The organism is Phormidesmis sp. 146-12 (assembly GCF_052939495.1).
This window is the reverse complement of the sequence record NZ_JBJPHS010000056.1, coordinates 1-44,690: the sequence shown is the minus strand read 5'-3', so window position 1 is coordinate 44,690 and position 44,690 is coordinate 1. Positions and strand designations below refer to the sequence as shown.

The 44,690-nt window shown below is 50.2% G+C and carries 46 protein-coding genes, 1 tRNA gene and 1 other RNA gene; 27 read left to right on the top strand and 21 right to left on the bottom strand.

Features of this window, described 5'->3' with window-relative positions:
- Positions 1–41: 41 nt before the first annotated feature.
- The 4 genes from ACKFKF_RS21565 to ACKFKF_RS21550 form a co-directional block, all read right to left on the bottom strand.
- Positions 42–185, bottom strand: coding sequence for a hypothetical protein (locus ACKFKF_RS21565; RefSeq protein WP_446869616.1), 144 nt, complete (start codon positions 183–185; stop codon positions 42–44).
- Between the two features lie 395 nt (positions 186–580).
- On the bottom strand, positions 581–2,614 hold the full coding sequence (sir, locus tag ACKFKF_RS21560) for a sulfite reductase, ferredoxin dependent (RefSeq protein ID WP_446869615.1): 2,034 nt from the start codon (positions 2,612–2,614) through the stop codon (positions 581–583).
- 221 nt (positions 2,615–2,835) lie between these two features.
- Positions 2,836–3,072 carry a hypothetical protein gene (locus tag ACKFKF_RS21555; RefSeq protein ID WP_446860780.1) on the bottom strand — a complete coding sequence of 79 codons (237 nt, stop codon included), beginning with the start codon at positions 3,070–3,072 and terminating at the stop codon, positions 2,836–2,838.
- A 119-nt stretch (positions 3,073–3,191) separates the two neighbouring features.
- A complete protein-coding gene (locus tag ACKFKF_RS21550; RefSeq protein WP_446860781.1) occupies positions 3,192–3,473 on the bottom strand; it encodes a hypothetical protein in 282 nt (93 codons plus the stop codon).
- Between the two features lie 201 nt (positions 3,474–3,674).
- Between ACKFKF_RS21550 and ACKFKF_RS21545 the strand changes: the two genes are divergently transcribed.
- Entirely contained in the window at positions 3,675–4,286 is a 612-nt protein-coding gene (locus tag ACKFKF_RS21545) for a Uma2 family endonuclease (RefSeq protein WP_446869614.1), read from the top strand.
- 16 nt (positions 4,287–4,302) lie between these two features.
- On the opposite strand, the gene ACKFKF_RS21540 is transcribed toward ACKFKF_RS21545, so the two are convergent.
- The 6 genes from ACKFKF_RS21540 to ACKFKF_RS21515 are packed head-to-tail and all read right to left on the bottom strand — an operon-like array spanning position 4,303 to position 9,746.
- Positions 4,303–4,905 carry a Uma2 family endonuclease gene (locus tag ACKFKF_RS21540; RefSeq protein ID WP_446869613.1) on the bottom strand — a complete coding sequence of 201 codons (603 nt, stop codon included), beginning with the start codon at positions 4,903–4,905 and terminating at the stop codon, positions 4,303–4,305.
- A 46-nt stretch (positions 4,906–4,951) separates the two neighbouring features.
- Positions 4,952–6,637: an NAD+ synthase gene (locus ACKFKF_RS21535; protein ID WP_446869612.1), complete on the bottom strand. Its 1,686-nt coding sequence runs from the start codon at positions 6,635–6,637 to the stop codon at positions 4,952–4,954.
- Positions 6,637–6,981 (bottom strand): HepT-like ribonuclease domain-containing protein, encoded by a 345-nt coding sequence (locus ACKFKF_RS21530; protein WP_446869611.1) that lies wholly within the window; start codon positions 6,979–6,981, stop codon positions 6,637–6,639. The genes ACKFKF_RS21535 and ACKFKF_RS21530 overlap by 1 nt, the downstream gene beginning before the upstream one ends.
- A gap of 33 nt (positions 6,982–7,014) precedes the next feature.
- Complete coding sequence (locus ACKFKF_RS21525) at positions 7,015–7,758, bottom strand: NUDIX hydrolase (RefSeq protein WP_446869610.1); 744 nt, start codon at positions 7,756–7,758, stop codon at positions 7,015–7,017.
- The gene (locus ACKFKF_RS21520; protein WP_446869609.1) at positions 7,722–8,366 is read right to left on the bottom strand and encodes a nicotinate-nucleotide adenylyltransferase; all 645 of its coding nucleotides are present in this window, start codon (positions 8,364–8,366) and stop codon (positions 7,722–7,724) included. Before ACKFKF_RS21520 ends, ACKFKF_RS21525 begins: the two co-directional genes overlap by 37 nt.
- A gap of 30 nt (positions 8,367–8,396) precedes the next feature.
- Positions 8,397–9,746 (bottom strand): nicotinate phosphoribosyltransferase, encoded by a 1,350-nt coding sequence (locus tag ACKFKF_RS21515; protein ID WP_446869608.1) that lies wholly within the window; start codon positions 9,744–9,746, stop codon positions 8,397–8,399.
- Between the two features lie 647 nt (positions 9,747–10,393).
- Here ACKFKF_RS21515 and ACKFKF_RS21510 point away from each other — a divergent pair.
- From ACKFKF_RS21510 to ACKFKF_RS21480, 7 genes are all read left to right on the top strand, one after another.
- Positions 10,394–10,546: a hypothetical protein gene (locus tag ACKFKF_RS21510; RefSeq protein WP_446860790.1), complete on the top strand. Its 153-nt coding sequence runs from the start codon at positions 10,394–10,396 to the stop codon at positions 10,544–10,546.
- Between the two features lie 247 nt (positions 10,547–10,793).
- The gene (locus ACKFKF_RS21505) at positions 10,794–11,486 is read left to right on the top strand and encodes a hypothetical protein (protein WP_446860791.1); all 693 of its coding nucleotides are present in this window, start codon (positions 10,794–10,796) and stop codon (positions 11,484–11,486) included.
- Between the two features lie 36 nt (positions 11,487–11,522).
- Positions 11,523–12,011: RNase P RNA component class A (gene rnpB / locus ACKFKF_RS21500), an RNA gene on the top strand.
- Positions 12,012–12,434: 423 nt separating this feature from the next.
- Positions 12,435–13,049: a hypothetical protein gene (locus tag ACKFKF_RS21495; RefSeq protein ID WP_446860792.1), complete on the top strand. Its 615-nt coding sequence runs from the start codon at positions 12,435–12,437 to the stop codon at positions 13,047–13,049.
- Positions 13,050–13,127: 78 nt separating this feature from the next.
- Positions 13,128–13,850, top strand: coding sequence for a ribonuclease III (gene rnc / locus ACKFKF_RS21490; protein WP_446860794.1), 723 nt, complete (start codon positions 13,128–13,130; stop codon positions 13,848–13,850).
- A 45-nt stretch (positions 13,851–13,895) separates the two neighbouring features.
- Positions 13,896–14,939, top strand: a complete 1,044-nt coding sequence (locus ACKFKF_RS21485) for a Gfo/Idh/MocA family protein (protein ID WP_446869607.1) — start codon at positions 13,896–13,898, stop codon at positions 14,937–14,939.
- A gap of 363 nt (positions 14,940–15,302) precedes the next feature.
- Positions 15,303–15,479: a Uma2 family endonuclease gene (locus ACKFKF_RS21480; RefSeq protein ID WP_446869606.1), complete on the top strand. Its 177-nt coding sequence runs from the start codon at positions 15,303–15,305 to the stop codon at positions 15,477–15,479.
- 90 nt (positions 15,480–15,569) lie between these two features.
- Here ACKFKF_RS21480 and nusA read toward each other — a convergent pair whose 3' ends face one another.
- The 3 genes from nusA to ACKFKF_RS21465 all read right to left on the bottom strand — a co-directional run bounded on the left by nusA (position 15,570) and on the right by ACKFKF_RS21465 (position 19,627).
- Positions 15,570–16,901, bottom strand: a complete 1,332-nt coding sequence (nusA, locus tag ACKFKF_RS21475) for a transcription termination factor NusA (RefSeq protein WP_446858793.1) — start codon at positions 16,899–16,901, stop codon at positions 15,570–15,572.
- 61 nt (positions 16,902–16,962) lie between these two features.
- Positions 16,963–17,427, bottom strand: a complete 465-nt coding sequence (gene rimP, locus ACKFKF_RS21470; protein WP_446858792.1) for a ribosome maturation factor RimP — start codon at positions 17,425–17,427, stop codon at positions 16,963–16,965.
- 274 nt (positions 17,428–17,701) lie between these two features.
- On the bottom strand, positions 17,702–19,627 hold the full coding sequence (locus ACKFKF_RS21465; RefSeq protein WP_446869617.1) for an iron uptake porin: 1,926 nt from the start codon (positions 19,625–19,627) through the stop codon (positions 17,702–17,704).
- A 455-nt stretch (positions 19,628–20,082) separates the two neighbouring features.
- On the opposite strand from ACKFKF_RS21465, the gene rpmI reads away from it, so the two are divergent.
- The 4 genes from rpmI to ACKFKF_RS21445 all read left to right on the top strand — a co-directional run bounded on the left by rpmI (position 20,083) and on the right by ACKFKF_RS21445 (position 22,048).
- On the top strand, positions 20,083–20,280 hold the full coding sequence (rpmI, locus tag ACKFKF_RS21460; protein ID WP_446858791.1) for a 50S ribosomal protein L35: 198 nt from the start codon (positions 20,083–20,085) through the stop codon (positions 20,278–20,280).
- Between the two features lie 62 nt (positions 20,281–20,342).
- Positions 20,343–20,693, top strand: a complete 351-nt coding sequence (gene rplT, locus ACKFKF_RS21455) for a 50S ribosomal protein L20 (RefSeq protein ID WP_446858790.1) — start codon at positions 20,343–20,345, stop codon at positions 20,691–20,693.
- A 5-nt stretch (positions 20,694–20,698) separates the two neighbouring features.
- Complete coding sequence (locus ACKFKF_RS21450) at positions 20,699–21,490, top strand: transporter substrate-binding domain-containing protein (protein WP_446869605.1); 792 nt, start codon at positions 20,699–20,701, stop codon at positions 21,488–21,490.
- 30 nt (positions 21,491–21,520) lie between these two features.
- Positions 21,521–22,048 (top strand): tetratricopeptide repeat protein, encoded by a 528-nt coding sequence (locus ACKFKF_RS21445; protein WP_446858788.1) that lies wholly within the window; start codon positions 21,521–21,523, stop codon positions 22,046–22,048.
- A 158-nt stretch (positions 22,049–22,206) separates the two neighbouring features.
- Here the strand turns inward: ACKFKF_RS21445 and ACKFKF_RS21440 are convergent, their stop codons facing one another.
- Entirely contained in the window at positions 22,207–23,766 is a 1,560-nt protein-coding gene (locus ACKFKF_RS21440) for a FecR domain-containing protein (RefSeq protein WP_446869604.1), read from the bottom strand.
- A gap of 370 nt (positions 23,767–24,136) precedes the next feature.
- Between ACKFKF_RS21440 and ACKFKF_RS21435 the strand changes: the two genes are divergently transcribed.
- From ACKFKF_RS21435 to ACKFKF_RS21410, 6 genes are all read left to right on the top strand, one after another.
- Positions 24,137–25,639 (top strand): hypothetical protein, encoded by a 1,503-nt coding sequence (locus ACKFKF_RS21435; RefSeq protein WP_446869603.1) that lies wholly within the window; start codon positions 24,137–24,139, stop codon positions 25,637–25,639.
- 233 nt (positions 25,640–25,872) lie between these two features.
- Positions 25,873–26,406, top strand: a complete 534-nt coding sequence (locus ACKFKF_RS21430; protein ID WP_446858785.1) for a universal stress protein — start codon at positions 25,873–25,875, stop codon at positions 26,404–26,406.
- Between the two features lie 143 nt (positions 26,407–26,549).
- Positions 26,550–27,347, top strand: coding sequence for a septum site-determining protein MinC (minC, locus tag ACKFKF_RS21425; protein ID WP_446858784.1), 798 nt, complete (start codon positions 26,550–26,552; stop codon positions 27,345–27,347).
- A gap of 416 nt (positions 27,348–27,763) precedes the next feature.
- Positions 27,764–28,570 carry a septum site-determining protein MinD gene (gene minD, locus ACKFKF_RS21420; protein ID WP_446858783.1) on the top strand — a complete coding sequence of 269 codons (807 nt, stop codon included), beginning with the start codon at positions 27,764–27,766 and terminating at the stop codon, positions 28,568–28,570.
- An 84-nt stretch (positions 28,571–28,654) separates the two neighbouring features.
- Positions 28,655–29,038, top strand: coding sequence for a cell division topological specificity factor MinE (minE, locus tag ACKFKF_RS21415; RefSeq protein ID WP_446869602.1), 384 nt, complete (start codon positions 28,655–28,657; stop codon positions 29,036–29,038).
- Positions 29,035–29,901, top strand: a complete 867-nt coding sequence (locus ACKFKF_RS21410) for a shikimate dehydrogenase (RefSeq protein ID WP_446869601.1) — start codon at positions 29,035–29,037, stop codon at positions 29,899–29,901. The genes minE and ACKFKF_RS21410 overlap by 4 nt, the downstream gene beginning before the upstream one ends.
- Before the next feature lie 29 nt (positions 29,902–29,930).
- On the opposite strand, the gene ACKFKF_RS21405 is transcribed toward ACKFKF_RS21410, so the two are convergent.
- Together ACKFKF_RS21405 and ACKFKF_RS21400 are read right to left on the bottom strand one after the other, a co-directional pair.
- Positions 29,931–30,188, bottom strand: coding sequence for a hypothetical protein (locus tag ACKFKF_RS21405; protein ID WP_446858780.1), 258 nt, complete (start codon positions 30,186–30,188; stop codon positions 29,931–29,933).
- Positions 30,170–31,213: a ParM/StbA family protein gene (locus ACKFKF_RS21400; protein ID WP_446858779.1), complete on the bottom strand. Its 1,044-nt coding sequence runs from the start codon at positions 31,211–31,213 to the stop codon at positions 30,170–30,172. The genes ACKFKF_RS21405 and ACKFKF_RS21400 overlap by 19 nt, the downstream gene beginning before the upstream one ends.
- Before the next feature lie 224 nt (positions 31,214–31,437).
- On the opposite strand from ACKFKF_RS21400, the gene ACKFKF_RS21395 reads away from it, so the two are divergent.
- Positions 31,438–31,509 (top strand) — tRNA-Val (locus ACKFKF_RS21395).
- A 120-nt stretch (positions 31,510–31,629) separates the two neighbouring features.
- Here ACKFKF_RS21395 and ACKFKF_RS21390 read toward each other — a convergent pair.
- Entirely contained in the window at positions 31,630–31,878 is a 249-nt protein-coding gene (locus ACKFKF_RS21390; RefSeq protein ID WP_446869600.1) for a hypothetical protein, read from the bottom strand.
- A 249-nt stretch (positions 31,879–32,127) separates the two neighbouring features.
- Between ACKFKF_RS21390 and ACKFKF_RS21385 the strand changes: the two genes are divergently transcribed.
- A complete protein-coding gene (locus ACKFKF_RS21385; RefSeq protein WP_446869599.1) occupies positions 32,128–32,706 on the top strand; it encodes a Uma2 family endonuclease in 579 nt (192 codons plus the stop codon).
- Positions 32,707–32,739: 33 nt separating this feature from the next.
- Here the strand turns inward: ACKFKF_RS21385 and ACKFKF_RS21380 are convergent, their stop codons facing one another.
- Both ACKFKF_RS21380 and ACKFKF_RS21375 read right to left on the bottom strand, forming a co-directional pair.
- Positions 32,740–35,175 (bottom strand): HD family phosphohydrolase, encoded by a 2,436-nt coding sequence (locus tag ACKFKF_RS21380; protein ID WP_446869598.1) that lies wholly within the window; start codon positions 35,173–35,175, stop codon positions 32,740–32,742.
- A gap of 236 nt (positions 35,176–35,411) precedes the next feature.
- Positions 35,412–36,245: an ADP-ribosylglycohydrolase family protein gene (locus ACKFKF_RS21375; protein ID WP_446869597.1), complete on the bottom strand. Its 834-nt coding sequence runs from the start codon at positions 36,243–36,245 to the stop codon at positions 35,412–35,414.
- Between the two features lie 213 nt (positions 36,246–36,458).
- Here ACKFKF_RS21375 and ACKFKF_RS21370 point away from each other — a divergent pair, with 213 nt between their 5' ends.
- Positions 36,459–37,175, top strand: coding sequence for a peptidoglycan-binding protein (locus ACKFKF_RS21370; protein ID WP_446869596.1), 717 nt, complete (start codon positions 36,459–36,461; stop codon positions 37,173–37,175).
- Between the two features lie 446 nt (positions 37,176–37,621).
- Here ACKFKF_RS21370 and ACKFKF_RS21365 read toward each other — a convergent pair whose 3' ends face one another.
- Positions 37,622–38,524, bottom strand: coding sequence for a tRNA (5-methylaminomethyl-2-thiouridine)(34)-methyltransferase MnmD (locus ACKFKF_RS21365; RefSeq protein ID WP_446869595.1), 903 nt, complete (start codon positions 38,522–38,524; stop codon positions 37,622–37,624).
- Positions 38,525–39,102: 578 nt separating this feature from the next.
- On the opposite strand from ACKFKF_RS21365, the gene ACKFKF_RS21360 reads away from it, so the two are divergent.
- Positions 39,103–39,897: a sulfurtransferase gene (locus ACKFKF_RS21360; protein WP_446869594.1), complete on the top strand. Its 795-nt coding sequence runs from the start codon at positions 39,103–39,105 to the stop codon at positions 39,895–39,897.
- Between the two features lie 80 nt (positions 39,898–39,977).
- Here ACKFKF_RS21360 and ACKFKF_RS21355 read toward each other — a convergent pair whose 3' ends face one another.
- Positions 39,978–41,099, bottom strand: a complete 1,122-nt coding sequence (locus ACKFKF_RS21355) for an FAD-dependent oxidoreductase (protein ID WP_446869593.1) — start codon at positions 41,097–41,099, stop codon at positions 39,978–39,980.
- A gap of 234 nt (positions 41,100–41,333) precedes the next feature.
- On the opposite strand from ACKFKF_RS21355, the gene ACKFKF_RS21350 reads away from it, so the two are divergent.
- The 5 genes from ACKFKF_RS21350 (at position 41,334) to ACKFKF_RS21330 (ending at position 44,610) form a co-directional block, all read left to right on the top strand.
- Positions 41,334–42,062 carry a hypothetical protein gene (locus tag ACKFKF_RS21350; protein WP_446869592.1) on the top strand — a complete coding sequence of 243 codons (729 nt, stop codon included), beginning with the start codon at positions 41,334–41,336 and terminating at the stop codon, positions 42,060–42,062.
- Positions 42,063–42,186: 124 nt separating this feature from the next.
- Positions 42,187–42,714, top strand: a complete 528-nt coding sequence (locus ACKFKF_RS21345; protein ID WP_446858769.1) for a hypothetical protein — start codon at positions 42,187–42,189, stop codon at positions 42,712–42,714.
- A 155-nt stretch (positions 42,715–42,869) separates the two neighbouring features.
- Positions 42,870–43,112, top strand: a complete 243-nt coding sequence (locus ACKFKF_RS21340; RefSeq protein ID WP_446869591.1) for a hypothetical protein — start codon at positions 42,870–42,872, stop codon at positions 43,110–43,112.
- Positions 43,112–43,528: a PIN domain-containing protein gene (locus tag ACKFKF_RS21335; protein WP_446869590.1), complete on the top strand. Its 417-nt coding sequence runs from the start codon at positions 43,112–43,114 to the stop codon at positions 43,526–43,528. The genes ACKFKF_RS21340 and ACKFKF_RS21335 overlap by 1 nt, the downstream gene beginning before the upstream one ends.
- 134 nt (positions 43,529–43,662) lie before the next feature.
- Entirely contained in the window at positions 43,663–44,610 is a 948-nt protein-coding gene (locus ACKFKF_RS21330; protein ID WP_446869589.1) for an FTR1 family iron permease, read from the top strand.
- Positions 44,611–44,690: the final 80 nt, after the last annotated feature.

Here is a 44,690-nt window from a genome sequence, read left to right as displayed (position 1 = left end):
GAATTTACTGTCCTCTCTTGCATTCCAGCTTCCTAGTTTTGTCAGTCAAGCAGGGCATAGGCGATATGTGACGAGCGATGCTCTCCAAGGTTCGCCAAAATTGCTTCAAACTCCTGCCACGAGACAGGCTGAAGCGTTACTTTTTGCCCTGGTTCTAGATAGAGATTGATTGGAGTAGCTAACATGTTTGCTCACCCAATGTTTAAAGCTGAAGGAATTTTGAAGGGCGATCGACCACCGATAAAATTGGAAATCAACTGGATTAACGTGAATTCGATGAAATCTTTCGCTGCGGTTGTGAATCGAGGCAGCCCCCTAAATCCCCCACGAGTGAGGGACTTTGAACCCAAGATCTTGTCTGAAAGTCCCCCAATTTTGGGGGGTTGGGGGGCAGAAGCGCTGAAGAACGAAGCAAAAAAACCTCATCGAATTCACGTTGGATTAATGTGAGTTACATCAAGTTCTTTCGCTTCGATGTGGAGAGCTTCTGACCCCCAATTTTGGGAGACTTCCGGATAAGAGTTTCGGCTCAGAGTCTCTTACGTGTGGGGGATTTAGGGGGCTGCTAATTGATCGCGATCTAAGGCTCGATCGGCGGCAAATAAGCGTCTAACGCCTCAGCAACCAGTTGAGTAATCGGTTTGTTTTGCTGGACAGAGGTTTGCTGAAGACGGAGATAAACTTCGCGCTGGATGCTGACTCGTGGAATTCGATTGCGTTTGGGCTTGGCAAGAACTTCCTCAGACATCTCCTGGGCCACGACGGTATCTTCTACAGAATCTTCGGCGGCGGATTCTAGAGACGTTTCTGCCACAGCCGTATCTTCGAGTGAATTTTCAATCATGGGTTCTGAAAGTTGGTAACTGCTGACAAATTGACGAATCTGATCGAAACCGAGGCGATCGCAAAAATCACCAAAGCTTTCTCCCAAACTACGCGATTTCTTGAATAACACAAAAATGGGTTCTAGCTCAGTTTCTAGATTATCAATGTGCAGCTTTTCGATGTAGGTTTGTGACAGTCGCGTTTGGTTGGGCGCAGCGCCAAGCCAAATTTGATAAGTGTCTGGGCCGTTGCCAACAAATCCCAGTTCTGCGAGGTAGGGGCGGGCGCAACCATTGGGGCAACCTGTCATGCGAATGATGAAATGCTCGTCGGGAAGCCCAACTTTGGTGAGGAGCGATCGAATCCGTCCCAAAATGCTGGGGATGACTCGTTCTGATTCCGCCGTCGCCAGTCCGCAAGTGGGCAAAGCAGGACAAGCCATCGAGTAGCGGACTAAAGGATCAATCTCTTCGACAGACTTGATGCCGCAGCGAGTCAGAATGGCTTGAATTTCGTCCTTTTGAGCGGGATCAATTTCGTAAAAAATCAGGTTTTGGCTGGGCGTGACCAACATTGGCAAATTGTATGTTTCAACAATCTCGCGCAGTGCCGTCTTGAGCTGAAATGATCCTTCATTTTTGACGCGACCGTTTTCAACCGAAATGCCTACAAACAGCTTGCCGTCTCCCTGTTCTTGCCAGCCGAGAAAGTCGAGATACTCAAATTTGGGCAGAGGTTTGAATGGCTCCAGCTTTTTACCAAAGTATTCTTCGACCTTGGCGCGAAACTTTTCGACTCCCCAATCTTCGATCAGATATTTCATGCGGGCGTGACGACGATCGCTGCGATCGCCATAATCTCGTTGAGTCGCGACGATCGCTTTCACGGCATCATACACATCGTCTTTGGCGACATAGCCAATCTCATCCGCAATCCGAGGAAAGGTTTCTTCTTTGTTGTGGGTTTTTCCCAATCCGCCACCCGCAAAGATGTTGAAGCCTTCGAGTTCGCCCTGATCGTTGGTGATGACGACGAGACTGACATCTTGAGAATACAAATCGACCGAGTTATCACCAGGCACCGTCACCGCAATTTTGAATTTGCGAGGCATGTAATGTTTGCCATAAATCGGTTCGGGGTTGTCGTGAACGATCTTTCCAGTCCCATTTTTTTGACGAGCCGCGACGACTTCAGGATTCTCTTCGGCTGAAATGAATCTCTCACCATCTAGCCAAATTTCGTAATAAGCGCCTGTTTGAGGAGTCAACAAATCGGCAATTCGATGCGAATACTCGTAGGCAAACTGGTACTCAGGACGATTTCTAAAGGGAGCCGGAGGAGCCATGACGTTACGATTGACATCGCCACAAGCGCCCAGTGTATTCCCCAAGTTGCGAACGATCGCGGCGATCGCTGCCTTCAAATTCTTCTTGAGAATGCCGTGAAGCTGGAACCCTTGGCGTGTCGTAGCTCGAATCGTCTGATTGCCGTACTCATTGGCAATATCATCCAACGCTAGATAAAGCTGAGGAGGAATAAAGCCACCTGGACTGCGGGTTCTGAGCATCATTTGATAGTCTTTTTCTTGCCCCTTCACCCGATTGTCGCGGTTGTCTTGCTGGTAGGAGCCGTGAAACTTGAGGATCTGGATGGCATCCTCGGTGAAATGGGTCGTGTCGAGGAGAAGTTCAGACGCGACGGGTTCCCGCAAAAAGTCACTGCGATCTTTGAGTCCTTCGACTTTAGAAAGCTTGCGGGCGGTGGAATTGGGTGTCGAAGATAGTACCATTGCGCTGCGATCGTGAGGAGGTAGGTTGAGACAGGAGTGGGCAACGAGTCTGCTGGCTTTCGCTCACTCATCACCCATGACATGATTAGAAATTTTTGTTTCCCAGTATATCGGTCGGAATTCTGAGGAATCACTTTATCCTATCATCGCACTCTACTTTATCGGGTGATCGAGTCGAAATGGCGATCGCGCTAAATGATTTAAGACTAATTCTGGTTCTTTTAGTTGTAAATCGACCGCTGGGGGTATGACGGGAGCGATCGGGCTTCATCTAAATCGTTCTTGGTAGGAACCATCTCGTAGACAATTTCAAATTCGCCATCTGGGTCAAGGGTTTGAATTGCTTTCAAATATTCTTCCGCGTGGGGGCGACGACGAAATCTCTCAATCAATTGACGCTGAAAATTGGGCAGGCGACGATAAATTACCCACGGCTTGAGCGAGTCTTGATAACTCATATTTTGGAGGTCATGAAAAATAGTTGAACTCTCTGACAATAAAAAACCCCTGAGTTGGGGTCAAGAGTTTTGGATGAGAGTTTCCAGTAAAAACTTGGAGAATAGTGCAATAATAAATTTTATGAATCTTCTAGCTGTTGCAAGACGGCCTGAAAGATTTCGCGTTGACTCCTTCCGCCTTCCTCTAGCATTCGTTTGATAGTCATGGCATAGCCCAGAGTATTTTCGTATTGGTCAGGCATCCCAGGGAAATCGACTCCTGAACCCCAGCGCTCAACCGTGTCTTCTTCTAAGCCGATCACGCGGGAAAGGAGTTTTACGCATTGTGTACGGTAACCTCTGGCTTTCTCGTCTTCTTCACTGACGTTGAACCACAGGCGGCAAAATTGTCTCGGCTTCATCTTGTTCGGCAAATCATGCGGACTAAACGATGATCTACCTGTACCCTTTAACCTCAAGATTGGATACCTGCTTAGTGGAAGGATTAAGGCTAACTTATCACAAATCTTGAAGCATTTTGATGGAAGTATTCCAGCATTAATATAAAATCTTTTGGTTCGCGTTATCGTAATATCAGTTGAAAAATCAGAGAGGCAAGCAGCATGTTTCAAGCTTCGCCAAAGTTCATGAGTTTTGAGGAGTTTGTAGCGTGGTATCCCGATGGAGAAGGGCGCTACGAGCTTTATAGAGGAGGCGTAATTGAGATGTTGCCAACAGGTGATCACGAAGAAGTGACCGCGTTTACCACAGGTGAGTTGTTTCTGGAAATTCGGCGACTGCAATTGCCCTACATCATTCCCAGAACCTACCTTGTGAAGCCTCCCGGTGAGGACACTGGCTATCAACCAGATATTCTTATTTTGGACAAGGCAGCGCTTGAAGACGAGCCACGCTGGAAAAAATCATCGACGATCGAACAGGGCAAATCGATCAAACTCGCCGTAGAAGTGGTCAGCACCAACTGGGGCACCGACTATGGGCGTAAGGTGACCGACTACGAGCAAATGGGCATTCCTGAGTATTGGATTGTCGATTTCAAAGGACTGGGCGCAAAGCGATATATTGGCTCTCCCAAACAGCCGACCCTCTCGGTTTATCAGCTAGTTGAAAATGAGTATCAAGTGCAACAATTTCGAGGAAAAGACCGAATAATTTCCGATACCTTTCCAGAATTAACATTAACCGCAGCACAAATTTTCTCAATAGAAACTTAGACAAAATGTCGCTTTTCTAAATGCCTGCTTTTAAGATCTCTTCAGCCGTTAACTGCAAATTTTGAAGGATTTCAAGCTGAGATTGAACTCGTGCTGCTTCGCAGATACCGCAAGGGTCGCTCCCTCGAAATTCCTTTATTTCATAAGCTCCATTCATTAGTTCACAGACCGACACCACCTGAGTTTCGGGATCAATAATCCAATATTCAGGAATGGCGATCGCTCCATATTGTCCCAGTTTTGCAATGTAATCACGATCTCGCTGCAAGTCGCCAGGGCTAACCACTTCAACCACCAACAAAGGAGGAGCCATTGACAGACGAATGGTATTGCGCCGCTCCAGTTGTGCAATGTGTTCCTCACGAATAATGGTCAGGTCTGGAAATCGATTCCGAGGTTCACCCATCACTTCAACTTCTAAACCATGAGGTCTAACTCTCAGATATCCTACGATCGCAGCAAGTTGAATTGTCAGAAAAACTGCAATCCCAACATTAAATCCTGACTCTGGCGGCACTTCAATTAACTCCCCATTGAATAATTCATACACATTGTCCGTTCCATCGTCGTAGCCAAGATATTCCTCAAAACTTGAAAACCTCTGCTTAGTTTGAGTCATATTCGCTTTATCCAGGTGATGTTTGTGACTTACTAAATCCTACTCGTTAATAGGAGGTTTGTTTGCTGGCGATCGGCATTCTCCAACCTGTGCCAAACGCGCGATCGGTAATCTTAATTCCCGGAGGAGCTTGTTTGCGTTTGAATTCAGCAATTGTAATTAGCTTGACCACGCGATCGACCACCGTTGCATCATGTCCAGCAGCGATAATTTCTGTGGCAGATTGATGTTGATGAATGAAGCGATCGAGAATATCATCTAACACTTCATAAGGCGGTAAAGAATCCTGATCGACCTGTCCAGGTTTCAATTCGGCGCTGGGTGGTTTGGTCAAAATGTTGGTAGGAATTAGTTCCGATGAACTTCGACAATTGAGCCATTCACAAATTGAATACACTCGCGTTTTAGGGACATCAGCGATCGCCGCCAATCCCCCATTCATATCGCCATACAGCGTACAATAACCCACCGCCATCTCAGATTTGTTGCCTGTCGAAATCAATAGATACCCAAATTTATTCGCAATTGCCATTAACAAAGTGCCGCGAATTCTAGATTGAATGTTCTCTTCGGCAACACCAAACGACGTTCCAGCAAAGAGTTCTTCTAGCGTTTGATCATAGGCATTCATCAAATGTTCGATCGGTAACTTTTGAGTTTGAATTCCTAAATTTTGCGCCAGTGCCAAAGCATCCCCAACTGAATGATCAGAACTGTAGGGCGATGGCATGAGAATTCCTAACACGTTTTTGGCACCGAGAGCAGAGGCCGCGATCGCCGCCACCAATGCGGAATCAATCCCACCACTCAAGCCCAAAACTACTTTAGAAAAACCACACTTTCGCGCATAGTCTCGCACACCCAACACCAAAGCCGACCAAATTTCAGCCTCATCGCAGTCAGGTTCAAGCGCGATCGAACTCGGCGAAAAATCTCGCTTTTCAACATCGTAATCAACCGTCACAAAATCAGCCTCAAATCCAAGAGCGCGACAGATTAAATTGCCCTGACGATCGACAACTACACTACTCCCATCAAAAATTAAATCATCATTTCCGCCGACTTGATTAGCATAGATCATGGGCTGATTAAATCGAATTGCCCCATGCTTCAACATCGATTCGCGTAATTTTTGCTTGCCAACTGTATAAGGCGAAGCAGACAGATTGATCGTAAAGTCAACGCCTCTTTGAGCGAGGTCAGCGATCGGATTCAAGTTATAAGTTCGTTTACCCCAAAACTCTTCGTCATTCCAAAGATCTTCACAGATTGTCACGCCGATATGAATAGACGTTGACCCTAAATCTAATGTGAAATGATTCGCTTCATTGCCTGGTTCAAAGTAGCGATCTTCGTCGAATACGTCGTAAGTTGGCAGCAATCTTTTGTGAAAAATCTGTCGAATCTTTCCCTGTTCTAAAAGTGCCACACTGTTAAAAAGAGGCTTTCCTCCGGTTGTTAGCGATCGCACGTTCAAATCCACCGTTCCCACCAAAACTGCCAATCCAGACGGCAATTGTGTCGCCAGTTTAAGCAACGTTTTAGACATTTCTTCCACAAAGCTCGGATTGAGCAACAAATCACGAGGCGGATAGCCACAAAGAGAAAGTTCAGGCGTTAATAAAAGCCTTGCGCCTTCGTTAGATGCCTGATGTGCAGCGTCTAAAATTCGTTGGGCGTTGCCTTTGAGATCACCGATCGTGGGGTTGAGTTGAGCGATCGCAACTTTCATCAAATATCTCCTTGTAAATTTTGGGCGATCGCTGTAATTTGTGCTTTAAAGATTGGTAAATCTTGCTTAATAACTTCCCAAACTTCATCTAAATCAACGTAGATGTAATCATGGATCAAAACACTTCCTATCCTTTCAATATTTCTCAATGCATCATCAAAGTAAACGCCTTCAGCCTTATTTAATAGATGTTTCACTGCTTTGCTAATAACTTCAAGATTACGAATTGCCGCATCTTGAATTATTCGAGTATTCAGGAACACTTCTCGCCCTTCCAACGTGTAAAATTCGATACGAGAAATTCCCTCTAAAATATCACTTAAGTAAAGACAGTGTTCTCTCATAAGCCGATTCTCACTTTTCGTTCTAACTTTGCTTTAAATAAACACTAATGGCTTGTCCTTTAAAGGAGCAAAAGCCTCGGCATCAAAGCGATATAAACTGGCTGGACGGCCCGCTCCGCGTGAAACTTTGATTCCGGTATCGCAGAGAAAACCTAGCTTGAGGAGGCGCGATCGAAAGTTTGAATAATCCGAAAAATTCTCACCCAAAACGGTTGTATAAAGTTGATAAAGATCGCTCAACGTAAACACTTCTGGCAACACATCAAACGCCACTGGACTGTACTCCAATTTATTTTTGAGGCGATGATGTCCATATTCCAAAATCGTGTTGTGATCAAACGCCAACTGCGGCAACTGATCCAACGGATACCAGGCAATCCCACTCACACCATCGGCAATTAGTTCAGCTTCGGCAAACCGGACTAACGCAAAATAGCTCACCGACAAATAACGCACCCCATAGCTGTCATCAGCTTCACGCGGATCGCGATTTGGCCCGCCAAAGGTATACAACTGCTCTAGATAAAGATTTCGAGCGCGAATCTTCTCCGACAAAATTCGATAAGCTGCTTTCTCCAGCGATTCTCCTCGACGCACCAGCGTTCCGGGCAAACTCCAGCGATCGAGAAACGGCTCCTCCTGACGCATCACCAACAAAACCAACAGCCGATTTTGCGCCGTATCGACCGAAAAAATGGCGTTATCGACTCCAACCCTAAAGTCTGCAAGTGCCTCACCTTTTAATGGATGGGCAGTTTTTCTCTGCGTGCGTGACATCCGTACAGTTGCTCCCGATCGATATAGTCTTGAATCGGCGGGGTGACGCTCTCAGTCTCTCCCTGCTCACGATAGGCGGTCGAGGAAACATCTGGGGCACTGAGATCGGCGATCGTCACATCGGCTCCCATCTGTCTCAAACGGTTTAGATCCTGGCTCACGAGAGAATATCCAGGTCGCGGCACCACCAATAGTTTCACCTGTTTCAGCAGATCTTCGACGCGAAACCACTGAGGTAATTGACTCACCAAATCGGCACCAATGACGAGCGTAAATTCTGCCCCGTTCCAGTGCTGTTGGGCGCGTTCTACGGTGATCAGCGATCGCGGACTGCTCAATTCTGGATAAACCTGTACATTTTGCCTGGGCAAATCCAACTCATGAAGCCTGGGCAAATCCAATTGATGAAGCCTGGGCAAATCCAATTCATGAATCAACAACCGCAGCATCGCCGTCCGATGTTCCAATGCAGTCTGATGCGATTTGAACGGATTGTCAGAAGCCCAAACCGCCACTTCATCAAAGCGATGAGACAGCCACCTCAAAATGGTCAAATGCCCCGTGGTAGGTGGGTCAGCGCTAGTTCCAAAAAGAGCAATTTGCTGCATGGAGGGGAGGATGAGGGATGACAGGAAGTGCTAGGGATGCTTTCGGGTTGTTTCGATGAGATGGGACAGGGAGCCAGAAAGGGTTAGAGGAATAGAATTTGGTTGATTGATGTCACGGGTTTCAGGTGGCAAGCTGATCACAGAAGCGGCCGTACGGTGGGCGATCGTTCCTAAATTTTCCAACTCTTGCAAACGCTGTCCCTGTTTGACTACAAGCTGCATCAGCGGTTGTTCTGAGGCGATCGGTGATTCGTTAACTAAACCTAAACGATCGCTCACCACCCTTCCATTCTCAACCTGCCGAAAAATCTGCTTGCGTCCAGGATACGTGATTTTTCCGGGCGACTCCTTCATCACGGGAATATCATCAATTTCGACCAGTTTATAAACCCCATTCACGGGCGCACCTGTCACCAACTGAGTTCCCAACCCATAGCCATCAATACAGGCACCTGCGGCTTTGAATTCGGCAATCTTCCACTCATCCAGGTCGCCGCTGGCAAAAATCGGAACGCCGGGTAACCATTCGCGCACCTGCTGAGACAGAGAAACCAAATCGCCCGAATCGATACGAATGCCTGCCAAATCAAGTTCGCCCTTTCTAAAAGGTTCAGATAGCTGACGGGCGGCGGCGATCGTGTCATAGGTATCAATCAACAACGGCGCACCCGGAAAGTAGCGATGAAAGGCGGTAAACGCATCTGACTCACTGCCCGCAATGGCACTCAACGCCATCACCAGCGCGTGGGCCATCGTCCCCGTCGGATTACGCCCCAGTTTCACCGCAGCCAATACATTGGACGTTGCATCAAACCCCGCCGCCAAAGCTGCACGAGCCGCCCAGAGAGAAGCCTGCGGACTGAATGCCCGACGAGTGCCAAACTCTAAAAGGGTTGCTTGTGATCCGGCGATGTCTCGCGATCGCGCCGCACGAGTCGCAATCAACGTCTGATAATTCAGGGTATTCAATAAATAGGTTTCGACCAGTTGGGCTTGCCAAAGTGGGGCTTCAATTCGCAGCAAAGGTTCGTTTGCAAAGACAGCCGTTCCTTCAGAAACCGCCCACACGTCTCCCGTAAAACGAGCCGCTCTCAACAGCGTCCAAAACCGTTCTGGAACCTGATCAAACATGCCCGTAGCTCGCAGTGCATCAAGCTGTTGAGAGCTAAAGTGAAGTTTTTCTAAATAATCCAGCGCTTGAGCCAAACCCATCGCAATCAAGTAGCCAAACTTAGCAGGTAAACGCCTGACAGTCAGTTCAAAGCTGGCTCGGCGCTGATCGAGGTTTTCGCCCACGTAGCAAGCTGCCATTGTCAACTGATATAGGTCAGTCAAAAGGCTGTAGTCATGGGGGGCGATCGTTAATTCCGCGTCTTCCACCCGTTTCTCCTTAGATGAATGAGGGTTGTTTTTGGGCTACGGAGGCTCATAGGGCACTAGAAAAACTCCGTTGAAGCCATTCCATAATTATAGTTAAAAAAACCAAAAATCAATAAGCGAAGGTGCAGAAAACTACAAAATGGTTGAGTAAAAAACCTGGAGAAGGCGAAATATACGGCGACTTAGCCCTTCTAAGCGACTCTGTTTATAGTACTTTCTATCAAAACCTCTGGCGATCGCACCAAAAAGGAATCGTAGGAGGAGTATAGAGAAATCACATTAGAAACTGATAGAAATTTAGGCACAAACTTATTGTCTTTAAAGAACGACCCCTTGCAGGTAACTCGAAGAAATCGCTCCTCTCAAATCAGGCTCAAAGCAGCAATTTTTTTGATTGAAATATTAAGAACTAATTGCAAAGCTCGACTCAAGCAAGCCTATTTGTTTTATTTCAGAAACAAAACTCATCCAAAAATATCGAAATATAAACAACTCTCTGAGACGAGTCGATAAACGTAAATAAATAATGTATTTGCGTCCAAATTGAACCGAAATTCATCATAATCAATCACATAGGATCAAGACCACTCAGGATACACAACTCGCTTCAAGCTCACATCCAATCAACCTGTTCAGAGGTGAATTTTATGAGCCTTCCTAAAGTGATTGATGACGTTGTTTCGTACATTTCTGGTGCCATGTCTCGCATTTTTGGCCCCACCGATGACTCTTATCCCGAAACCGGAGTACAACCCTATCAAGGAGATTACAAACACCCCAAAAAGCATCGCTCAGACTGATGAACGTTGAATCTCGTTTGCTCCTAGTTTGTGTCATTCAATTCGGTAGGGAAGAATCAGACTTCTCTGCCGATTTTTTTGCCTTCATAACCTGCTCTTTCCAGGCCCATATCGATTTGACTAAGGGGTCATACCCCTCACTTGGGTGTCCGCTAGACCTCTAACAAAACTGCCTCACAAATCGTTTGAACGCCAGATGAGATGGTATAAGGTCTACAGTCCGTCGTCTTTAGGTTTGGGGTCAACGATGACTGAACTCGACTTTGTGCTTCTTACGGTCTATCTGCTATGCGTCACTTATGTTCTGTACCAAATTGTAGACTCGTTTAACGATGAGTTTCATATCGCCCTAAACGACGACGAACTTAAACAGCACCTTGCCGCCCACAATCTCTCAGAGATCCTTGGCGTTAGCTTCAAATTTGACTCGCACTACGAATTTCACACGCTAAAACAACTCGCCATCAGCATCAACAACAAATCCCAGGATCACCCCATCTACATCGATTGGGACTACTGCTCAATGACGGATCTTGATGGTCGATCGCGCCGTGTCACCCGCCTGCCCCCTGGCACCACCCTCGATCTTTCACAAACCCAAGTGTTTAGTGTCATCGCCCCCGGCAGAACGCTCAAAGAAGCGATCGTCGCTGAGGACATGCTCACCCGCAAAGGCGACGATGGCGCAATGGACATCGCCAAAACCATCATTAATCTGGAGAAGCCAGACCCCAAAAAATCTACAGAAGCCCAGCGAAAACGCTACAAAAACTTCATGGAGATGAAGGAACCTGTAAAATTTTCCCTTTATCTGACCATGCGTCTGACTGGCCCCAACACTATCTCCCCCACGGGCGATCGCACCCAGGTCATCTGCACCTTTACCCTCACCAAACTCGACTGGACAGCCGGCCTCCCTTGGAACCCTCGCAAAAAGTAATCGTTCACCAACTCCGACTAAACTGGAAAATGGAGAAGAGTCAGGGTAGGCAGTTGCGGACGCGGTAGAAGTTTTTTACCCGTCTGAGGAAAGTCCGGACTCCCCAAAGACCAGACCTGCTGGGTAATTCCCAGTGCGAGCGATCGTGAGGATAGTGCCACAGAAAAATACCGCCAGTTGTCAGGCTGAAGGTCAAAGGTAGACGGAAGAACTACAAATTCATCCCTCATCCCTCATCCCTCATCCTTCTCATTGGTAAGGGTGCAAAGGTGCGGTAAGAGCGTACCAGCAGTATCGAGAGGTGCTGGCTCGGTAAACCCCGGTTGGGAGCAAGGTCGAAGGAACAATGGTTGGTCTTTTTCCAGTTCCGAGCTGTCAGAAGGAAACTTTTGGGAGCGCATCCGCTTGAGGCATTTGGCAACAGATGTCCCAGATAGATAACTGCCCTCTGAATGTTTTGCATTCGTGTTTTGCATTCGTGCTTGCATTCAAAGAACAGAACCCGGCTTATGACTGGCTCTTCTCCACTTTGTCGCGACAGTCCGACTTGAGACCATTGCGTTGATCACTTGGGAGCTTTCTATCAAAGAAGTCGCACATTGCGTAAATTTCCCAAATTTAGCCCCATAGCGTCTCGTCGATGTCTGTAATGCCCACCCGACCTTGGGTTAACTTCTTTTGTGGAAATCGCCTTAGAGCCGTTTTTGATTGAATTCACTCCACCCTTTCTTGACCTTTCCATCAACTGCCGCGAAAACTGCTACAAAGCGATCGCCCAAACTTTTTCACCAATCCGCAATTTTCAAGCAGAAATTTAATTTATGTAGATTCCGCAAAGTGGCTGTCGCGATTCGACAAGATGCCTGGAACCTGACTTACGATGAAATCATCAGGAAGTCTACCTTATTCCAGAGGATCGCTGTGCCTACAGATCTGTAGGATAAGCCCGTGAACAGTCAGATTACTACCCTCATCCCCTCCCAACGGTCGGAAGTTGCCCTCACTTCTGAACCCCTTCTAGCGATCAGCGAACAAAAAAAGAGTGGACTGATTCTCTGCAAAGAGTTTCATGCTGAGTTTGCCGGCCCCGGCGCGGCCGTCAGCAGTTTGGCGGAGCAGTGTTACCAAGCTGTGATTGCGATCGGCTCCCCAGAACTGTTGCCCCTCCACACTCTTGAAGGTCGTCGCAGAGCCTATGGGCGGCGCATTCAATGGGGACGCTGGCTCCACAAAATTGTCGAACATCCCGATCCAGCGATGAGAGCCGAGAGACTGCTGGCCGGGTTTGAAGAATTCTTTGGGCGGCAGGTTGTTATTAGCTTACCGAGTGAGGTCTTGGCGCTTTTGGCGGGGGTGTTTCCGGGGACGATCGAGCAAGTTCGTCTTCAGCATTGGCATCTGGGCAAGCTAGAATCGACGGCTTTTTTGCCCACCTCTGATCAGCTAAAAGTTACTACGATTACGCTGGATGCAGCGACGCGAGAAACCTGTGAAGTTCCCCTGTTGACAACGGCGACGATCGGCGAGATTTGCCGCACCTATGAGTTTCTCCGCTCTGCTTGAAAGTAAAAAATGGGCGGTTGGGATGAGGCGTAAGGAGTAGGGTAGAAGAAGACTGTTCTCTCTACACTTGATCGAAGGATGACCTTACACTATCCGCGCCGTCAGCAACAGTTACAAACCCTATTACAACGATTGGGCGTGCTTGAGCAGGCTGCGATTCGCTGGGAGCTGCTAGACCTGGCCCTAACGCACTCGACTGTTTCTGCTGAGGCCAACTATGAGCAGCTTGAATTCGTCGGGGATGCCGTGGTTAAACTGGCGGCGGCTGAGTTTTTACTTGAAACCTATCCCAATCTTAAGGTTGGCGAATTTACCGCAATGCGATCGGTTCTGGTCAGCGATCGTGTTCTCGCTTTGATTGCTGATGAATATGGGTTCGATCGCTATTTGCTGGTTTCTGCGAGTGCGATGGCGGATCAGGCCGGCAAAGAATCTCGTCTCGCAGACTCTCTAGAAGCCGTTCTTGCAGCCCTTTATCTGAGTACTCATACGCTACAGCTAGTTCGCCCGTGGCTCGATCGTCATTTTGAACCCTTATCTGCTGAGATTTTGGCAGACCCGGCGCGGCAAAACTACAAAGCTGCCCTACAAAGTTGGACTCAAGGGCGTCAAAAAGTCTTACCTGAATATCGCACCCAGGAATCTGGGAAAACTCACAACGATCCCGAACGATTTACTTCAGAAGTTTGGCTTCAGGGAAAATGTCTGGGCAGAGGGATGGGGCGATCGCGCAAAGCCGCAGAACAGGCAGCCGCCCAGGTCGCTTTTGTGTCCCTGAGTCAAGAAACGGAGTCCGTTTGAGGGCTGAATGGGAACCGCTCAAAACTCAGAACGTTAGGAACATCAATGTCACATCAAACGAGAATTGCAGTCTTTGGCGTGGGTCGGTGGGGTGTGCATCTGTTGCGAAATTTTTTGCAGAATCCTCGATCGCAGGTAGTGGCAGTGGTCGATCCTCAAGCTGAGAGTCTGGCGGCGGCGACCCAAAAGTTTGATCTAGACAAGCGAACTTTGCTGACAACTGACTGGCGAGAGGTGATGGACTTGGACAGCGTGGAAGGGGTGGCGATCGCAACTCCGGCCGTCACCCACTACCCGATGATTACAGCCGCTCTCAAGCAGGGCTTTCACGTTTTAGCAGAAAAGCCTTTGACCCTGAAGGTCGAGGAATCGTTAGAGCTTTGTCGTCTAGCCGCCCAACAGCAACGGCAACTGGTGATCGATCACACCTATCTGTTTCATCCCGCAGTGCTAACTGGAAAGGACGCGATCCAAAGGTTGGGCGATTTGCGCTACGGGTATGCGGCGCGGACTCATCTCAGCCCGGTGCGACAAGATGTAGACGCTTTGTGGGATCTGGCGATTCACGATATTGCGATTCTCAACTATTGGCTAGGAGAACTGCCCTGTGAAGTGCAGGCAAAGGGTCAGGTTTGGATTCAGCCTCAGTTGGGGCTGCCTGATTTTTCTCAAGGGTTGGCGGATGTGGTTTGGGCGACGCTCACTTACCCCAGTGGTTTTCGCGCAACGCTTCATCTCAGTTGGCTCAATCCTGACAAACAGCGGCGCATCAGTCTGGTCGGGAGTCAGGGGGCGTTAATTTTTGATGAACTGGCAGCCGATCCCCTATGTCTGCATTGTGGACAGTTTGAGAAAAAGGGGCCGCACTTTATCCCAGTTGACCAACGCCGTGAACGTTTGAATCTGCCGCCCGGTGAGCCACTCCAGCAAGTCTGTGACCATTTTTTGACCTGTGTCCAACAAAATCAGCCTTCTCAAATTTCTTCGGGGTGGCTAGGGGCAGAACTAGTGCAAGTTTTGAGCGCTTTATCGGAGTCGATGCGGCAAGAAGGAGCGGCGATCGTCCTCCAGCCCTTCAGTCGGCAGTAAAGCCTAATGTGACGTGAATTCGATGAGAGTTTTTTCGCTTCGTTGTTCACAGCTTCTGCCCCCACCCCCCAACTCTGGGGTACAGGGTGGTTTCGTACACCAAAAGGAAAACCCAGAAGCCTGATTTTTCAGTCTCTGCGAACACTTTGTGGCGCGTAGCGTTCGTAACTTTGAGCGAATCTCAACGAAGGAATCAAAAATCCTCACTATTTTTTTCTTGTATGAAACCACCCTGCTCGCTATCCCCCTCGCCATGCCTGGTGCCGAGAATGATGAACCGCAGAAACACCCATCAGGAAAGACGCTGACCCGCCCCTCGCCCAGGGTCAGGAATACTTTGTAGAGCGGCAATCAAATTCATAAATGCAGGAATATATTGAGAATGGCGTTCGATTGGGTTGGTTGCTCGATCCGCAAACACCGCAAGCTAAAATCTACCGTCCGGGGCAGGCTGTAGAAACAATTCCTTCTCCGATCGTCCTATCCGGTGAAGATGTGTTGCCGGAATTTGTTTGGGATGTGAATCGAGTGTTTCGTTAGCGAATAGCAACGGATTTCGACCACAGACGAAACGAACGAAGATCTGTGAGTCGATCGCTCATTCGTTTCATCCGCTCAAATCTGCTGCCTCTAGACTTCTTCTGCTTCTAGCTCCTCTTCTTGAGGCTCATCGACTTCGGGCTGTTGAGGTTCTTCTGGTTCCTCTTCGTATTCCTCCTCTTCGTATTCCTCTTCGTAGTCGTCGTACTGAGCGGCTTCGGCATCAGCCTTTTCTTGAGCGATCCGTCGAGCTTCTGCGATCGCCGCAATCTTCTGGTTTTCGGCTTCGTAATCGTATTTGGCGATGTCTTTGATGTCAATTTTCCAACCTGTGAGCCGAGCGGCGAGACGGACGTTTTGACCTTCTTTCCCGATCGCCAAACTCAACTGATCCTCGGCCACCAGCACATGAGCCTGCCGACCATCCGGATCGACTAATCGCACTTCATCCACCCGCGCCGGACTCAACGCATTAGAAATGTAAGTAGACGGATCGGGCGACCAGCGAATCACATCAATCTTTTCGCCCCGCAACTCGTTCACCACTGCCTGAATTCGAGACCCCCGCGCCCCAATGCAGGCCCCTACCGGATCGACATCGCGTTCTAACGTATCGACAGCAATCTTGGTACGCGGGCCCACATAGCGAGACGGAGGATTAGCCTCCCGCGCCACCGCCACAATCCGCACAATGTCGTCCTGAATTTCGGGCACTTCGTTTTCAAACAAATAAACGACCAGTCCCGCATCGGCCCTTGATACAACAAGCTGCGGGCCACGATGTGACCCTTCACTCACCTTTTTTAGGTAAACCCTGAATGTGGCGTTGGCTCGATAGTTATCGTTGGGCAGTTGATCCCGCTTGAGCAATTCGGCTTCGACTTCTGGCTGACCAAACCCGCTGGTGACCGCCATGATTACCGATTGCCGTTCAAATCGCAGCACTCTCGCCTGCAAAATTGTGCCTTCTAGCTCCTGAAATTCTTCTTGAACCAGTTTGCGCTGCTGGTCTCGTAGCTTTTGGGCCAAAACTTGCTTGGTTTGAATCGCGGCCATCCGCCCAAAATCGCCTTGTTCAGGGGTGACATCCAGTACGACAGTATCGCCTGTCTGAGCTTCGGCGGCGACTTCCAAAACTTCTTTGAGGGCGATTTGGTGGTCGGGGTTGTTGACCTCTTCGACGATCGTCTTGGTTGCCAACACGCGAAACCCTTCTTCCTCAATGTCTAGCTCGACTTCAAAGTTGTCAAAATAGTCTTCTTCAAAGTTGGGGTTGTCGATGCGTTGAGTGCGGCGAAACCGTTCATAACCCTTCATCAAGGCTTCTCTCAAAGCGGCTTGTACAGATAGTTTGGGCAGATTGCGGTCTCGGCTGATGCCGTCGATCATGTCTTTGAGTCCAGGCAATGCGACCATTGACATAAGAAAATCTCCGTGAGTATTAGATTGTTAGATTGGATAGTCAGGCAAAACAGAAATCAGGCTATTCCTCTCCTTCGGCCAGCAGCACTTTGTCTACCAGTTCGCGAGGAATGGCGATCGTTCGCCCCTTTAAGCTGAGATAGACGGCTTTTTCATCGCGCTTGATCAGGTTGCCCGTCCACTCTGTTTGACCCTGATGGGGTGCAGAGGTGCTGATGATGGCCGGAAAGCCTCGAAACGAAGTAAATTCGCGATCGGTAGTGAGCGATCGTGAAATCCCCGGACTGGAGACTTCCAAAACGTAGGCTTCAGGCATCATTTCAGTTTCGTCTAGTGCCACTTCAAGAGCACGACTCATTTGCTCACAGTCTTCTAGCCCCGTGTCATCCTGCTTGTTTCGCACATCGACCCGTAGCACAGGCGGGCTTTGGTTGGTCTGAAAAACGGCCGCAACGACTTCCAAGCCTAGTGACTCTGCCACGGGTGCAGCGAGGTTAAGGATTTGAGGAATTAAGGGATGCGCCATTTGAATACTGCTCCAAATAAAAAAAGTGGGTCACTTTAGCCCACTCCTCATGAAATGATTTCATGAAATTCGGTGACGAACAGCGAACTGTCCTTCATAGTGATCTAGTTTAGCGGATGAATCTTAGAGTGGCGGGTTTTTTGAGGGATGAGGGATGAGGGATGAGGGGATTTTGGAATGGGTCGATCGATGATCATCTATCTCGACTGACAACTGCTGCGCAAGATCTCATCGAATTCACGTTAGATTACCTTTCATCTCTCATCTCTCATCCCTAGAAGGTAAAAGTCGTCCGAATCACAGGCACAACGACGGTACGACTGCTACTAAAGCCTTCAGGATTGAAGATCACAAACGCACCGGGCGTAATGCTGATGTTGTCATTGACTCTAAAGTTAAAGTAGCCCTCTACCTGATAAGGCGTTCTATCTTCAGGAGAAACGGCCGCATCGCGCACCGCAATCCGATAAAGAGGGCTGCCGAAAATTAGGCCCGCAGAGTTGCCTTTTCTAAACACATCTCTCACCTGAATCCCGACTAACCAACTGAGAAAGTCTGTACCTGCCTCTAAATCCACCAGATCAGCCCGAATGTAACTTGCAGAACCAGCCAGCGTGATCGTCGGGCTAAACTTGAAAGCCACCGTTGCCCCAAAGGTGTTGAGCTTGATGCCCTGGTTAGCCACGCCTCCCAGCAAGCCTAACCCTGTAGAACTGCGTCTCGTAAACTGAGCGAGTTGAGCCGCGTTAAGTCTGGCCGGATCTGGGATGACGGAGCCAATGTCACCCGTTCCTAGCCCGGTGCCCAGAATGTTGATTTGGTGATAGCTGTGGGCGTAGTTGAGACCGATGTCGATCGCGCTCGTCGGTTTGACCGTCAATTGAGTGGCTACTACATAGCTGCCGTTAAAAACGCCTGCCCCCAACGGTGTGCCAGGAAATCCTGCATTGTTCACAACGTTGGCGTTGACGCTGCCATAAAGGGCACGCAGGTCGATCGTGTCTGAGAGATTAAAGATGAATCCCGCAGCAGAAGCCAACCCCGTCTGAGATGTACCACCCGAAACCCGTTGAGCGGCTGGTAACGTTGCAAAGCGAGAAATTGCGCCTTGCCCTTCACTCGCCCAGGGCAAAATTGAGGGAAACGCATCCGACACTTCTGCATTGGTGCCGACAAAGGCAGTAAATTTATTGACGAGTGGGAAGATGTAGAGCAGCTTATAGAGGCTAACAGAATTATTACCGCCTCTCGCGCCCAAGTCTTGCGGACTGACTGTAGGAAACTGCGGCTCAAATCCCAACCGAGTATGACTGGCATTGCCAAACACCGCATCCCCGTAGCCCAAGGTTCCGGCTAGACTGCCGCCGCTTGTGCCTAGAATGCTTGGCCCGCCCCCAAAGTTGTAGGCTTGTAGCCCGGTGATGAGTAAGTCTTTTCCAGAAAAGCTCGTGTTGAGATTGAGCCGAACGCGGTTGTTGAAAACAGTATTAGCATCTCGACCTGCCCGCGCATTTGCTGCCAAGACGGCCGCTGGTGTCGCACCAATTACCCCAGGAGCCAGTGTTAAGTTGCCATTTGTATTGTTGATAAAACCAGCATTGCCGCCTCGATAGGAGCCATACGCTGACGACAGGCTAAAGATAGCTTCTCCGCTCAGTTTGGTGGTGGTTGAGAACTGCTGCTTTTCTAGCGTGGTGGTTCGAGCTTCGAGCGCATCGACTCGACCGCGCAGGGTGGCTAATTCTGCGGCAAATTCTTCTTGAAGCTTCTGGAGCGTTGCCAAATCTTCTTTTTTCACCAGGTCTGCGGTGGCGGCAGCAATTAACTCATTGACACGATCGAGACACGCATTCAGCCCAGCCGCAAATTCAAAGCGAGTCATGGCACGGTTGCCGCGATAGGTACGATCGGGATACCCCGCAATACAGCCATACCGTTCTACAAGGGACTGCAACGCCTGAAATGCCCAGTCCGTGGGGCGCACGTCGGATAACTGTGATACGGAAGTCACCTGATCCATCGCGATCGGGGCGGATGCTTGTGAAAGTTGAGATACCGATGGGGTAGAAGGGGCTGAGGTGGCTTGAGCGATCTCGATCGGCAGCGAAGAGCGAACTTCATTATTCACACGAAGAGTTTGAGAAGATTCAACTGCACTGGCCTCAAGGGAAACTTGTTTCGCAAGCGCGGGCATTCCCATCAAGGGAAGACTTGCCAATAGCCCAATCAGATAAAGGGTACGAGTCAAAGATACTTGCTTTCTGTTCACAATAAATCCTCACCAAAATCATTTAGGAACTGCCTCAAAATCTGTAGTTCACTGACCGCAAAGTGTCGGAAATGGGTTAGATAACCCCTCGATTGCCAATCGACTCGTAACCCTTCAAAAGCTTTTAGCGGCACCGAACCACTCACACCTCACGCAGTCCCTTTGGAGTTTTCCAAAGGGGTAATCGTTCGGGGATCATGTCTGAAGTTAAGAGTGGTTCGTCTACAAACTCTATCTGTCGTAGGGGTCTCAACGGAATAGCCTTAGCCTCAGAAAATTGTGATGATTACAATAGAGGTCGCTCGCATGATTAAATCGTGATGAGTCTTGCGCGATCGCCAAAATTGGCTCTATGATAGAAGGCTGTGTCGAATTAGAGCAAACCCATGCCCAAGCTGAAATCCCGTAAAGCCGCCGCCAAGCGCTTCAGAGCGACTGGAACTGGCAAAATTGTGCGCCGCAACACTCATAGAAAGCACCTCTTAGAACACAAGAGTCCCAGTCGTCGTCGTCGCCTCGCTGGAACGGCGATCGTCAATGAGCGCGATGCAGATAACGTACGGGCGATGCTGCCTTACTTGTAAGGTGATGGGCTTGTCAATTTCTCTAGCCTCAAGACCAGAATCAACATTAGGAAAACTGAACAATGACACGGGTAAAGCGCGGTAACGTTGCTCGCAAGCGCCGCAAAAAAATTCTCAAACTTGCTAAAGGCTTTCGTGGCTCTCATGGAAGTCTGTTTCGTACCGCTAACCAACAGGTAATGAAGGCGCTGCGGAATGCCTATCGTGATCGTCGCAAACGGAAGCGTGATTTTCGTCGGCTGTGGATTACTCGTATTAATGCCGCCGCCCGGATGCACGGATTGAGCTACAGTCAGCTAATTGGCAAGCTCAAAAAAGCTGAGGTTGAAATCAATCGCAAAATGCTGGCTCAGTTGGCAGTGCTTGATCCCGAAGGGTTTGCAAAAGTGCTAGAACTGGCTAAATCAGCTTAAGTCAGATGTCTGGCTCCATTGGGATGCTTAAAGTCATTCCTCAAGTCTTTGGACTCTTTGTGTTAGGGGCGCAGTTGTTGTGGCCCCTTCAGTCGTTGGCGGCAGATTTGCAGACGATCGTGCGCCGGGGACAGTTGATCGTTGGAGTCAAAGACAACTTGCGTCCTTTGGGGTTTCGAGATGCTGAGGGCAAGCTACAAGGGCTAGAGATTGAAATCGCTCAGAGGTTAGCTGAAGAAATATTGGGTCGGCAAAGCGTCACCTTTAAGGTTGTGAATAACCGCGATCGCCTGATGCTTGTCACTGAGGGACAGGTTGATCTCACGATTGCCAGAGTCACCGCTACGTCTTCTCGCTCTAGAATTGTCGCCTTTAGCGCTCCCTATTACTTAGACGGGACTGCTTTGGTGACTAAAAATTCAGGAATTCAGAAAGTCTCAGACTTGAATGGTCAGACGATCGCCGTTCTCAACGATTCCAGTACGATCGCTAGTTTGCGCTATCGTTTGCCTCAAATCAAACTGGTTGGCGTTGATTCCTACCAGGCGGGACAAGAGCTTTTGGAGACTGGAGGGGCGATCGCGTTTGCGGCCGATGCGAGTGTATTGGCGGGCTGGGTTCAAGAGTTTCCTCAATTTCGACTGCTGCCCTTGCGTCTGTCTACCGAGCCGCTCTGTATTGTTCTGCCGAAAGGCGTTCAGTATGATGAATTAAGACGACGCATTGACAGCGCGATCGCTCGTTGGCACTCTGAAGGATGGCTTGAGAAACGGGCCGCCTACTGGGGACTGCCGTGAAACCTTTTTATCATCAGCGAGTGACAATTTATGGATAGCTATCTTCCGATCGTTTACATCTCATTTTTATTAGGGCTACTGGCCATCGCTGGGGTGGCGGTCTTTCGTCAGGTGCTAAAAACTCGTCGGATTGAGAATGCGCTTTCTCGTCTACAAGGCAAACTCAGCAAAGAAAAAGGCACCGCGCTGGAATATTACGAACTGGGCAGTATTTTGTTGGATAAGCGGCTGTATGTGCAGGCGATCGCTCAGTTTCAAAAAGCGCTCAAGACAGGGACGCTAGAAGGTGCAGAGTTGGCGGCGGTCTACAATGCGTTGGGCTTTACCTACTTTGCTCAAGAGCAATATGATCTGGCGATTCGCAACTACAAAGAAGCTTTGAAAGCATCGCCCAACTATGTGACAGGGTTAAATAATCTCGGTCATGCCTACGAACGCAAACAGCTTGCGGCTCAAGCGCTAGAAATGTATGAGCAGGCACTCAGTCACGAACCTACAAACCCAACAGCCAAGCGTCGTGCTGAGTCTCTTCGTAAACGGTTAGTGACTTCTGCGTAAGGAACAAATTCCAGACAGATGCCAATTCGATGAATGTCTTCGCTTTGTTGCTTGGAGCTTTTGCCTCCCAACCTCCTAATTCTGGGGGACTATAAAAACAAAAAATTGGGTGCTGAGTCGCAAAATGACCTGGCACCCATTCTTTTTGGTTGTGTCTCTTATCTCACAGGCTGCTGAACCTGTCCCGTTGTCGCTGGGGATTCGGGTGTGGCGGATGGTGCCAAGGCGGGAGCTAGTGTGGGAGTGATTTGAGGCGATCGTACTGCTGGGGTCTGCTGTACAGGCGCAGGTGGGTTATTTTGCTGGGTAGGTGGCACGACTGGAGCCTGAGTCGGGGTTGGAATGATAGTCGGTGCAGGAGTAGGAGTCTGGACGGGGGGCGAGATTGGAGCTTGAACAGGCGGTTGGACAGGAGGCGTGACAGGTGTCCGAACAGGGGGCGATATTGGAGCTTGGACAGGCGGTGTTACAGGGGCTTGAACAGGTGGAGTTGGAGCTTGAACAGGTGGTGCGACAGGTGCCTGAACGGGGGCCGGAGTTGGAGCGACAGGTGGTGTGACAGGAGCCTGAACGGGTGCTGGCGCTGGAGCCTGAACGGGAGGTGTCACAGGGGACGGAGCTTGTATTGCTGGGGGCGGGTTAGGAATGGACTGTGGAGGCTGATTTTGCTGGGTAGGTGGCGCGACAGGTGCCTGAGTCGGGCCTGGTGTAGGAGTCTGGACAGAGGGTTCTGGTGGAGCCGGGGTGGGAGTGATTGTTGGAGGTTCTGGATTAGGTACTGGAGGTACTGGAGGTACTGGATTAGAAGATTGCCCAGAATTGATCGAATCTCCGGTGCTTACAGTCGGTCGAAGGTCACCCAGATTGTCTCCAAGAGGGTTAGAGACTGAAGGTTTTATCCCATCTTGGGTAGCAACAGATTGGGAGGGTTCTTGGTAAAAGTCGGAGTCAATTGGTGAAAGACTCACAAATTTGCCTTGAATCACTCCCTCACCCTGAAACGGATCTTTGCTCTGCTTCTGAAAGGCCTCAGAGGTCTCGCCTTGGACAGCGGCAATATCGCCATCTGCATTTGCCCCATTCTCTTTGGTTAGGTCTAGACCTCTGACAAGCTCACTGGTTTCATAAAAAGTCTTTAGGTCAAACTCATAGAGCTTTTGAATTTGGTCTTTCACAATGATGACCATCTGCCCAGATTTGAGTTCTTGCTGTTGTCCATTTCGGCTAGAAATATCCATTGGCCCGTCGGGGTTGTCGGTCAGGGCACCAATGATCGTCGTATCGGTTGCTGCGTCATATCGGACAAACAACGCTGATCCTCTAATTCCGGCTGAGGCATTGGGCGTGTTTACCTTGGTTCTACCTCTGCCAGGCGGGATGAGCAGCAGTACCGTCCCATTGCTTAGACGAAAGTTGCGAGTCCCAGCGGTAAAGCGAAATAGGGCAAGTTCTCCCACCCTAGCCAGAGAGCCATCATTAAAGCGCAAGGCTGCACGAGCCGATCGAGCCGTTGACAAAGCATCCCCAGTTGTCATGAGATCTCTTAACTTGGCAGTGCGGGGAGCTTGGTTTTCACGCATCAGCCGAGCCTCACGGACTAATTCTTGAATGGTGGCCTTGCTCAAGGTCACCTCCGCACGGGCAGGCTTGGGCGAGAAAATCGTACCCAATCCGCAGAAAACGATCGTTGTGACGACGAGGAACAGTTTGCGAGACATAGACGCTCCAAGGGCAGAGGGACACTAGAGCCATCTAGATCTACTAGACAAACTCCGTGCTTTAGGGCTTGCTAAATCAAACTTTACAGGAACTTGTGAACAATGACGTAACCCGTATAGGTGAAAACACAGATTCAGTCTTTATCCTCACTTTACATGCACTACCGAAAAGATGGAATTGTATCCAGAAGCTTTAAGAACTCTTCATCAAGAATCGAGTAAAACCAATCTGTATTAGGTTGGATAGCGACAAGGTAGGCAAATGTTCCTGAAAGTTAGAACAAAGTGTGAGGGGTTGAGCCAGGTGGTAGTCAGGAAGGGCAATCAAAACCGATCTAGTAGACGTGCAGTTCTCAGTCTTGAGCAACCGATGCGTCGTCATAAGTTTGGGCGAAATCAGCTTTTGGGTCAGACCTGTTTTTGGGCGATCGCCACGCTTGCCCCCTCAGTTTGCGCCATGCCGCTCCCCTCGGCCTTGTCTCTAAACGGAGATTGGCATCGTCCGGATTTATTAGATGCTCCGGCTCCCCCTTCCGCTTTTGGCAGTCATCAGTTTGCTGCTTATGTCCAGGACTTAACCGATCGGGCAGCCCCTTCTCACCCCTCCCCTCCTCCCATTCATCAGCAGGCGACTTTTCCTCCTCCTCGACAAGCATCCGTACAAACCGCAAGGCCGCTTTCAAAACAGAGTCAAATATCTTACCGAGCCAGCGATCTCACTACCCAGGAGCCAATTCGCAAGATAGAAGCTCGATCGCCCCAGCAGTTTGACCTCGATCAGCCCGACAAGACAATCTCAGATTGGACAGAAATCACCCGCCTAGAGGAGCCGTCTTCATCTACTGAGGCTGCGTCTTTTTGTTGGCGGGTTGATGATACAAACTGTACAGTTGTCACCAACTTAAATTGGCTGAGTCAGGCTCAACCGACCGCCGACCCCGAATTGGGAATTTTGCGACTGCGACGGCAGCTTCGACCCGGAGATCCCGAATTGGGAACCTTGCAACTCACGCCTTTAACCCTGGGAGGTGTGCTTGACCCAGAACTCGGCATTCCCATTCTCCGAGAAAGGCCGCTCGATCAAAAACCCCCTGCACCTCGTGTCGCGCGACAACCTTCTGTCTACTTGCTACTAAGGGCGGACTACTTTAAGACAACGAATGTATTTTCGGGCGTTGACCCGGTAGACGATGGACTGATCCGATCGGGTCTTACCCTATTTTACGCCCCTGCGATCGGGCCCCAAACCTATCTTGTCACCTCGCTGGATGCCAGTCTAATCCGCTATGCCAACCTGGGCGGCATGAAAAACCAAGTAGGCTCCAGCACATTTGGTTCGCTCAACTATAACGAACTGCGATTTAGAGCCGGAGTTTTACAGCGGTTGAGTCCCCGAATGTTTGGAGAAATTGGCTGGAGCAATCAGCAGCTATTTACCACCAAAGCAGGACTGCGGGACGCTCTGAAAGGCGATCGCTTTTTTAATGACCACTCGATTCGCGTCGAACTCAACCGCCAAGATCCGCTGTCGCCCAGGGTGTCTTTAAATACGTTCTATCAGTTTCGTGCCAGTTTTGCTGATCCGAGCGATCGCGATCGGTTGATTCACTCTCTGATCGCATCGTTGGGCTACAGTCTTTCACCCACTTTTCAGGCGGCGATCGATTATCAGATTGCCTGGTCACACTTTACCCGACAGGTGCGAGATGACATCTATCAACAGCTAGTGGGCCGTCTCACGTACAACGTTACGCCTCAGAGCCAATTTAATGTGTTTGGTGGATTTAGCTTTGGGTATTCCTCAGATACAAATATCGATTTCAACGGCTTGATCGTTGGCGTGGGATTGGTGATCAACCTGCCCCTGTTCTAGAAGCAAGTCTTTTAGGAGATCAGTTCGATGAAGTTTTTCGCTTCGCTGTTGAGCGTTCTGCCCCTCAAGCTGCCAATTCTGCGGGACTTTAAGAGAAGAACTTAAGAGAAGAACTGGGGTTCGGAATTTATCAAGTCCAAAGTCCCCTCTGTTTATCGTTTTGTTTTAGAAACGCTCTATCCAAGTCGTCTCCCATTAAATTGAAATTAGTTGAGTATCAGGAGGAAAGTCCTGTGTTTCAAAGAATTTTAGTTGCCTTGGATCAGTGCGATCGCAGCCAATTAGTGTTTGAGAAAGCTTTGGCGATCGCCCAACCCCTTCACGCTCAGTTGATGTTAACGCATGTGTTATCGCCTCTCGAAGATGGCTATCCCACGCCGATTTATCCGGTGCCAGACAGCATCTATCCCATGCAGCACGAAGAACTAGTACGGCGATCGACCCAAGAATTTGCCGCTTTTGAGCAACAAGGACTAGAACGACTGCGAACCCATCAGCGGATCGCCACCGCCGCAGGTATTGTTACCGAATTTACACAAAACATTGGCGAACCGGGAGACACCATTTGCCAAGTCGCCAAGACCTGGAAAGCTGACCTGATTATCGTGGGGCGACGGGGACATGCCGGACTCGCAGAATTGCTGCTCGGCAGTGTCAGTAATCATGTGATGCATCATGCCCCTTGCTCTGTGCTGATTGTCCAGGGAGAAACAGGAGAGTCTGCGCCAATCCAGTCCCAAGCCAGCGCAACACCCGTTAGTTCGTAAACTTTGATACTCAGTTTTCACTCATTCACTCCAGTAACAAGGCAAAATAGCAGAGATATCGCAAGCAGAGATGATCTTCAACTTGCGCTTATGATGGGGCATGAGTCCTAAAATAGTTAATCCTTGCAGCCCAGATTCTCTGCATGACTTCCGAAGCCTCTCTTCCTTCTTCACTGCCCGATTCTCCTGCCCCGATCGAGGTCAGCCAAAACATCCAGGTGCGCTTGAAAAATGAAGGCGGTCACCTACTTGTCACACTGCCTCCTGACTCAGAAAACACAGACGCATCAAGCGGACTGACCTGGCCAGAAATTTGGCAACAGTTCAAACAGCAGCTTGATGCTAAGGAGCGATTTTGGCAACCCAACACGATCGTTCATTTGTCGGTCAAAGATCGTCTGATCGATGCTCGTCAACTGCACGCGATCGCGGATGCTCTGTCTGAAGTGCAATTACAACTCAAGCGCGTCTACACCAGTCGTCGCCAAACCGCCGTCGCCGCCGCCACCGCAGGCTACTCAGTCGAGCAACAAACCGCCGTCGCCCACCTCACCCAATCTGCCGGAGAAGCAGGACAAGCGATCGAAGAACCCCTCTATATTCAGATGACGCTGCGATCGGGGACAGAAATCCGGCACAATGGCACCGTCGTTATTTTGGGCGATCTCAATCCTGGTAGCTCGGTAATTGCCGAAGGAGACATTCTCGTGTGGGGTCGCCTGCGGGGAGTCGCTCATGCAGGCTGCAAAGGGAATGCTCGCTGTCTGATCATGGCGCTACAAATGGAGCCGACTCAGATTCGGATTGCTGATTTTGTAGCCAGGGCACCCGAAACGCCCCCTGCTCAGTTTTATCCAGAAGTGGCCTACGTCGCTCCCCAGGGCAACATTCGGATCGCAAAAGCCACGGATTTTACACGTCAGTCTGAGAAGAAAGAGTAGCTCCAATTTTTGGGGAAGTGGCTCGTCTTTTGATCCCCTGTGACTCTGCTAAAAAGGTGAGAAGATCAAAGTTCATCGATCGTAGATTTAACAAAACCAACGATCGTGTAACGATTCTGTAAGATGTGTTGAGCCACGCAAAGCGTATCGATTTCAACCATTGGTGGTGCGTTTTCCTACCGCTCAATACGCCCTACAAAATTCGGTACTGTTTAACTTGCGAGCCATAGAAAGATAGGAAAATCCGTTTTTCTGACTAACTTCCCCAGGGCGGTTGAATTAATTGAGTAAATTTTCTGATACTGTTGGCTGAAGGTTCAATATAGACGATCGCACGGTACAGTTTCCGGCTATTCTGGAACATCTATCATCTGGTTTAGGCAACACTCGTTAGTACGTAGTCGTATCACAGATCAATGGCTCGAATCATCGTCATCACATCCGGCAAGGGTGGAGTGGGCAAAACCACCTGTACAGCAAATTTGGGTATGGCTCTGGCAAAACGGCGACGCAAGGTTGCGGTTATCGATGCCGACTTTGGGCTACGAAATTTAGACCTTCTATTGGGGCTAGAAAATCGCGTCGTCTTTACTGCGGTTGAGGTGCTGGCGGGGCAATGCCGCCTTGAACAGGCCCTCGTCAAAGACAAACGACATCCTAACTTAGTGCTGTTGCCCGCCGCGCAAAATCGCACCAAAGATGCCGTCAATCCCGATCAGATGAAGCAGCTAGTCAACGCGCTGGCCAGAGTGTACGAATATATTTTGATCGACTGTCCGGCGGGGATTGAGAATGGCTTTCAAAATGCGATCGCCGCTGCCAAAGAAGCGCTGATTGTCACGACTCCAGAAATTGCTGCTGTGCGAGATGCCGATCGGGTCGTCGGACTTTTAGAAGCCAATAATGTCAAACAAATTCGGCTGATTGTCAACCGTCTTAGACCTGCAATGGTGCAGGCAAACGATATGATGTCGGTCGAAGATGTACAAGAGATTCTTGCGGTGCCGATGATCGGTGTGGTGCCCGATGATGAGCGTGTCATTGTTTCGACCAATCGAGGAGAGCCGTTAGTCCTGTCTGAAACGCCTTCCCTTGCAGGGGCTGCCTTTGATAACATCGTTCGTCGCCTCGAAGGTGAAACGGTTCCTTTTCTGGATTTAAACGTTCAGTCGGATGGATTTTTTTCGCGAATACGCAAAATTCTCTCGACCAAACTGATGTAGGTCGGATACAAGTATAAAAGTCCACCAGACGCTTTCCCGATTCCTTTTCTCGACTGTAGCTCTCCTTCTCGACTGTAGCTCTCCATGATCATCGAACTTCTAGAACGACTTTTTCCGCGAGCCAATGACACCAGTCGCCAGGACGTAAAGCGCCGTCTCAAATTTGTGCTGGCTCACGATCGCGCTGACCTGCCGCCTAACCTGCTCGAGTCCATGCGGAAAGAGATCTTAGAAGTGGTACTGCGCTATGTAGAACTCGAAGATGACGGCATGGAGTTTTCGCTCGAAAATAACCAGCGAACGACCGCCCTAATTGCCAATTTGCCGATTCGTCGCATTCGTACCGACCAAACCAAACCAGACATCAAGCCAGAAGTCAAACCCGTCCTTCAGGACGATAGCGGCGAAGTCACCCTTGATCTAACGCTGGCCGAGACCACCCCGCCAGAGTCTGTGCCCAAAGAATGAACCGGATCACAGGTCAAACCAAACTGCTGGGCGTGATGGGCTACCCGATTGCTCACTCACTCTCCCCGGTGATGCACAATGCGGCCCTGGCTGAGATGGGAGTTGATTGGGTCTATGTGCCGTTTGCGATCGCTCCCCCGATGTTAGCGACCGGATTGACTGGACTGGCGGCGATCGGGGTGCAGGGCTGTAGTGTGACGATTCCTCACAAACAAACCATCATTCCCTTATTGTCCAAAATTTCGCCTGTGGCTGAGGCGATCGGCGCAGTGAATACGATCTGGCAGACGGAGCAAGGCTGGAGTGGCACCAACACCGATGTCGAAGGATTTTTAGCCCCCTTGCAGTCGATGCAGCGAGATTGGAGTCAAGCCGTTGCGCTAATTTTGGGAAATGGCGGAGCCGCCAGAGCCGTTGTCGCTGGATGTGCCCAATTAAGATTTGCAGAAATCCACGTTGTCGGGCGCAATCCTCAAAAGCTAGAAGCCTTCGCCCAAAGCTGGCAACAGTCGCCCCTCGCCCCAACGCTTCAAGTTCACTCCTGGGAGCAGCTACCTAACCTGATGGGTCGCGCTAACTTGTTGGTGAATTCGACTCCGATCGGCATGGCTCCTCATCCTGATCAATCGCCGCTCACTCAGCTTGAAGCTGACCAGATTACACCCGGACTGATCGCCTACGATTTGATTTATACGCCCAGCCCCACCCAGTTTTTGCAGCAGGTTATCGAACGGGGAGGAACGGCGATCGACGGCCTAGAAATGTTAGTCGAGCAAGGGGCCGCCGCGCTCAAAATTTGGCTCAGGCAGCCCGTCCCGGTTGAGGTGATGCGTCACTCGCTCCAACAGCATTTGGGGATTTGACACGATCACTCCATCCATCCCCTCGCTTGCTACATGCTCAACAGATCGTCTAGTTCATCTAACGCCTCACAGTCTAGAGTCCGACCAATCTGAACAGGGACATTTCGTGAAGTTGCGATCGTCGTCTCAACATTGATCGGCTGCAATCTGCCATAGAGATAGTCATCTGCATATTTGCGAAAGACCGCCTCGATCGCCGCCCGCGAATTTTTTAAGCCCCACTCAGACGCAATCTGTTCTGCCTTTTCCAAAACGTCCTGGCTGAGTCTCATTTTGTTGTCATACATAGCTGCAATCCTTCAGGAATCGGAAACAAACCTCGAACATTCGCAAACTGGGGATCGGGGACAACCGCAAACAGCTTACGACCTGCCAATCGTTCTGCGATCAGGTGAGAACTGCCCCCCGTGACCAAAAATCGAGTGACTCGCGCCATAAAAGGCGTATATTGTGCCTTCACCGTCTGAAAAATCCCTTTGAACCAGGGGTCAAGATACTCGTTGAGCCACAGTTCCCACGACAGGCCCGTATCAGCATACTGATGCCCCATCTTGAAGCCATCCATAATCAAAGCAGGGTCAGCCGTCGTCCCCAGCCCATTCGCCAATCGCTTATCGAAACTGATGGCCGTCGCCAACTCATACGCCCCGCCGCGATCCATCACATTTTCGTCAATCACGTCGCCTTCTGCATCGATCAGCCGCGAAATCCAGGTGCCGCCGCCAATGTCTACGACGATCGTGTACCCGCTATCAGGAATCAGCCCCAGCCGTTGTGCGTAGGTATAGGAACCCAGCCCTTCTCGCTCGACTTCTACCTGCTCGACGGTGACCCGAAACGGAATGCCATTGCGCTTAAACTCGTGAATGCCCATCAGTTGCGCCCTCAAAACGTCTTGGCTGCGGGCAGGTTGGGGCGTTGAAACATGCAGGTTGAGTGAAAATTGACAGATGTCTTCGGCAGCGCGATCGGCTTCGATACAGGCGTAAAGGTGCAGCCGTGCCAGGTCAAGTTTGTTTTCGACCACGGTTTGTTGCTGTCTGCGGTACTTATAAGCCTGGGTGCCAAAGTGATAGCGCGCCCCGTCGGGCAGCTCGATCAACGGTGAACTGTCTGAGTAGCGCACGGCATCTCGACCTTGAGGAAGCTGAAATCGAATCGATCGAATCGCTTTGGGGTTTCCGGTGCCGTTCCAAAACTTCAGGTCATAGTTTCCGGCATCGAGGGCGAGCGATCGGGTAGGCACAATGGCAACGGGGATGGCGGGAGCTTCTTTTCGCGCTCTCGTTTGTTTGGCTTCTACACTGGTCATTGGTTCCTCCTTTATACTGATCCGTTAAGGCTGCGATCATGTGTCCCCAACTGCGGTCAGGTTTACCCAATTAGTACATAAGTACTCTATGCGAACCAGTCGGAGGTGTCAAGTCGATCGCCAACAAATTTGAAAATCAGTTATGCATAACAAGAACCCCAAAATGGTATGATGTCAACATTGAACCAACCACTCTTCTAAAGGGCTGCGGTTCGACAGATTTTGGGCGATTAGCACAGTGGTAGCGCACTTCCTTCACACGGAAGGGGTCACTGGTTCAAATCCAGTATCGCCCATAGACTTAAACCCTTCTCTAGGGAGAGTTTCAAGCAAACTGAAGCTCCTAGCTTTTATTCATCAAAACTCTCTTTACTCCCTTCCCGCTGTAAGAACTAGGAAAGAGTAAGGGGCTTCCATTACCCATTGCTCAAATACTCCTCTAGCTTCTGATATTGCAAGTTCTGGACATGTGCCGCTTTCGTCGGTTCCTTTTGAACAGGTTGTGGAAGAGCGATCGCTTCAGTAGTCATTGGTGACGCTTTGGGTAGTAGCTGTACCTTGATCGATTCCGCATCAGCATTCGTCAAACTGAGACGATCCTGAATTTCCTTAAGTTGTTTTCGGGTACGATCGCTAAAAGGAAAGTTTCTCAAAGCCGTTTGCACTGATCGCTCATACTCAATTGAATATAGTCGGATGAATATTCAGTCGGAGTTTCAACTAGCCTCTGATACAGCCACTTCACCAATGTCTCAAGACTGCTGAACGTGATTTTCAGGTCAAAAAGCCTAGGTTCAGGCTGGTCATGAGATTCAGTGAAATTACGGCACTGAGAAAATTTTAACTCGTAGGAGAAAGTTCTGTGAGAAAAGCAGTTCTGTTAAGCTACGGATACTCATCCAGCGAGGCAAATCATGACTGCCTTAGTGATCAATCTCAGACCGACGATCGAACTCACCGACGACGAATTCTACAAGTTCTGTCTACAGAATCCAGACCTCCGAATTGAAACCACAGCAACAGGAGCGCTAATTGTCATGCCGCCAACTGGAGGAGAGTCTGGCAAACGCAACGCTGATTTAACGACGGATGTTGGACTTTGGAATCGTCAAGCTGATCTAGGAGTCGTGTTTGATTCTTCAACGATCTTTAAGTTGCCGAATGGAGCTAATCGTTCTCCTGATGTTGCATGGATTACGAATGATCGCTGGAGTGCTTTAAGCATCGAACAGCAAAAGAAGTTTCCCCCCATTGCCCCTGATTTTGTCATCGAGTTGAGATCAGAAACTGATACCTTGAGCGAACTTCAGGAAAAAATGCAGGAATATGTGGACAATGGCGTGCGGCTCGGTTGGCTCATTGATCCGCAAACGAAACAAGTAATCATCTATCGTCTCGGTCAGCCTGTTGAAACGCTACAAACTCCAGCGACGCTTTTGGGCGAGACAGTCTTACCCGGATTTGTGCTGGATCTCAGCCGCATATTTCGCTGAATTGGTCTAGAGTCCAAAGTCCAGAGTCCATGATCACCGGGTGCCTAATTTTGGATAAGCGATGCGTTGATGGTTCGACTGTTGCCAGACATTGACGAAGACTCTGGCGATCGTTCCCATTTCTGCACGAGTTAGACCCGACGCAGAAAGCTGACCTTCTTGCCAACGGGCCCGCAAAATCTTGTTGATCATATGCATCGCCTCATCGCGGGTGGCATCTTTGAGCGATCGCAGCGCCGCCTCACACGAATCCGCCAGCATGACAATTCCCGTTTCGCGAGACTGTGGATCAGGGCCGTCGTAGCGAAAATCCTCGTCATTCACAGTTTTCGTGGGATCTTGTTCTGCCTTTTGCTTGGCTTGGTAATAGAAATAAGCAATCATCATGCTGCCTTGATGTTCGGGGATGAATGACTGAACCGCCCTCGGCAACCGCGCCTTGCGGGCCATGACGATCCCCTCGGTGACGTGCTTTTTGATGATCGCCGCACTCTTCCAGGGGTCATTGATCAAATCGTGCTTGTTGGGCGCACCCATCTGATTTTCGATGAAGCCCTGCGGGTCGTGCATTTTGCCGATGTCGTGATAGAGCGTTCCCGTTCGCACCAGTTCGACATTGCAGCCGAGTTCTCGGGCCGCCGCTTCGGCCAGGGTTGCCACAAATAAAGTGTGCTGAAAGGTGCCCGGAGTTTCTGCGGCCAGACGTTTTAACAACGGACGGTTGGGATTGGCGAGTTCGACTAAGCGAATCGTCGTCACCAGATCAAATAAGTGTTCTAAATAGGGACTGATGCCGATCGCCACAATACTCCAAGCCAATCCCAACAGTCCGTAAATCGCCGTCGCCCCCAGCAAGTCATACCAGACCATTCCAGAAGCCATACTCAGCAACAGATAGAGCGCCCCTTGAGTAATGCCGATCGCCACGCCCAAGAGCGCTAGTTCCTCCCGCGATCGCAGCTTTCCACCCCAAAAGGCGGCCAGCAGCCCTCCTGCCACACTCGGCAACCAGTGACTTACGCCCATTGCCATTCCGATCGGCAACAGCGTGCTGAGCAACCCAACTGAAGTCACTGCCAAAAGCGGGCCGTAGAAACTGCCAATCAGAAGACCGATCGCAGGCAAATTAGTCGCCGGAACTCCCAACATCACCAGCACCGGAGCAGTCAACGCCAACAGCCACACCAGCACATAGTCGCGACTCCGCAACCCCTTGGGATGAAACCGCCGCTCAACCCACCAAAATAGCGCCACCGAGACGCTTACCAGAGCGCCAAAGCTGAGAAATCCCGGCCAATTGGTTTGCCGACGACTCAAATTAAAATGATCCAACAGCATAAAATCTCGCTGCGTGATCACCTGACCCCCCGTAACGATGATTTCTCCCCGCCGAACCGTCACCATTTCGGGCTGTACTTCCTGGGCCGCCTGCTCGGCCTTGAGACGGCTTTGTTCTTCGTCTCGCACCAGATTGGGCTGTAGATAACTCATCAGCAGTTTGGTCGCCAGTCCTTTGGAGGCGGGTAAGGCGGATTGAAGATTGAGATTGACCGCACCTTCTAATAGCGTTTTGGGCAGCCCTGGCGGAATCCCCTGAGCGAGAATGCGATCGTTGACCTGCAAAACCTGCGTCTGAAAGCTTTGCCAATCGGACTCTGACAGTTCCAAAATCGAGGCATCATAAAAGCTACTCGATTGAGAGTCCGGATCTTGCAGCGTCAAAACAGCCCCCGTGTACTGTCGTCGCACTTCATTGATTTGCTCGGTGAGCGCTAAAAACGCTTTGGGTGAGTTGGCTTGCAGGTAGTTTTGTAGCTCATTGGCAATCTGCCGCTGAAGGGGATCAGACAGTTGGCTGGGCCGCGGGGCGGTGTTTTGTTTTTTGGCAGCCTGGTCTTGAGCCGCTTGTAAGATGCGCTGCCAGTCGGTTTCAGAGGCTTTACGAAGATAGCGTTGAGCCTGAGTTGAGAGAACTTTCGTTTCGACAAACGGAAACGCCCCCGCAAGCTGTCGAAAACTGGTGCCTCTGGCGATCGCATTCTGCAAGTCTTGACGAATCTGATCATTGATGCGCTGATCGATCATCAAAACCGTAATTGCGACGGTTCGGGCCGCTTTGCGTTTTTCTTCGGTCGCCTTCTTGTCTTCGATCGTGGCATCTCTCGGCACTAACACCATCTGAGGCGACACCTTGCCCACATCCAAAAGCGGCTGATTGTAGTAGCGATGTCCCAAGGTGCTGGTCAGAGAAACGACCGTTACCACAAGCACGATCGTGGGGTGTACCCCTTCTCGAAAGCCCCGCAGTGAAGCCCCTCGACTAGCAAAATTAGCCGACGCAGAGGTCGAAGAGGTGATCATCGGTAACAGCGTCTGCATCCCGGATTTAGACACCGTTTGGCGGAGTTGCTTGTGATACTGGCTGCACACCTGTTGAATCTGTCGCGTCAAGGACTGAAGAGAGGGCATAGGTGCTGACTCATAGCGTGAAGAGTGCGTGGAGGGTGCGTGGAATCGAGTGAAGAGAGCCGAAAGGATTGAAATTTCTAAAAGATTAGTGCCAACTAGACCGGGGGATTGAGACCAGACCGCCGCTATTAATGCTGATATTAATTAAGATGTACTGCACTCACCTCAAAATGACGAGCGTTTGAGCAAACTCGATCGCAGCAACTTCCTTTATAAAAGCTGGAAGATTGATCGAGCTATCCAAATTTACGAATCACCTGGGGAGCAGCCACCGCAGAGGTCAGCGAATCCATCGGGTTGTAAACTCCAGACCAGTGTGACAGTAAACGCCCTGCCTGGCTCAAGGTTTCAGTCGCGTCGATCGCCATCCGCCACTCGATCATCATTCCACTTAATCCGTTATACGCTCCGGAGAGGGCCGCTGTCAGGGCACAAACGGCGGGTTGATGACTCCGGGCAGCGCGTAATAGGGAGAGCCGAAAATCTTCTGGAGTACTGAGAAAACAGTAGAGCGCCAGCGCGATCGCCCCCTTCGATCGTCCCAGTTTGAGGGCCGCATCAAGTCCTGCGGGCTGCGTCAGTAAGGTTTGCACCTGCTGAAGTTGCTCAACTAGCGGCGATTTGGACTTGTCAAGGGTTTCCAGGGTCACCAAAAGTTGAGGAATCAGCGTCAAGGGGTCGAGTCTTTCCTGCAAGATTTCGGCGATCGCACATTCCACCACAAACACGCCGCGCGGGTCGATTTTGGGATTCTCAACGCTGGCGATCGCTCGCTCCAGGTTTTGCCAAAGCCTTAAGGGGTCTTCATGAAAGAATAATCCCACAGGCAGCAGGGCAATCGCCATCTTTGCGGTCACGTCTGTCCCTGATAAAGGCTGATCAAACGCCTCCAGATTAAACTTGTGACGAAGCAACTGTTCTAGATAATGATGCGTCAGACTTTGCATCGGAAAAGGCTGAGTGGTCAGTTGACCGACGATCGTCCCCATTGCCCACGCTTCTCCCAAAATGGCTCCCACCAGGGTCGCCTGAAATCGAGTTAACAGCCCATACTGCATCGGTTCGCCCATCCCTTTTGAGGGTAATAAATGTGACGTGAAGATCGATCGCGCTTGCCAGGTTAGGATACACTCAGTAGGATCGATTTGAGGTGGTGCGATCGTTGTATATAGTAGGATAAGTGCAACCTTTCGCTAATCAACCTCCACATTTGGGGTCTCAACCATGCTACAGGTTCAGTTTATCTACCACGACGGATGATCAACTTACTGAGGTCAAGTCCGATGAACGGAAGCCGCACCAGAGCCACAACCCTAAGACGTTTCCAGCGATCGCTTCGAGTCACCTGCCAGCGATCGCTCTGTCACTACGGTACACTCAGCTTGCTTTGGGTGGTTTGTTTTGCGCCAGTTGCTCTAAGCCAAAGTCAAGACAGTGGACAACCCGCCTCCTTTAGCATCTTGCGTCCTTTGCTGCGATCGGGCAGTCGAGGTGCAGAAGTGACCGAACTGCAAGCCGCGCTTAAATTATTAGGCTACTACGATGGATCAGTAGACGGCTTCTATGGAGACACGACCGTAACGGCTGTTTCGAGATTTCAGCAGGCTGCCGGACTAACCAAAGATGGCATTGTGGGCACCGCTACCTGGGATCGGCTATTTCCGCCAAATGTGAGCGATCTGCCCGCCTCCACGCCCTTTCCTGCTCGTCCTGTGTCTGCGTCTGCTCCTAAACCCTCTCCTGCCCCCACTTCTCCCCAACCCGCTCGACAAGAAGATCCCCCGACGACGATCGACTTCCCGATTTTGAGAATCGGCAGCCAGGGAGCAGCGGTCACCAGATTACAGGAGCGACTCAAAGCGATCGGGCTATTGAGCGGAGCGGCCGATGGAGTCTTTGGCGCAGAAACTCAGTCAGCCGTCAAAGCGGCTCAGTCCAGGTTTGGGTTAGAAGCAGATGGCGTTGTCGGAGGGGCAACCTGGAGTGCCTTGATGCGATAAAAGCTGGAGTGAAATGGCGTTTTTAGGGCTGATATTTCTCGTGATCAACTGATGTGAATTTTGGTAAATGAAGGCGCGATCGACCAGCAGAGAATGCTAGTTTAAAACCAGGCACAAAGAAGTTAAACCACTTCTCCCAACTGTTAGATTTGAGCCTGTGCCTCCCGCTCGAATCTAGTCGTACAGCGTGGTTTGAGTAGCACTGACCTCTAAAACATTAGCTTTGGGTTGTCTCGATCCACTTCGTTTGAGACAAATATAACCCGGCTAAAACTACAGCCTGAATTGGCTGAAAGCGGTGTCAAAAAAGCAATGCTGGCGAATGAAAAGTTCACACTATTTATGACTGATTGAACCAGCTACAACCAATCATTCCTAACTGCTTTAAGGGGTCTAGTTTATCTAAATTAGGCCCCTTGATCTGTGGATAATGCTAACAAAAATAGTTAACTTTCTCGGCCTTGCCAGCGCTTTTTCCAATGAGAAGTGGGTTCTAAACCAGACGAGGCTTGCTCGATTTCACGACGTTTCAAAATCACTGCGGGCGAATCTTTGAGCGTAAAATCTCGATAAGGAACTGCGGCACGAGTCTGTAAATGTTCTAACTCCTGGGGCGAGAGTTGTGGCAGGTCAGCAGCCTCCCAACTGGCGATCGTACCGGGCGATCGTCGTCCCACAGGATCAGTCGCCCCAACCCGCAAACCCGTCGCCATCAAAGCAGTTCGCACCGCCGCCGCACAAGAATAAGTTGCCAACCGACCCTCTGATTTGAGCAGCCGAGCTACCTGACTGAGAAACTCGATCGACCAGAGTTGAGGGCAATGGGGCGGCGAAAAGGGGTCAAGAAAAATGGCATCAAACGGCTCTGACTCCAAAGGTAGCGTTTGACGAGCATCCCCCAGTACTAGTTGAGCATCGAGGCGATCGGTTTTGACTTTGCCAGATTTTGCCAGCGTTGTGAGCAAAGTTTGAATTTCTGGATGCCAGGGAGTGAGAAGCTGATGAGCGACCCTTGCGGTCTCTGCAAAGCAGCACGCCTCTTGAGGCACCGTTGCATCGATCTCCAACGCCACCACTCGCACCCGACAGTCAGGATTTACTTGCCAAATTGCTTCTAGCGCGGCCGCTGTATTGTAGCCCAATCCATAGCAAATATCCAACAGGTTGAGCGAGGCGCGGCCCCTTGCGGATAACTCAAAGCGACTGGCTTTCTGCCTCAACAAAGTCGGCTCGACAAACTTCAATTCTGCTTCTTGCCGCGCCCCAAACTTGCTATGAAACGCCTCTCCATATTCAGTTGAGAAAAACGTAAACGAACCATCACCAGTCGGTTGAGGAGTGAAGGGCATGGGGGAGGGAGGAGGGATGAACGGGAAGTAAAAGGAGATGCGGTAAGATTGAATTCTTAAGAATCGCGAATTAAATAAGATCATTTATTGCCAAGCGACTTCGCCCCCTAAATCCCCCATTCTGGGGGACTTTGAGATCAAAAAAATTCTGGAATTCAAAACGGGTTCGAGCTTCAAAGTCCCCCAAATTTGGGGGATTTAGGGGGCTATAACCCATTGAAACGAAGCCAAAATCAACTAACCAAGCATATTTAGAGAATTTCAGGTTAATAAACTCGCGTTCCTTAGTTTCAAATTAACGCGAATTCAATCTGGCTTTTTCGCTGTGTTGGTCAAATCAATTTGTTAATGCTACGGATCCTGTGCCCCCTAAATCTCCCATTTTGGAAAACTTTGAGAATCCGATACTTTTTTGGCTTGAAGTCCGCCACTCGTGGGAGATTTAGGTTGCCCTCCAAGATCTGTAGCTCTCAAAGATCAATTTGGTATTGGTCAAATCTTCTATCTTCCAACCCCTCAGACCTGGAGGACTTTAGACTGTTAAGATGCTCACCAGGAATTCACACCATCCCTAACCTATGATTCCTGTCGTCTCAGTCGATTGGTTGCGCGAACATCTTGAAGAAGTGACGATCGTTGATTGTCGATTTTCGCTCATGGAGCCAGATTTGGGACGGCAGCAGTATGAGCAGGGGCACATTCCAGGGGCGTATTATTTGGATTTGAATCGAGACTTGTCGAGTCCGGTAGGTCGGCATGGCGGACGGCACCCTTTGCCAGATGTGGTAGCGTTGGGGGCGAAATTGTCAGAGATGGGAGTCACCAATTTGACTCAGGTGGTGGCTTATGACGATTCTCGGTTTGCTTTTTCGGCTCGACTTTGGTGGCTGTTGCGCTATCTGGGACACGATCGCGTCTCGGTTCTTAATGGCGGATTCAGAGCATGGCAGGCAGCCGGAAATTTAACGACGACAAGGCAGCCCGATCGTCGCTCTGGAAGCTTTATTCCTCAGCCTCAGAGCGATTGGGTTGTAGACATTGCCGCTGTCCAAGCCAAAAAAGACTCGGTGGCACTGGTTGATTCGCGTGAGGTAGAGCGCTATCGAGGAGAACGAGAACCCATCGACCCGATCGCGGGCCACATCCCCGGAGCTGTCAACTATCCGTGGCAAGATGTGACCAACGCAGACGGATTTTTGATTGAGCAACCCGATCGCTGGGCAGACGTACGATCGGCTTCAGAAATTTTGGTTTACTGCGGATCAGGCGTGACGGCGTGTGTCAATTTGCTGTCTTTAGAACTAGCAGGCATCGACGCAAAACTCTATGCAGGCAGTTGGAGTGATTGGTGTTCGTATCAAGTTTCAAAATAACGTTCCAAAGTTCCTCAAAGTGAGGAGTTGGAAGGCAGAAAACCTAAATACCGCAGCGAAAAAACTCGATCGAATTCGCCTTACTCCAATCGATGAAACTGATTCATAAAAGCCCGATCGATGCGGTCTTTGAGCAACCAGAGAAGCGACGATCGCCAGCCAAACGTTCCATAAGAAGCCACCGCAGAACGATCACCCGTTCCGATTAAGCTGAGATACTGCCTTTGAGGATGATAAGACCCTAACGGCTGTTGTCGAATCACACGGCACAGATTGTTAAACAGTGGCTTTCCTTGACGGACGGCAAACACACCCGCCTTGGGACGAGGAGAATTGACCATCGCTGCAACGTCACCCGCCGCAAACACCTGGGGATGAGAGACGGACTGTAGCGCATCGTTGACCAAAATAAATCCGTTTTGATCCACAGCCAGTCCAGCTTTGCCTAGCCAGTCTGGAGCCGAAGCTTCTGTCACCCAAACCGTTGCATCACAGACGATCGCCAACCCCGATTCACACATCACCGTCCCCTGACGCACTTCTCGCACCGTTTCTGACAGATGAAGCTGAATGCCTCGCTGATTTAGCAGTTTCTCAAAAAAACGTCGCACCCAGGGACTATGTTTGGGCATTAATTCTGAAGCGCGATGAAAGAGATGCACCGTCACCTGCGATCGCAGTTCCAACAACCGATGCTGCATATTCAGCGCTAACTCGACTCCACCCGTTCCGCCGCCCACGATGCCGATCGTTTGAGCTGAGACAGACGACTGACAAAATTGCTCCCACCAGTCCAACAATTTCTGCACAGGTTTAGCGGGAATGCACTGTGCTGATTCAATGATCGCGGGCAATTTGGGCGTACTGCCAACATCGATCGACACCCAATCAAAAGCGACGGGAGCCTGGTTTTTACACAACACTTGCTGATTTTCTAAATCCAATCCAACGGCTTGATCGATTAAAAATTCTGCTTGAGCAAACTGAGTGAGCGATCGCAAATCAATGTGACAGTCCTCATGCGTATAAAATCCTGCAATTTGTCCCGGTAGCATTCCTGAATAAGGTGTGTCAGAGGCTTCGCTGATCAAGGTCAAACGCACCCCAGGCAACGGATTCAAACCAAACAGTCGGAGGGCGATCGCGTGGCTATGTCCTCCACCGACCAGCACAAGATTTTTGAGCATTGGTTTCTGTGTCATGTCCTGATTTTACGGTGGGGAAGGGGAGGAGACATTGGACGGTGGGCGAGAAGCATAGGACGGTGGGCGAGAAGCATAGGACGGTGGGCGAGAAGCATAGGACGGTGAACTGCTTTGTTTAAGCTCAGGATTGGGTCGCATACTGGCAGCGATTTGTCAAACGATAAAAGCGTTCACTCTGCGGGATTGGCGGTATCCTGATAGGATTGTGAAATCTATGTTGGGGAGTTTCTGATGGATAAGATGCTGTGGCTGGCTGGCTTGGGAGTTGCGATCGCCCTAGGAAGCTGTGGCAAGCAAGATCGAGCGCAGATCCAAAAATCACCCGATGCCGTCCCTGTGACTCAGGCTCCCAAAAATTTTCCCAAGCCGACCGTCAGTGCGAATGCACCGATGCCGACGATCGCCGTCAAGGGAATGATTCAATCAACCAGCGCCCAGACTCGACTTTCTCGACTCTCAACTGCTAATCGGCGTGATCCCTTTGCCGCTGTACTCCCCCCCGAAATCAAGATGGGAGCGGTCAAAAATCAACCTGCGGCAACGCGATCCGTTTCTTCTCAAGTCCAACGGCCCACTGTCAAGCCCGCTACTCAAGCGCCCCAGATTGCCCTAACGCCTCTTCCGCCCAGTTCTTTGCCTGCCCTTCCGCCTGTTGCGGTCAACTCGGCCCCGCCGCTCGCTAATGTGCCTGTCCTTCCGCCTGTCTCGCGCACCAGTTTGGCGGATGCGATCGAGATTACGGGTGTGATTCAAGTTGGGGGCAAAGTAACGGCGATCATTCAATCTCCAACCGAATCGACCGCACGTTACGTTCAGCCCGGTGAATATCTAGCCAATGGCAGCGTCTTATTGAAACGCATTATCATGAGTAAGAACGGAGAGCCAACGATCGTGCTTCAACAAAACGGTGTTGAGGTGACCAAATCGATCGGCAGCACCCGTGTCGCCAGCGCTCTATAGGAATCAATAGCTGCAAACTGACTTCCTATCGATCTCCAGAAGACATCTTCTAAGACAAATCCCCAATTCATCCCAAATTCCTTTCATCCCTCATCCCTCATCCCTCAAAACGGAGCTTCCTGGCATGATGGAGCCTTCCCCGCGATCGACTCACTCCAAGCAAATGTCTAGAGCAAACCCAGAACGGCGATCGCTCAACTACCAGGAGTCTTATATCTGTCCGGTGTGTCGTCATGGGCAGATTGAGGCGTTGACGCTGATGGATGCCTTTGCCTGCAATTTTTGTCGCCACATCTTTACGGCCAATTTGCGAGAGCAGTCCATTCACGTCGAAGATAGCTCTCAGCCGATGAGTTGGCGCTGGAATGGTCGCAACTGGCAAGCTGCAAATCAGCCCGATGTCGATCTGACCGTGGTGATCTGGCTGGTAGGTGTGGCGCTAGTGATTTTGCCCCCGGTGCTGGTGGGAATTCCGGCTTACATTTTTACCCCGTTGGAGGGGAGCGATCGCTCCTGGTTTCCGGCTTTTTGGGTGGGGCTGACTTTTGTCACGCACTTTTTGTTTGTCGCGTGGCTAATGGTTGAGCATTATCAACTGCCGCTCTATGTGTCCTACAAAATTCGTTTGCGCCAATGGTTTGAGCGACGTTAATTGGTTAAGGGACGCTATCATCTCTATCTATTCCTGGATAGTCTTGATAAAGAACTTTTGAACACTCCTGCTGGGGTTCCCATTGAGGTATTACGTCAGATTTACGAAGTCGTAAAGGAACGATTCAGCAAAGCATAGATTAAGGGAAATAACTTATGCAGATCACGATCGACCTGCCGCCAGATCTGGAACAAGACCTGATCCGTCAAGCGGCGCAATCTGACATTCCACTTCAGACCTTAATTCTGCAAGCCTTGCGTCGGATGATTGAAACGCCCCCTGTTTCCACTTCTCAATGGTCAGAGGCTATCTTGTCCTACGAAGGAATTCCTGACTTCCCTGCACTTGAGTCCTACCGTGACGAACTCCTTTCACCCCATGAACCGGAGCTATTCTGATGCGTTATCTGCTCGATACTTGCGTTATCAGCGACTTCATCAAGGGCGAAACTGGTACTAAAGCCAGGCTCAAGCAAACCCCACCCGTTGATATTGCCGTTTCTGCAATCACGGTCATGGAGTTACGCTACGGCTTGGCACTCAATCCACAACGCGCCCAAAAAATCGAAGCGACGATCGCCAGTTTTCTGGCTTCTGTGACAATTCTCTCTTTCAGCATTGTAGAAGCTGAACAAGCGGCTCAGATCCGGGCTGCTCTCAAATCTCAAGGACAGCCGATCAGTGCCTACGATGTCTTAATTGCGGCTACTGCACTTCAACAGACCCTTCTCATGGTCACAGCAAACCAGCGAGAATTCGATCGAGTTCCTGGTCTACAAACTGAGAATTGGCGACAGCCTCAGAAAATTGGTTGATGCAAACCCCAAGGAATTATCTGCTGGAGCGGATGGGCAAGAGATCTCGGTTGCGACGCATACTGGTCTATTGCCGCTCAGAATGATCGTTCGCTGTTAGCTTAGAAGAGTTACCTTCTTGGCGCAGATCAGTTATGTCTGTCGATTTTAGTGCGGCGATTCCGACCTTTGTGATTACGCTGCGTGAAGGAGTCGAGGCAGCCCTTGTCGTAGGAATTGTGCTGGCTTATTTGAATAAAGCGGGTCAGTCTCGACTCAATGCCTGGGTGTATGGCGGTGTCGCTGGAGGAATCGGGGCCAGCGTCCTGGTTGGCATTCTATTTAACTGGACGATTCAAGCGCTGCAAGTGTCCGATCGCCCTTATGCCCCCGTTCTCAAACCGTTGATTGAAGGGGTGTTGGGTGTAGTGGCGATCGCACTCCTCAGTTGGATGCTCATCTGGATGACTCAGCAGGCAAAATCTCTCAAATCCGGTGTAGAAACTCAGATTGGACAGGCGCTCAAAGAAGATGTTGGCGCAGGTTGGGGCGTTTTTGGTCTGATCTTTTTTGCCGTTTTGCGAGAAGGGTTTGAAACCGTTGTCTTTATTGCTGCCAAATTTCAGCAGGGGTGGGTTCCCGTCGGAGGCGCGATCGCGGGATTGGTGACAGCGGCGGCGATCGGCGTTCTACTCTTCAAATGGGGCGTGAGAATCAACCTGCGTCTGTTCTTTCAGATCATGGGGGTGTTTTTGCTGCTGATCGTTGGCGGGTTGGTCATTTCAGCCCTGGCTCATTTCGACAAAGCGTTGGGAAGGCTGGCTCAAGAGCCACAGTTTGCTTCTGTTTGCCCGTCTGGATTGGCCCAAAACGCTTCCTGCTTTCTCGGATCGCCCGTTTGGAATTTGCACGAAATTTTGCCCGATCGCCAGTTTCCCGGCATCATCTTGCACACGCTGTTTGGCTATGTCGATCGCTTGTATCTGGGGGAAGCGATCGCCTATCTCCTCTTTCTGCTAACCGTTGGCGGCATTTACTTACAAAGCATTACTGGCTGGACAGGACTCAGGACTGGAGACCAAAGACTGAAGACTAAAGACTAAAGACTGGAGACTGAAGGCTCTAGATACTAGACTTTATTGGAAATAGGAAGGTGTAGCCAGTAAAATAGTGCCAGTGTCCA

Excerpts from the sequence above, each read along its gene's own strand:
- rplT (WP_446858790.1), top strand. The coding sequence starts at position 20,343 with ATGACACGGGTAAAGCGCGGTAACGTTGCTCGCAAGCGCCGCAAAAAA.
- ACKFKF_RS21535 (WP_446869612.1), bottom strand. The coding sequence starts at position 6,637 with ATGAAAGTTGCGATCGCTCAACTCAACCCCACGATCGGTGATCTCAAA.
- minE (WP_446869602.1), top strand. The coding sequence starts at position 28,655 with ATGATCATCGAACTTCTAGAACGACTTTTTCCGCGAGCCAATGACACC.
- ACKFKF_RS21345 (WP_446858769.1), top strand. The coding sequence starts at position 42,187 with ATGATGGAGCCTTCCCCGCGATCGACTCACTCCAAGCAAATGTCTAGA.
- ACKFKF_RS21365 (WP_446869595.1), bottom strand. The coding sequence starts at position 38,524 with ATGCCCTTCACTCCTCAACCGACTGGTGATGGTTCGTTTACGTTTTTC.
- ACKFKF_RS21525 (WP_446869610.1), bottom strand. The coding sequence starts at position 7,758 with ATGTCACGCACGCAGAGAAAAACTGCCCATCCATTAAAAGGTGAGGCA.
- ACKFKF_RS21335 (WP_446869590.1), top strand. The coding sequence starts at position 43,112 with ATGCGTTATCTGCTCGATACTTGCGTTATCAGCGACTTCATCAAGGGC.
- ACKFKF_RS21510 (WP_446860790.1), top strand. The coding sequence starts at position 10,394 with ATGAGCCTTCCTAAAGTGATTGATGACGTTGTTTCGTACATTTCTGGT.
- ACKFKF_RS21555 (WP_446860780.1), bottom strand. The coding sequence starts at position 3,072 with ATGAGTTATCAAGACTCGCTCAAGCCGTGGGTAATTTATCGTCGCCTG.
- rimP (WP_446858792.1), bottom strand. The coding sequence starts at position 17,427 with ATGGCGCATCCCTTAATTCCTCAAATCCTTAACCTCGCTGCACCCGTG.
- sir (WP_446869615.1), bottom strand. The coding sequence starts at position 2,614 with ATGGTACTATCTTCGACACCCAATTCCACCGCCCGCAAGCTTTCTAAA.
- ACKFKF_RS21485 (WP_446869607.1), top strand. The coding sequence starts at position 13,896 with ATGTCACATCAAACGAGAATTGCAGTCTTTGGCGTGGGTCGGTGGGGT.
- ACKFKF_RS21465 (WP_446869617.1), bottom strand. The coding sequence starts at position 19,627 with ATGGGAATGCCCGCGCTTGCGAAACAAGTTTCCCTTGAGGCCAGTGCA.
- minC (WP_446858784.1), top strand. The coding sequence starts at position 26,550 with ATGACTTCCGAAGCCTCTCTTCCTTCTTCACTGCCCGATTCTCCTGCC.
- ACKFKF_RS21360 (WP_446869594.1), top strand. The coding sequence starts at position 39,103 with ATGATTCCTGTCGTCTCAGTCGATTGGTTGCGCGAACATCTTGAAGAA.
- ACKFKF_RS21540 (WP_446869613.1), bottom strand. The coding sequence starts at position 4,905 with ATGACTCAAACTAAGCAGAGGTTTTCAAGTTTTGAGGAATATCTTGGC.
- rpmI (WP_446858791.1), top strand. The coding sequence starts at position 20,083 with ATGCCCAAGCTGAAATCCCGTAAAGCCGCCGCCAAGCGCTTCAGAGCG.
- ACKFKF_RS21410 (WP_446869601.1), top strand. The coding sequence starts at position 29,035 with ATGAACCGGATCACAGGTCAAACCAAACTGCTGGGCGTGATGGGCTAC.
- ACKFKF_RS21375 (WP_446869597.1), bottom strand. The coding sequence starts at position 36,245 with ATGGGCGAACCGATGCAGTATGGGCTGTTAACTCGATTTCAGGCGACC.
- ACKFKF_RS21330 (WP_446869589.1), top strand. The coding sequence starts at position 43,663 with ATGTCTGTCGATTTTAGTGCGGCGATTCCGACCTTTGTGATTACGCTG.
- nusA (WP_446858793.1), bottom strand. The coding sequence starts at position 16,901 with ATGTCAATGGTCGCATTGCCTGGACTCAAAGACATGATCGACGGCATC.
- ACKFKF_RS21550 (WP_446860781.1), bottom strand. The coding sequence starts at position 3,473 with ATGAAGCCGAGACAATTTTGCCGCCTGTGGTTCAACGTCAGTGAAGAA.
- ACKFKF_RS21480 (WP_446869606.1), top strand. The coding sequence starts at position 15,303 with ATGCAGGAATATATTGAGAATGGCGTTCGATTGGGTTGGTTGCTCGAT.
- ACKFKF_RS21400 (WP_446858779.1), bottom strand. The coding sequence starts at position 31,213 with ATGACCAGTGTAGAAGCCAAACAAACGAGAGCGCGAAAAGAAGCTCCC.
- ACKFKF_RS21440 (WP_446869604.1), bottom strand. The coding sequence starts at position 23,766 with ATGTCTCGCAAACTGTTCCTCGTCGTCACAACGATCGTTTTCTGCGGA.
- ACKFKF_RS21340 (WP_446869591.1), top strand. The coding sequence starts at position 42,870 with ATGCAGATCACGATCGACCTGCCGCCAGATCTGGAACAAGACCTGATC.
- ACKFKF_RS21435 (WP_446869603.1), top strand. The coding sequence starts at position 24,137 with ATGCGTCGTCATAAGTTTGGGCGAAATCAGCTTTTGGGTCAGACCTGT.
- ACKFKF_RS21520 (WP_446869609.1), bottom strand. The coding sequence starts at position 8,366 with ATGCAGCAAATTGCTCTTTTTGGAACTAGCGCTGACCCACCTACCACG.
- ACKFKF_RS21450 (WP_446869605.1), top strand. The coding sequence starts at position 20,699 with ATGTCTGGCTCCATTGGGATGCTTAAAGTCATTCCTCAAGTCTTTGGA.
- ACKFKF_RS21380 (WP_446869598.1), bottom strand. The coding sequence starts at position 35,175 with ATGCCCTCTCTTCAGTCCTTGACGCGACAGATTCAACAGGTGTGCAGC.
- ACKFKF_RS21530 (WP_446869611.1), bottom strand. The coding sequence starts at position 6,981 with ATGAGAGAACACTGTCTTTACTTAAGTGATATTTTAGAGGGAATTTCT.
- ACKFKF_RS21505 (WP_446860791.1), top strand. The coding sequence starts at position 10,794 with ATGACTGAACTCGACTTTGTGCTTCTTACGGTCTATCTGCTATGCGTC.
- ACKFKF_RS21385 (WP_446869599.1), top strand. The coding sequence starts at position 32,128 with ATGACTGCCTTAGTGATCAATCTCAGACCGACGATCGAACTCACCGAC.
- minD (WP_446858783.1), top strand. The coding sequence starts at position 27,764 with ATGGCTCGAATCATCGTCATCACATCCGGCAAGGGTGGAGTGGGCAAA.
- ACKFKF_RS21355 (WP_446869593.1), bottom strand. The coding sequence starts at position 41,099 with ATGACACAGAAACCAATGCTCAAAAATCTTGTGCTGGTCGGTGGAGGA.
- ACKFKF_RS21370 (WP_446869596.1), top strand. The coding sequence starts at position 36,459 with ATGAACGGAAGCCGCACCAGAGCCACAACCCTAAGACGTTTCCAGCGA.
- rnc (WP_446860794.1), top strand. The coding sequence starts at position 13,128 with ATGACCTTACACTATCCGCGCCGTCAGCAACAGTTACAAACCCTATTA.
- ACKFKF_RS21350 (WP_446869592.1), top strand. The coding sequence starts at position 41,334 with ATGGATAAGATGCTGTGGCTGGCTGGCTTGGGAGTTGCGATCGCCCTA.
- ACKFKF_RS21545 (WP_446869614.1), top strand. The coding sequence starts at position 3,675 with ATGTTTCAAGCTTCGCCAAAGTTCATGAGTTTTGAGGAGTTTGTAGCG.
- ACKFKF_RS21405 (WP_446858780.1), bottom strand. The coding sequence starts at position 30,188 with ATGTATGACAACAAAATGAGACTCAGCCAGGACGTTTTGGAAAAGGCA.
- ACKFKF_RS21445 (WP_446858788.1), top strand. The coding sequence starts at position 21,521 with ATGGATAGCTATCTTCCGATCGTTTACATCTCATTTTTATTAGGGCTA.
- ACKFKF_RS21565 (WP_446869616.1), bottom strand. The coding sequence starts at position 185 with ATGTTAGCTACTCCAATCAATCTCTATCTAGAACCAGGGCAAAAAGTA.